The organism is Pseudomonas sp. v388, from assembly GCF_003935425.1.
Classification (GTDB): Bacteria; Pseudomonadota; Gammaproteobacteria; order Pseudomonadales; family Pseudomonadaceae; genus Aquipseudomonas.
The window spans coordinates 284,322-339,953 of the sequence record NZ_RHQN01000001.1 but is presented as its reverse complement, the minus strand read 5'-3'; the positions used below and the strand labels follow the sequence as shown (position 1 = coordinate 339,953).

The following is a 55,632-nucleotide window of genomic DNA, read 5'->3' as shown; positions in this document are numbered from 1 at the left end:
TTAAGATAGCGCTCGCTTTCAGATGTCACCGGCGTCTGCAAGGCATCAATCCGCTGACCTGAACAAGAGCCCATTTCATGCCCCATCGCTCCGCTTCTGCCCTGCTGCTGGCCGGTTGCCTCGCCCTGACGGCGTGCTCGACACCACCCAAATCCGATGCCAGTTACGAGCGCTCGATGCAACTGGCCGCCGACCTGGAGAAACGGGGTGATCCGGCAACGGCCGCGACCTTCTACCAGCAAGCCACCCAGCAACCGGGAGCCGGTGCCGATACCTGGCTGAAACTGGGCGACAGCCTGCTGGCCGGCAACGACCTGCGCGGCGCCGAGCGGGCCTTTCAGCGTGCGCTGGAGCTTGAGTCCGGCAATGCCGAGGCGCTGCTGGGCCTGGGCACCGCGCAGCTGCGCCAGGGCAAACTGGAGCGCGCCGTCACGGCCCTCACTCAAGCCAGCGAAGCCACCAATGCGCCCAAGGCCTGGAACCGGCTGGGCATCGCGCAGATCCTGCGCGGTCAGGCCGAACCGGCCCAGACTGCGTTCACCCGCAGCCTGAGCCTGGCGCCCAACGACCTGGACACCCGCTGCAACCTGGCGCTGGCCTACGCGCTGGGCGGTGATCGGCACAAGGCGCTGCAGGCCATCGAGCCGGTTAGCCAGTCGCCGTTGGCGCAGTCCCGGCATCAACGCAACGAACTGCTGATTCTGGTACTGGCTGGCAGCGCGAAGGATCTGGACGCCCGAAGCTTTGACGACATTCCGGTCGCCGAACGCCAGAAGCTGCTGGCCGAAGCACGCCGCATCAAGGCCATCGACGATCCTGCCGTCCAGGCCCGCGAGCTGGGGTTGATTGACCAGCGCTGAGTTCATCGCGCCTCCCGGGTGTCGGCGCCGGCCTGCTGTTCGGCCTGGCGCCGGCGCAATTCTTCACGGTCGTACCCATCGATGTAGATCTGCGCGGCGCGGCCGACCGGTGCCGCCATGGTCGGCCCGGTCGCCCGCCCCTGAACCACGTCGGCACGCTTCTCCACCATCTGCAGCAGCAGCAGATTGTTGGCACAGCCCGGCGCCAGCAGCGGCTGGTAATCCTCACCGACACCGATCTGGTCCTCTGCCGATGGATTCAGACAGGCAATGGGCACCAGCTCGACCCGCCCGTCGCTGCGCTTGGTGGCGGTGTAGTCCGGCGAGTACCGCACCGGTTCCAGATGAGTCTTGCACCCTGCCGTGACCGACAAGGTCAGGCACAGCATCACGATGGCCGCCGGGCTTTTAAGCACTGAAATAGCGTTCATGGCAGCTCCTTGTTCTTCAATTCATGTAGAAGCCGAATGCACCGCCGCTGCGCGGCCCGGTCGACGCGGCACTGGCGCGCTGGGCATCCAGCGGCGTGGCCACCACGCGCTCGCGCACCGGCTCCACCAGATACGGGGTAATCAGAATCACCAGTTCGGTTTCGTTACGCTGGAAACGTTTGGAGCGAAACAGATTGCCCAGAATCGGCATGTCGCCGAGCATCGGCACCTTCTCCACGTCCTGGGTGCTTTCGCGCTGGAACAACCCGGCGATGGCGAAGGTCTGGCCGCTGCCTACCTCGACCCGGGTATCGGCGCGCCGCACCCGGAACGACGGCACCTGATAACCGTTGACGTCCAATGTGGTGGTGCTCATCAGGCTGCTGACTTCCGGGCGAACCTGCAGCGCGATGCGGCCATTGGGCAACAGCGTCGGGCTGAACAGCAGTGACACGCCGTACGGCTTGTATTCGATGCCCACCACTTCGCGGTTGACCGGAACCGGCACCGCCACTTCGCCACCGGCCAGGAAACTGGCGGTCTGGCCGGTCATGGCGGTGATGTTAGGTTCGGCCAGCACTTCCAGCACGCCATTGGTTTGCAGGGCTTCGAGCATGGCGTCGATATTGACGTTGCCGGAGTTCAGGCCGGCGCTGATCACATTGGTGCCGGCATCGGCCGCCAGTCCGCCGCCGGTCAGCAGCCCGAAGGAAAAGGTGCCGTTGTTGAACAACGCATTCCAGTTCACCCCGTAGCGCAACAGTTCGGAACGGGACACTTCGGCAAAGCGCACCCGAATGTTCACTTGCGCCGAGCCACCGTAGCCAGCGCTGTTGATGGCCGAATCGAAACCCTGACCCTGACTGCTCAGCAGCGCGTTGAGGTCGGTGGCTTCGCCGACACTTTGCACCAGACCCTTGGCGACCACCCGATTGCCCGAAGCGCTGATCTGCGCCTGGCTGCCGGGGTGCAGGTCTTTCAGCGGCCGACTGACCGTGGCCGTGCTGCTGTTGACCGCCAGGTTCAACGAGGCGGTTTCCCGGCCTTCACCGTCCAGGGCGATCAGGCTGGTCTGGCCCGGCGTCTTGCCGAACACATAAATGACGCCGGGCGACACCACTTGCAGGTCGGCAATGTTCGGTTCGGCAACCATCACCGAATCCACCGGAGAAGAAAAACGCAGCACACGGCCTTCGCCGGTGGCCAGGTCGATGGTACTTTTGCTACCGCGCGCGATGTCTTGGGCGGACGCCGTGGAGCAGATCAGCAACGCGCCGAGGCTCAGGTACAGCCAGCGGCAGGAACGGGACAAACAGATCATGAGGCAGTCGCCATTGGAGTGACAGCAGCGGCCTTGGCCGGACGTGCAGTGATATCGGTCAGGCTCAGAGTGCCGACCGCCTGGAGGTTGTACTCGGTGGCCAGTTCGCGGAACGACAGCACCGACAGGCGCAACTCGCCACGCACGATCAGTCGACGCATGCCGCGACGCAACTCCGGATGCACCAGCAGCACGGTGCGGTCGTTTTCCGGGAGCAGGTCGCACAGGCGACGCAACTGGCCGAGCAAGGTGCGGTTGAGTTCTTCGGGGATCGAATCGCGGGTCTTGTCCTGGCGGCGCATGGCGGTGCGCAGTTGTTCTTCAAGACTCGGCGCCAGGACAAAGGCGCTGATGACTCGATTGCGATCAGCGTATTGATGGCTGATCTGCCGGGACAGCGCCGCGCGCAGATGCTCAGTCAAGCGCCCCGGATCGCTCTCGCGACTGCCCCACTCCACCATGCCTTCCAGCAGCCCGCGGCGGTTGCGGATCGACACGCCCTCATCCACCAGCAAGCGCAGTGATTCAGCAACCCGCTGCAAGGGCATGATGCGCAGCACTTCCTTGGTCAGCTCGCCGTATTTGTCTTCGAGCCGTTCGAGAATGCCACGGGTTTCCTGAATGCCCAGGAAGTCGGCGGCATAACGACGCAAGGTCCGGTCGAGGACTTCACGCAGCACTTCATCGGCCAGCAGGAAACCGATACCGGCTTCCTGCAACTGATCGGCCTGGGACCGGGCCACCCACTGGCCCGGACGGCTGGCGATGGGTGAAGGCGCTTGCTCGACCTGCACGTCCAGCAGGTGCGCATGCACCGGGTCGTCGCGCAACAGCAGCAGTTGCCCGGAAAATTCACCTTCACTGACCGGCACGCCTTCCAGCTCGACCACAAAACGGTCTGCCGCCAGGCCGCGATCCAGGAACACTTCCGGCACCGGCACGTCGATGCCGAGGTCAGCACGAATGTCGTGACACAGGGCTTCGATGCGCTGGCGCAGCGGTTGCAACGGCGCGACTTCAGCCAGGCCGGAGCCGACACTGAGCAGCACCCGGCAGTCCAGCGGGCGTTCAAAGGATTCGGCCAGGTCCAGCGCCTGGGGTTCGGCCACCGTTTCCGGCTCGACAGGCTCGATCACTTCCTCAGGCGGCAGCACCCGCTCCCGACGCCAGAGCATGACGGCGAAGCCGCCCAATATGGCCGCCAGCGTGAGGAACACCATCAACGGGAAGCCAGGCAGAAAGCCGACGCCGACCAGGATCAGGGCAGTCAGGCCCAAGGCCCGGTAGCTGGCGCCCAACTGGTGGACGATCTCGGTGCCCAGGTCGCGCTCATCGCCGTCGCTGTTGACCCGGGTCACCACGGTACCGGCGGCGACCGAAATCAGCAGCGCGGGAATCTGGGCGATCAGGCCGTCGCCCACGGTCAGCAGCGAATACGTGTGCGCCGCTTCAGCAAACGGCATGCCGCGCTCGACCATGCCGATCATCATGCCGCCCAGCAGGTTGACGAACAGAATCACCAGGCCGGCAATGGCATCGCCCTTGACGAATTTCATGGCCCCGTCCATGGCGCCGAACATCTGGCTTTCCCGCTCCAGACGCGAACGACGGCGACGGGCTTCGCCCTGGTCGATATCGCCGTTGCGCAAGTCGTTGTCGATGCTCATCTGTTTGCCGGGCATGGCGTCCAGGGTGAAGCGCGCCGCCACTTCGGCCACCCGCTCGGCACCTTTGGTGATCACCACGAACTGCGCCACGGTAATGATCAGAAACACCACCAGACCGACCACCACCTGGCCGGCGATCACGAAGTCGCCGAACGCCTTGACGATGTGACCGGCGTCGCCGTCCAGCAGAATCAAACGGGTGGTGGTGATCGACAGAGACAGGCGAAACAAGGTGCTGAGCAAGATCAGCGGCGGCAGCGCCGAGAATTCGACCGAGTGGTTGATATAGAACGCGACGATCAGGATCAGCAGGCTCAGGGCGATGTTCAGGGCGATCAGCGCATCGACCAGGTAAGTCGGCAGCGGGATGATCATCATCGCGATGGCCATCAGCATGAACGCAACGATCACCACGTCGGTGCGCTTGGACGCCAGTTGCGCCAGATGGTTGAGGCGATTCATGAGGGTCATTGCGCGGCCCTCCGGGCGGCCAGATAACGTTTGAAGCAGTGCCGGGCTTCGTCACGGCGAGTGGCTTTCCACAATGCACGGCTGCGCAGCAACAGCAGGTTGGCGCTCTCACCTTGCAGGCTGACCAGCCGGTCCAGCGCCGCCAGCGCCCGGTCGGCGTCGCCGCTGTCGGTGAAAGCCAGCACCAGGCTGTGCAGCAGATCGGTATTGCTCGGCGCCAGCTGGATGGCGATCAACAGCATGACCAGGCCGCGCTGTGGCTGGCCGGTGCGTCGGTACAGATCGCCCAGGCCGTTGAGCAGCTCGACGCATTCGCGGTCTTGATGCGCGCTCATTCTTCGTCCACCTCGGCCCTTTGTTGCTGGAGCATCAGGCGGATGTCGATCTCTTCACGAATGAAATCCTCGGCCAGCTCGCGAATCTCAGGTTCGGCATCCAGGCTGGGCAGCACCGTTTCCAGCAGGTAGCCCAGCACCTGCAACGAACGCGCTGTGCCGAACAGTTCGGCGTTGATCGGCGCCGATTGCTCGGCTTGCTCGATGTCGCCGCGCAGGGAGCGCCGGATGCGCCGTTCGCGCTGGTTGATCAGCGCTTCGAATTGTGTGCTCTGGCGCGGATTGGCGGGCGCGACGCGTTCGACCGCCGGGAGTTGATCGGGAGTGCTGGGCAGTGCGGGACGCAGATCGACTTTCATAGGGTAAAGGCAAACCTTTCATGGCCGCGTACCAGGCGCACCTGATCGCCTTCGATGCCTTCCAGCACCCAGTTGTCGGGCAGCGTGGCGCCTGGGTACAGGCGCTTGCCGTGTTCGTCGATCACATAGGGATTGGGCCCGAACCACACCGCCTGGAAGCGCACGCGGGGTTTGGCCACAACGGCCGTGGCCTGTACCCGCGGCGTGAGCACCACGTGCTGGCCGAAGCGCGAGTCGAACGCCTGCTGGATCGCCACCCAGCGATCTTTCAGGGAAACCGGATAGCTGCCCTCGACACTGATCTGCCCGCCGTAGACACGGGTTTGCAGATGGGCAAGCTCGGCGTCACGCAACGACTGATCGAGCCAGGCGTGGGCCTGCTCGACGCTGGGCGCGGCGCCCGGCATTGCGTTGCTCGGGTGCGCGGTGCTGCCAGCGTGAATCGGCTGGGCCGGCTCGGAGCGAAAGGCAAAGGCCAGGGTGCAGAGCACCATCAGCAGCACGGCGGCAATGGCCGCCCAATGCCGCGAGGTGATTGCCATGGCGGGCGGGCTTTTCACCGCAGCGGCCGGTCGTGTGTCGCGCAGGCGCAAGCGCGCGTGACCGACACTGAGTTCCAGCGGCAGACGAGTGCGCTGACCATGGCCTTGCCTGAGGACCATGGAACCGCCATCAGGGCCGATGATGCCGACTTCGCCGCCCACGGCTTCGACCGCTACCTGATCGCCGGACATGCGCAGCACCAGGTGTTGCTCGGCAACGCCGGCATCACCCAGGATCAGGTCGGTGTCCGAAGACGTGCCGACGCGATAGACCGCTTTATCCAGGGCGAGCGACACACCCTGATGCAGGCCATCAAGAATTTCCAGCACTGCGCTGCTCGTGTCGCGAGCCGCAGAACCGGGTACGGAATTGAGGGAAACCAGCGCTGTCATGATCGATTCGCCACCGTGTGATCCACCAAAGACGGCCGTTCAGGGCCGGGCAAGAATGTCGGTCGGGCGACGGTACAGCAAAGGGCATGCGGGCAGCCTGGAGGCTGCCCACACGACAACGTCAGTTCTGCGGACGTTGTTTGGTAGCGTCGAGTTCCGCTTTCTTGGCAGTGGAGATCTCGGTGATCTTGGCCGACTTCTCAATGGCCATGTCGAAGGTAGCCGACATTTTTTCGATTGCTGCGTCAGAGTTACCGGAGCTTACTGGTGGAGTAGTAGCCATGTTGTTTCTCCAAGCTTTGGGAATGAGGAATGTGCGCCTGCCGTTGGCAAGTCAGTAACCGTTGCAAAACAGCCAGTGAACTTGGCAGTCGAACTTCACGGATGAATTCCGAACTACGACAAGGTTCGCCGCGTTGCCGAACAGATAGTACGCAGCGATAAATCCCGGTTGCTGTGAAAACTTGTGAAATCCCGTCAAGTGCCTGAATACACATTTCTCAACACCAAGTACTGGCACTCTGACACGTTACTGAGACAGAAATATCTGACTCCTTACGGAACTTTCCATCCGCCCCCGGCACGGCGGGAGGCATCCCAAACCTGGCGTGCGCCGCGGCCCTCAAGGCTTGCAGACCCGCTGTGAAATGTTGTGAAACTACCCGCTCCGCTACTTCAATAGTCATATTGACCTGTTAGTGTCTGGTTTAACGAAAGACTGTTTCCCTTCCGGGCCTGCGGCCTGATTCCAAGTTTTGACTGCCTTGCACATATGTACCGTTTGATCATCCGCCACTGTCGGTGCGTCTGCGCCCTGCACTCGCGCTCATGAACAACGTACCCGGCAATAACAACAGGAGTTTCCAGGATATGTCGACGCCCCCGATCACTCGCCTGCCCGGCTCGGTATCACCCGCATCCGCTAACACCAACCCCAAAGCCCGCTTCACCCATGTGCTGCAGGCCAGTGCGAAGAACAATCCTCAATACCGACCTGCGACTGCCGATGAAAAAGCTCCGGACCTGGCGGACTACTCATCCATCGAGAAACCCGGCACTGTCGCGGCCGATACCATCCGTTTCATCACCGCCAAGGGCGATCAGGTGCTGGTTTACAAATCCACCAGCCCTGCGCTGTATCAGCAAGTGGTCGACGATCAATCGCGGCTCGCCGGCTTCAAGGACAGCCTGGCAGCGGGTTATGAGCTGGCCGCAGGCGATGCCGCCGCACCCGAAACCCTCACCGGCTACAAGGCCATCGGCGCTCCTGATGAAGTCGGTCCGGGTCTGATTCGCTATGAGGCGGCCGACGGCAAGAAAGTGATCGTGTCTCAGGAGAAGAGCCCGGAGTTGTACGAGCAGCTGACCTCCGACTTCAAGGCCTTGTCGGGCGTCGCCAGCAGCCAGCAGGACGGTTATGCCGTCGCCGGCCCCGACAGCGAGCCGCCGAGCAAACTGTCGGACTTCTCGGTGGTCGGCCCGCCGGACGAAGTCGGTCCCGGCGTGATGCGTTATGTCGACAAGGACGGCAACAAAGTGGTGGTCGCCGAGCGCGACAACCCGTTGATGTATCAGGCGGCAAAGGATGCCTACGCCAGCCTCTCCGGTTTGAGCAGCAGCGAGGCCGACGGCTATCGGGTAGCCACCGACAACGAAGTCTGGCCGCCGGTATTCGGCACCACAGTCGGGCCGCCCAACGAGGCCGGGCCCGGCAACATTCGCTTCGAGCATGACGGCAAGAAAGTCATCGTGGCGGCGGACACCAATCCGCAACTGTTCGAATACCTGACGGCACTGCAAAGCGTGGTGTCCGACCCGGACAAGCGCAGCGCTCTGGAGAACGCTGTCAACGACGGCGCCACCCTGGCTGATCGCAACACCCCGCTGCCCGACCTCAATGACGTCACCAATTTCGACTGGATAGTGGGTCAGGAAGGCAGCCAGATCAGCTACAAGACCCAGAGCGGCGAACATATCGTGGTCTGCGCAGCGCTCACCCCGGATCTGTTCGAGAAGGTCACTACCCTCAACGACGCCTGGACCAAAATCCACAAGAGCGAAGAAGAAGGCTACAAGCTGGCGGGCGAGCACGATTTCATCAAGGGCGACAACTTCGTCGTCGGCTCCCCGGACGAACTGGGCTCCGGGCTGATCCGCTATGAAACCAGCGAAGGCAAGTTCATCGTCTCCCAGGACCAGAGCCCGCAGCTGTATGACGATGTGGTGGAAAAATGGAACGAGCTGGGCACCGGCAACATTGGCGACACGCGCAGCAAGCACAACCTGCCACCGGTGGAAGAGCTGGACCTGATGGGTCAGAAGACCGGGGTCAAGGCCGACAAGGACGACAAGAATTCCGAGGAACTGAATGTCGGAGAACTGGCCACCAAGGAATTGCTGGACCAGTACCGCGCAGGTGTCGAAGACGGCTCCATCGCCAAGGATGACCCACGGGCCAAGCTGGTGCGGGCCATCGAGGCCCAGGCCGCCTATGACAACGGCCGTGGCCTGACCGGCTACGAAGAGGAACAAGGTGCATTCGGCGGCACCTGGCGAGAGTTCGACAGCGAGCAGACGCAACTGACCTCGGCCGACATGCACGACATCATCGACGGCGGCAAGCTTCAGGAACAACTGACCACCCTCTTCTCGGACCCGACGATCCAGAAGGACTACCAGACCAAGATGACCGAGGCGCTGGATAAGGTCCCCAACAAAGACGAGATCAAGCAGAAGCTGCTGGACCTTACCGCCAACCCCGATTACGTGCTGTACCTCAAGGATCTGCAGAGCCAGGGCCTGGGCCAGGAAGCCCAGAAAGACCTCAGCGACACCCTCTCCTCGCTGGCGCTGGTCGATCCCGAGGCCGCCAGCAAGGCCGCGCAATCGATCCAGGCCGACGGGCTGACCAGCGACCTCAATGATCTGGTGGCCGATCCGTCGAAAATCAGTGATGAAAACAACGCACTGGCGGTCAAGGACCTGTTCGGCCTGCTCAAGAGTGAACTCAAGGGGATTCTGGTCGACCTGCCGCGTTTCATGCAGCCGACGTTCGAGAAATTCATCCAGGAAGGCGTGGTGGGTAACGCCAAGCCTGCCGACATCGCCAAGGCGCTCAAGGAAGTCGGTGACGCTTACCAGAAAAACGGCAAGGTGACCGAAGCGGACATCAAGACCGCGCTGTCCAAGCCGTACATCCCGGTGGCCGACCGCGGCAAGATCGGCGAGATTTTCAATACCCTCAACAGCAAGGGTGTGATGGGCTCGGTGGCGGCCGGCGTTTCCCTGTTCTCGGCGATTTATCAGATGGTCGGCAACGGCGGCAAGCTCGGCGAAACCCCTATCCAACGCCTGAGCATCGCCAAGGATTTCATCAGTTTTGCCGGTGCTGCCAGCCACTTCATCAAGATGGGCGATGCGGTCGCCGACCTGATGGGCAAAGGTGGCCTGGTGGATATGCTGGGCCTGGACAAAACCCTGCCGGAAATCTGGGGCAAGGACAACTTCAGCAAGGCCAAGGAAGTGCGGGTCAGCGGTATCTCGGCCAATAACCTGACGGAAATTCGCACGGCCCTGGACGCGACCGACGATTACAAACTCAGCTCGACCCTGGGCGACATGGCCGGCGGCCCTGAAGCCGAGCGCCAGGCCATGGGCGGCATCACCCAGCGTCTGGACGATGCGGTGCAAGCCACGACCGGGACCAAACTGGCGGCGGGCACGGCCAGCAAGATTGCCGGTTCGGTGGTCAAGGTGCTGGGGCCGGCGACGGACCTGGCCGGTGGTTTTGCCGACATCGTGCTGGGCGCGTTCACCATCAAGGATGGCGTCAAGTCCGGTGACAAACTGGCCCAGGCCGCCGGTGGACTGCAGATTGCCGGCGGTGCGTTCGGTGCGTCGGCCGGGGTTCTGGGCGGCGCGGCGTTGCTCGGCGCGGGTGCTGGCGCGGGTGCGGCAGCGGCGGCACTGGCCGGGCCATTCTTTCTGGTCGGGGTGGTGATCGCGGTGGTTGGCGGGATCATTGGTTACTTCGTGGATCACAACAAGAAACAGAAGGCCAGCGAGAAGGAAAACGACTGGTATCGCGACCTGGCCGCCGATGGTTTGCTGCAAAGCGACTGGGGCGACAAGGTGGAATACGCGCATTATTCCATCCACCACTACCGCGAACGCGAAGCGCCGGAGGATGACAGCCTGTTTCGTTTCCAGAGCGCCGAATGGGAACACTTCGATGACACCCCGCAGAAGGATGGTTCATCGACCAATCGTCTGGATGGCGGGCTGCACGTTGAGTTCGGCGAAACTCACAAATCGCCGGATCAGCAGAAACGGGATGAGCTGAGAGACGCGCCGCGCTGGACCGGGCCGAAGGTGTGACCTCAGCCGGTTCTGGCAGGAGCCACCGGGGCGGCGTTCCGCCCCGCTGGCGAAGAGGTCGGTGCAACCAGCCTGGAACACCGCCTTCGCGAGCAAGCTCGCTCCTGCAGGTTTGGGACGTGTTTGATTTATGGGGATTCCCGGCGCCGTTGGATCTGCCTCACAAACTCGAGCGTAGCGGCACTTCGTGACGGGAAGCTTCGGCCGTAACGCCGTCCTGGCCGACCATTTCATCGTGGGCCACGGCCTGGACCAGGAACAATCGGGCATCCGGGACGCCGGACAGTACCTTGCGTGCTTCCTCGACTGAAGCCAGGTGCAAGGGCTCGCCGTGCGGGTCGTCGATGGGCACGGATCGCTCGCCCACGAGCGCATGCAGCGCGTAGGAGCCACCTTCAATGGAAACCAGGTTGATCTCGTGAATCTCGCCCGCTTTGACGTGACGGGTCAGTGTGTCGATATTCAAAGTCGTTCCTCCAAAGGCATCGAAGTATTCTGGGCCTTGTAGAGATGGATCGTGGCTGCGGACGAACGTTCATCGGCAATGACCGACGACACGTACGTCACGGGCTGACCGCGCTTTCTTCCACCAGCCGGTCCGCCGAGTACCAACGGTCACGGCCCTTGTGCTTGGCCACATACAGCAAGGCGTCCGCCGCCTTGATCATCGACGCCGGAGTGACCGACTCGTCTCCGGGCAGGCTGACCATCAACCCGGCACTGGCAGTCACCTGGCCGGACGGATGATCGACATGTTCGATCCCCAGTTCCCGTATCGCGTCGAGAATGTCCTGAATGATCCGCCCCGCAGCCTTCCCATCGGTGCCGGGCAGCAGGATAGTGAATTCCTCGCCGCCGTAGCGCACCACCAGGTCGGCGGGGCGCCTGACGGTCTGCTTGATCACCCGCGCCACGCGGCACAGGCACTCGTCACCGGCCGGATGGCCGTACCGGTCGTTGAAACGCTTGAAATAGTCGATGTCCAGCATGGCCAGGGCCAGCGGGCTGCCTTGGCGCTTGGCCCGGGCGATTTCCACGTTGAGCACCATGTCCAGCCGCCGGCGATTGCCCAGGCCGGTCAGGCTGTCGGTGAGCGCCATGTCCCGCACCGCCTGATGCGCACGACGGATCTCCTGTTCCATGTGCAGGCGCTCCTGCAACTGCCGCAGCACCACCACCCCCAGTCCACCGAGGCCAGCCAGCAGGGTCAGGAGGATGAAGCCGGTCTTGATCACGTCGTTGCGCCAGGCCTGGACGATGAATTCCCGCGAAAGGCCGGCTTCCACCACCAGCGGGTAGGTGTCGAGCTGGCGGTAGCCGTACAGGCGCCGGGTGCCGTCCACTACGGCGCGGACCTCGGCGACCCCGGAACTGCTTCTGGGCAGATACTGGGTAAAGATCTCACTGTCGGCCAGGCTTTGGCCGATGACGGAAGCATCGAACGGCCGACGGGTCAGGATCGTGCCGTCTTTCATGGCAAGGACCAGCGCGCCCATGTGGTCGATCTTGAAGTCGCCGTAGTAATCCACGAAGTAGCTGACCCTGACCGTACCCAGCAGCACTCCGGCGAAGGAACCGTCCGGCGCATTGAGCCTGCGGGAGACCGGAATGATGTAGTCGTCGGTGGAGCGACTCTTGACCACCGCGCCGATGCGCACCCTGTCGTCGAGGTGAGTGCGGTGGTAAATGAAGTAATCGCGGTCGGCGTTATTGGCGTTGCTCGGCGTGATGTCCTTGTCGGTCACGACCCACCTGCCTTGCGCATCGTAGACGAACAGGCCATGCAGCTGCGGAAGGATCGCCGCCTGTTGCTGGAGCAAGGCATGGACGCGCGGCACGTCGATATTATTCATGCCGTCGCCTTCAAGCCGCTCTCCCAAAAGCGCGGTCAGCGCATCGACCTGGCGGATCGCGTCTTCGGCATGCTGCGCCGTGGCGCGTGCCAGGTTGGTCACCGAGTCGTGGGCAGTCTCGAATGCATGCCGGTAATCGCGCCAGATCCGCCAGCCTTCGACCACCGCGAACATCATCACCACCAACACCATGAACGCAACGGTCAGGTGAAACAGCGCCCGCGAGCGCTGCGCCCCCAGGCCCAGGCCTTCGTCGGTGGAATCGTCGGCCGCAGCCTTGTTTTCATGTCGTCGCATAGCAAACCCGGTCAGTGACCTGAAAATTCCAAACGGCTGACGATGACCTGCGTCACCGTCTCGGACGGGTCGAGCTCAGAGCTTGCCGATTTCCCCGGTTGCTTCTCCAATGGTGGCCAGTGTTTCTTCTATCTCGAGTATCGCCGCGGCAAGCTTGGCGAACGACTGGCGGATGGCTTCACGATCATCGACGGTCTGATGGCCGCGCAGCCGGTCTACCCGATCCAGTTCCCAGCGCTCCAGATCCTGGACACCGGCACGTAGCTGTTCAAGCGTAGCCCATACCGCCTCGAAGGGTGGGTGACTGTCATTCATGGCTGCCTCCGCGGCTGCATCAGGCGACCCTTTCACCGGTCCAGCCCAACTGACGTTCGATGGCCCGCCGATACGGGGTGCTGATCTGCGCGGGAACCTGTTCGATGTAGCGGCGCGCGTGCTCCAGCGTTTCACCGCTGAGGCCTGCCAGGTACGCAACGGCGTCCTGGTCACTGGGCACGCGTCCTTCTATGTTCATGTAGCGCGGCGGCAGCGCGGTCCACAGAACCGCATCGATCTGCCGTTCACGGGCCCAGCGAGTGATCACGCCGTCGCCGGCATGCGGGCCGCGGGAAACCAGCAGCGTGCCGACGCCGTCGTGGCGCTCAAGTGGAATCTGTTCGCGCGCGTGCAGGGCGGCGCTGGCCTGTTCCAGAGACTCGACCGCCATCAACGCCCAGTACACCGGCACGCTGGGTGCGTTCAGGCAGATCGCGGTGGCCAGCTCGCCGCCGTCGCCGACCCTGGAAAACTCGATCGGCACCTGCGGACCGTCGGCGTACCACTCGCCTGCCAGCGGCAGCGTATCCGGCTTCCAGATCAACGAACCCCAACCCAGGCATGCAATATTCAAATTCTGACTCCTGTACCGTTGCGTCGTGATGTTTTGTTGGGACAACGAAACGGCCCGAGCGTCCCTTTTTCTTGCGCAGCTGCCCAAGCCTGGCCCGACGCATCAAAAACAAGGAACTCAACCTGCTCCGCCGGCTCTCAAGCACAAGCAGTGGAGGTCCAGGTGATGTTGGATTTACTTGAGGAATACAACCGCAAGCGTGACTTCAACGCCACGCCCGAGCCATCGGGCGCATCCGGCAAAAAGGCCGGCAAGCGTGCCGGTGCGGCCCACGGCTTGCAGTTCTGCGTGCAGAAACACGATGCGACACGGCTGCATTACGACTTCCGCCTGGAAATCGACGGCACCCTGAAAAGCTGGGCGGTGCCGAAGGGTCCGAGCCTGGACCCCAAGGTAAAACGCCTGGCGATGCATGTGGAGGACCACCCGCTGGACTACGCCTTGTTTGAAGGTCACATCCCCGAAGGGCATTACGGCGCAGGCGACGTCATTGTCTGGGATCGGGGCATCTGGCATCCGGTGGGCGATCCGGTCGAGTCCTATCGCAAGGGCCGGATCAAGTTCGAACTGCAAGGCGAGAAACTGGCCGGCGAGTGGAATCTGGTGCGCACGCATCAGGAAGGCAAGCAAAAACCCTGGTTTCTCATCAAGCATCAGGACAACGCGGCGCGCCCTGAAAGCGAGTTCGACATCACGCGTGCCTTGCCCGACAGCGTGCTGAGCGACCGCACGCTGATTCCTCGAATTCCTCGAAAGCGCAAGGGCAAAGCCGTTGACCCCAAGCCTGCCGCAGAGGTTGCGCCACCGCGCAGGCGTGCGGCCTCCGGCAAGCTGAGTGGCGCCGTGGCGGCCCCGTTGCCCGAGGTGCTCAAGCCTGAACTGGCAACGCTGGTGGATACGGCGCCCGAAGGCGACTGGCGCTATGAACTGAAATTCGATGGCTATCGGATGATGGCACGGATCGACAACGGTGACGTCCGGCTGTTTACCCGCAACGGGCATGACTGGACCGCTAAACTGCCGCGGCAGGCCGAAGCTCTGGCGAGCCTGGGGCTGGAGTCGGCCTGGCTGGACGGCGAAATGATCGTCACCGACGCACACGGCGCACCGAGCTTCCAGTTACTGCAGAATGCGTTCGAGACCGGCAAGAGCGGTGCGATTATCTTTTATCTGTTCGACCTGCCGTACCTTAACGGCATGGACTTGCGCGAAGTGGTCATCGAGGAACGGCGCGGCGCATTGGCCAAGGTACTGGAGCGCAGCGAAGACGAGATATTGCGCTTTTCCGAAGACTTCGGCGAAGACGCCGGCGACCTGCTCAGCAGCGCCTGCCAGATCAACATGGAAGGCCTGATCGGCAAGCGCCAGGGCAGTTTCTACGTGTCGCGGCGCAGCGACGACTGGATCAAGCTCAAGTGCCAGCAGCGCCAGGAGTTCGTGATCGTGGGTTTCACCGAGCCCAAGGGCTCGCGCTCCTCCTTTGGCGCCCTGCTGCTGGGCCTGCATGACAGCGACAGCGGCCAACTGCGCTATGCCGGCAAGGTGGGGACCGGCTTCAACGCCCAGACCCTCAAGACCTTGCACGCGCAGCTCAAACCGCTGGAAACCGGCGCCCCTGCCGTGGCCAATCCGCCTACCGGGTTTGAAGCCAAGGGCGTGCACTGGCTCAAGCCCCGCTTGCTGGCGGAAGTCGCCTACGCCGAGATCACCCGCGAAGGCTCGGTGCGCCACGCCGTGTTCCATGGGCTGCGGGTCGACAAGCCGGCCCGCACCATCACGCAAGAGACGCCCAAGCCCGCGACGCAGGTGCGCTCGCCCGACCGGTCCGGCGCTGGCAAAGCCCGCGCCGCACCCGTCAAACCCGGCAGCGGCCGGATCCGCATCACCCACCCCGAACGGGTCATCGATGTGACCAGCGGTTCCAGCAAAATGCAGCTGGCCGAGTACTACGTCAGCGTGGCCGAGTGGATCCTGCCTACACTCAAGGATCGACCCGTGGCCCTGGTCCGGGCGCCGGAAGGTGTGGCCGGCGAGCTGTTCTTCCAGAAGCATGTCGAACGCCTCGCGATCCCCGGCGTCGAGACGCTGGAGAACGGTTCGGTGATGCTGATCAACAACGCCGAAGCGCTGGTGGGTGCCGTGCAGATGAGCACTATCGAATTCCACGCCTGGAATGCCCTTGCACCGGAACTGGAGCGGCCGGACCGCTTCGTGCTCGATCTCGATCCGGACCCGGCGCTGCCCTGGAAAAGCATGATCGAGGCCACCCAGCTGACCCTGACCGTGCTGGACGAACTGGGCCTTGAGTCATTCATCAAGACCAGCGGCGGCAAAGGCATCCATGTGGTGGTGCCGCTGACGCCCAAGGACGACTGGGATACGGTCAAGGGTTTCAGCCAGGCCATCGTCAATTACATGGCCCGTCTGATTCCCCAGCGTTTCTCGGCGGTATCGGGGCCGAAGAACCGCGTCGGCCGGATCTTCATCGACTACCTGCGCAATGGCCGGGGCGCGACCACCATCAACGCCTACGCTGCTCGATCGCGCCCGGGGCTGCCGGTGTCGGTGCCGATCTTCAAGGAGGAAATTCACGATATCAAAGGGGCCGACGCCTGGAACATTCATAACCTGCATGCGCGGCTCGGCGAGCTGGGCGAAGACCCGTGGGCTGGCATGCCCGGCGTCCGCCAGACGATTACCGCCGCCATGCGCCGACAGATTGAAATGAAATAACCCACCCGGAGAACATCATGGACAACTACCACATCACCAAGAGCGACAACGGCTGGCAGCTCAAGAAAGAAGGCGCAGCCCGGGCCTCCAAGACAGCGACCACCAAGGCGCAGATTCTGGAACTGGCCACGGACTATTTCGACGGCAAGACGGCGTCGCTGAAGATTCACAAGGAAGACGGCACGATTCAGGAAGAACGCACCTACCCACGCAGCGCCGACCCGAGCAAAACCAAGGGTTGAGCGGCGGCCAACCGGCTTCGGCACCTGCCTCGAGTGTGCCGGAGCCGGGCTATCCCAGGCCTTGTTCGGAAAACATCTCCACGATTGCATCGATCACCGCCCGCACCCTGGCCGTGTGCTGCAGATCGCCGTGGGTCACCAGCCACACGTCATAGGGTGTGCTGCGGGTGCGTTCCGGCCAGACTCGCACCAGACCGTCCATCTCGCCCATATACACCGGAATCTCGCCCAACCCGATGCCGGCCGCGATCGAGCGACGAACCAGCAGGCCCGAACCCAGGGTGGCAACTACCCGACCGCGATGCAGCGGTTCTGACACCAGCGCGGCATCCTTGCGTTGCAGGTGCGGTTGATAGATCACCAGATCATGTCCTTCGAAACCCGTCCCCGGCAGCGGCACGCCGTGGGTGTCGAGGTAGCCTTGGGAGGCGAACAGTCCCAGCGGCCAACGGGCGATGCGCCGGGCGATCAGGTCGGGATTTTCCGGCCGGGTGTTGCGGACCGCAATGTCCGCTTCGCGCTTGGAGAGGCTGGCCATCTGCGTGGACGCATCCAGGTGAACACGCACATCGGGGTGGCGAGCATGCACCCGCGCAATGGCTGGAATCAGAAAGTCCAGGGCCAGCGAATCGGTCGTGCTGACCCGCACTTCACCGGTCAGCCGGTCATCCAGGCCCTGGATACGGCGCTCCAGCTCCAGCGCCGAGTGCTCCATCTTCTCCACCGCGCTGAGCGCGGCTTCCCCAAGGGCGGTAAGTGCATAGCCCTCGGAGGTGCGCAGAAACAGCGTGGCATCCAGCGACTTTTCCAGCGCGACCACCCGCCGCCCCACGGTGGCCTGGTCGATGCCCAGCAACCGTGCCGCCCCGCGCAAGGTCGACTCGCGGCAGACCGCCAGAAACACCCGTGCGTCATCCCAGTTCATGGTGATTCTCCTGGTGATGCAGATTCGCATCAGTGTGTTGTGAAATCGCAGCATTATTGCATCAACCAAGGTCGGTATGATGGCACCATTCGTCATTCTCAGGATTGTGTCCATGAACCGCAGCAACCCTGCCCTCGCCTCGCCGTCCGCCGCGATCTGGTTTCCCATTTTCGCCGGGCTGTGCGCCAGCCTGGTCAGCGTGGGCCTGGCTCGTTTTGCCTATACCCCGTTGATTCCGGCATTGATCCACGCCAACTGGTTCAGCGCCGGTGACGTCGTGTACCTGAGCGCCGCCAACCTGGTGGGCTATCTGATCGGCGCACTGGCCGGCAGGCCGCTGGGTCAGCGCCTCACCAACAGGCTGGCGTTGCGCCTGATGATGGCGACCGTGACCCTGTCATTCTTCGCTTGCGCCTTTCCGGTGTCGCTGACCTGGTTTTTCGGCTGGAGGCTGCTGTCGGGCATTGCCGGCGGCGTCATCATCGTGCTGGTTGCGGCCACGGTGCTGCCTCACGTGCCGGCTGCCCGCAAGGGCCTGGCCAGCGGCGCGATTTTCGTCGGTGTCGGCCTGGGCGTCGCGGCCAGCGGCACACTGATTCCGCCACTCTTGAGCCTGGGCCTGCAGGACACCTGGCTCGGCCTGGGCTTGCTGGCGCTGGTTCTGACCGCCGCCAGCTGGTTCGGCTGGCCTGCGGCCCTGCCCCATGCGCACATCCGCGCCGAATCACAGGTTGCGGTCCGCACCGATCCGGGCGTGTACCTGCTGTACGCGCAATATGCGTTGATGGCTGCCGGTCTGGTGCCGATCATGGTGTTTCTGGTTGATTACGTGGCACGCGGGCTGGGCGATGGCGCTCACCTGGGGGCCGTGGTCTGGGTCATTTACGGCGTGGGGGCGATCCTCGGGCCAGTGACCTACGGCCTGATCGCCGACAAGCTGGGCGCGCGCAACGGTTTCCTGCTGGTGCTGGGGGTCCAGGCGCTGGCGCTGGGACTGGTGACGGTCTGGCACAGCGTGGCAGGCCTGATGCTGCTGGCGGTGGTGTTCGGTTCGTTCCCGCCCGGCATCGTGCCGCTGGCACTGGCACGCATCCATGAGCTGGTGCATGACCACCATCGCCAGCAGGTCGCCTGGAGCCGGGCAACCGTATCCTTCGCCAGCTGCCAGGCGATCGTCGGCTTCGCCTATTCGGCGCTGTTCAATGCCAGTGGCGGTGACTACGCCTTGCTGTTCGGCATCGCCTGCGCGGCCATCGTCCTGGCCATGCTGCTGGACCCGGCGCTGCGCCTGATCACGCATCGGCAGCGGGTACAGGCCGAATCGAACTGAATCATGACCGGCCAGCGACGTCACATTCTCACTGAGCATTTCACACAGGATATCCCGATGACATTGCCCCAACACATGACCCTGATCGAAATCACCCAGCCCGGCGGCCCGGAAGTGCTCAAAGCACGCCAGACACCGGTACCGACGGCCGCTGCCGGTGAGGTGCTGATCAAAGTTCACGCCGCCGGCGTCAACCGTCCGGACGTGATCCAGCGTGCCGGAAAATACCCGATGAAGCCGGGCATGAGTCCGATTCCCGGCCTGGAAGTGGCTGGAGAAGTGGTCGCCCTCGGTACCGGCGTCACCGAATTTGCCGTGGGCGACAAGGTCTGCGCGCTGACCAATGGCGGCGGCTACGCCCAATACTGCGTCGCGCCGGCCGGCCAGACCCTGCCGATCCCCAAGGGTCTGGACTGGGTACGAGCCGCGGCAATTCCGGAAACGTTTTTCACCGTCTGGGCCAACCTGTTCAGTATCGGTCGCGCCAGCAAGGGCCAGCGCGCGCTGATCCACGGCGGCACCAGCGGCATCGGCACCACCGCGCTGATGCTGTGCAAGGAGTTTGGCGTGCAGGCGTTTGCCACCGCCGGCAGCGAGAGCAAATGCCAGGCCATTCGCGACCTGGGTGGCGAGGCCATCAATTACAAGGAACAGAGCTTCCTCAGTGCAGTGAAGGAAATGACCGGCGACGTGGGTGTCGATGTGATTCTCGACATCATGGGCGGCTCGTACCTGAACGATAACGTCAGCGCCCTGGCCATGGACGGTCGGCTGGTGATGCTCGGTTTTCTGGGCGGCGCCCAGGCCAAGGAAGTGGACCTGCTGGCCATTCTCGGCAAGCGCGCCACGGTGACCGGTTCGCTGATGCGTTCGCGCACCGGGGAAGAAAAGGCCGCGATCGCCGACCAGTTGCGTGAGCACGTCTGGCCGGCGCTGGATGCCGGGCGCTGTCTGCCGCTGATCGACAAGGTCTACCCGCTGGAGGACGCCGCCCAGGCCCACGCCCGCATGGAAGCCGGCGATCACATCGGCAAGATCGTGCTGAGCGTGATCTGAAAGACCGGTGCAGTGCATCGACCACGCGCGGTCACCGCGCGTTTCCCAGGCCGCCAGCCCGTGATGCTTACCTGCCGGCGGCAAGCCGCTGCGGTCGGCGGCTCAGCGCAAGTTCAGCGGATCACACGTGGCTGCGCGACACGTTGCGCGCCGTGGAGGTGCGGGTCAACAGCAGATCGGCAACGACCAGCACCAGCAAGCTGCAGCCCAGCACCGGCAGGCTGATGCCCAGCACCACGGCGACCAGCAGCAACCCGATCCGCGTCCAGCCGGTAAGCCGGGACCAGCTCTGGAGCAGGGTCGGCTGTGAAGCCAGGCTCGGCCGACGCCGCCACGCCATCAGATAACCCATGACCACCATCACCACCAGCCCCCCGGCGAAGAATACCAGCAGCAGCTGGTTGGCCAGCCCGAACAGCACGCCCATGTGCGCATCGATGCCCCAGCGGGTGAGTTTGGCGGGCAGCGAATAGTCGGAAAACTCCACGTGATCCACCACTTCCAGCGTCGTGGGATTGATGGCCACCGAATCGACCTGGGTCGGCCAGCGGCGGTCGATCTCGTTGACCACCCAGGCCTTTTGCGCCGAGGCTGCCGGGCGAATCTCGATGCGTGACGCCTGGACGTTGGCCAGCCGCGCCGTGGCCAGCACGGCGTCGAACAGCGCCGGTTCCACAGCCTTGCTGGCGCTGGTCGCCGGCATATGCAGGTGGTGCTCGGCATGTTCGTCCGCTGCCTGATGCATGGTGTGATGCGCATCCATCGACATGTCCATGCCCGCAGCGGTCTGCAAGGTGGTGGCGACGCTGGGCGTGGACCAGCCATACCAGCCACGCAACACGCCGATATTGCCGCCGGCGTATTGCGACCAGGTCAGGCCGGTGGCGGAAAAGAACAGCAGCCCCACCAGCAGCCATAACCCGACAGTCGCATGCAGGCCCCGCAAGGTGCGGCGCGGCCCCTTGGTCTGTCGACGGCGCACCGCCCACAACACCACGCCGCCCAGCGCTGCGACCCATAGCCAGGAGGCAGCCAGTTCGCTGTACAGGCGGCCGACGTCGCCCAGCAGCAGGCCACGGTGAAACTGGTCGATCAACGTGCGCAGCGGCAGCACACCGCTGGTGCCGTAGACGGTCATGTCGCCGCGAATTTCGCCGCTGACCGGGTCGATGAACAGCGCACGGTGTTCCGACGCGCCCAATTGCGGCGAGCTGAACATGATGCGCGTGGTATCGCCCTCGCCCGGTGCAGGACGCACGGCGGCGACCGTCAACAGCGGACCGACCTGTTGCTGTGCTCGGGTCACCTGGGCGGCCAGGCTCAGGCGCGGACCTTGACTGTCGGCGTGCAAGGCGTGGGCATACAACAGGTTTTCGATCTGCGGCGTCAGCGCATACAGCACGCCACTGAGGGCCGCGACGAACAGAAACGGGCCGACGAACAGGCCGATATAAAAGTGCAGCCTTTTCAACAAGGCCACCAGGGCAGTCGGCGCGTGCGGCGCCGGTGCGGGTTGGAACTCTGACATGGGACATACCAATGAAAACGCAGGCTCGGTGAACGATTCACCAAGCGGGCTTTGAGCGAGTGTGATGGTTGCGCGACGGGTGTCGCCGTGAAGCCGCCACGCTTGTCAGGGAGCGTGGGGGTTGAGTCCGCTGGAGCAGTGACGCAAAGGCGTGAGGTGCCACGCGTAAGGAACGCTGATTCGGGGCTGACGACGGCGTTGCAGCCAACCCAGGGCGACGAAAAATACCAGTGCCAGGGTCAGGGTGGCGCCGAACGAACAGTTCTCGAACATCGGCATGCTCATGCCGTTCATGTCGCTGGACTCCCCCGAGGCCGGCATGGCGGCGTGGTGCTCGCCCATGGCCGGCATGCCATGATGGCTGTCGCAATCGGCCGCCTGTTCACCGGCAGTTCCACCCGCCGCAAATGCCTTGAGCATCTGGCCATGGCCAAAGCTGCAGGCGAGCCCGTTGAACAGGATCAGCGCGAGCAGGATCAAGGCCACGGGCAATCGGCGGGTTCGAAGTGAGTTCATGGGGGCGAAATTTACCACTGTCGCCGCCCTGCGCCTATGGGCGACACGCCATGACCCTGCCGTTCATAAGGCTTTGGTGCGCACACCACCGGCCGGCAAGGGCCGAGCGCCGCCTGCGACCGGTTGACGCAGGCGACCGCGTTCAGCCTTGCAGCTCACGCAACCCGGCGGCGGCCTGCGCCGCGAGAGCAGGAACGTCCACATGCATCAGCCTGCCGGCCTGCTTGATGATGCGTCCGTCGGCGATCACTGTATCGACATCCGAGGGCGTGGCCGACTGCACCACGCTTGCCACTGCATCAGAAACCGGAAACATGCCCAGCCGCCGCGCATCGATCAGCACCAGGTCAGCGCGTTTGCCGGGTGTAATGGAGCCGGTGACGCGCCCCAGACCCATGGCCGTGGCACCGCCCAGGGTTGCCCAGTGCAGGACGTCCCGAGCGGTCAGCGCCTGTTCATTGCCGGTCATGCCGACCGCCAGGTTCAAGGCGGTCTGCATGACCATGAACGGGTTGGCATTGCCGCCCAGCACCAGCGTGTCGATGCCCAGGCTCAGCGGCACCCGCGCCTCATGAAGCGTCGCGACCTGCGGCAGGCCATAGCCGACGCGCATTTCGGTCAACGGCGTCAGGCACACCGAGGCGCCGCTCTGGATAATGCTGGCGATGTCCTGGGCATCCACATGGGTGGCATGCACCAGCTGCACCGAAGCATCCAGCATCCCGCGTTCGACCAACTGCTGCACGGCCTTCTTTTGCTGCATCTGGGCGGTGACGCTGATATGGGCGGAAACCGGCAAGCCCTGCTTACGGGCAAAGGCGAATTCCTGCTCCCAGACAGGCGCCTCGGTACGCTCCGGCCCGCGAATCGCCAAGCCCAGGTCGATACGTGCTGGCCCCGACGCCTTCAACCGGGCCTGCATGCGTTGAATGCTCTTGAAATCCATGGGCGCGGTGGCGGGCAGGTCCTGGGCGTAGCCGTACCACAGACGGGCGCGCAGGCCGCTGTCGGCCAGCGCCTGCAATTCGGCCTCGGCAAATTCCGTAGTGCGTAAATTGTGCGCCCAGTCATTGACCGTGGTGATTCCGGCATTGGCGGCTTCCGCCAGGCCCAGGCGCACGCTCAACGCGGTGAGCTGCGGGGTGAAACGCGAACTGGTCGCCAGCTGGGATTTGAAGAACCGCTCGCCGGCGGGCCTGGGCGCGCTGCTGCGCAGCAGGCTGTTCCACAAGTGCCAATGGGCATCCACCAGGCCTGGGATCAGGATCATGCCACTGGCATCGATGATGTGCGCCCCGCCACTCTCGAGCTGCCGACCGACCGCGACGATGCGGCCGTCATCGATCAGCACTTCCCCGTCAACTATGTCGCCCAGTTGCGGGTCCATGGTCAGCACCGTGGCATGGCGGATCAGCACAGGCCCGGCGGGCATCGGGCCTGCCGGTTGTCGACCGGGCGCGGCGCAGGCCGGCAAAGCCAGCCCGACAGCCAGTGCTGAAGCAAATTTGAGCAGCGTGCGGCGGTTGAAGCCGTGCAGCGGTCCAGTCGTTGGCGGCATGGTCTTGTCCCTCAGTTGCGTGATAGCAAGCGTCGACGGTGGCGGGCAACCCGGCCCGAACGCTGCACGGGCGTCCGGCAGGCGGCCGATCAGGCCTTGGCGGCCATCGCCGTGACTTCCACACGCATGCCTTCGACCGCGAGAGCGGCGACGCCCACCGCAGCGCGAACCGGCCACGGTTTGGCGAAGAAACGTTGGTAAACCTCATTGAATGCGCCGCGGTCCGCCATGTCGGTGAGGTAAATCGTCAGGTGCAGCACCCGGTCCATGGAACTGCCGGCACGCTCCAGCGCCACCTTCAATGCCTGCAATGTGCATTCGCTCTGCTCGACGATACCGCCCAGCTCCAGGCTGCCATCGACGCGGGTCGGGATCTGTGTCGACACCAGCAGCCCGCCGAAACCGGCGACGTCGGAAGAGATGGAGTCTGCGTCAGGGTCGGGAATGAACGTGAGGTCGGAGTTTGCCATTGCGGGCCTCTTGGTGTGTTGTGTGTGAAGAACGGATGAAAAGTCCGGGGGCCGAAGTCTACAACGCACGGCACCGGTTGGGGCGATCGTCATTGGTCACTGACCGGTTCTCCGTTCTCCAGCATCCAGCGCAGCAGCCTGACCAGCGGCACCCGATGCTGGCACACCCGGCGCCAGCGGACCTGGCCGTGGCTGTACAGCTCCGCGTAACGACTGAGCAGTACATGGTGCCCATCCTCGCTCAGGTGCAGCTCGGTGTCGCTGCAATACAACGTGTGGCTGCACGGCCTGATGCGCGCGTGATGCAGCACCAGCACCTCACCGCCGGCGGGCATCGGCTTCACCGGCGTCACACATGAACCCGTCCTGAACCACCGCGCCGGACTTGCCTTCCATCACAAAGTCCGCCCGGCGTCGGGCGACGGCGTCCCGCAGCGCTGCGTAATAGTCCGGCTGTCGGCGCAGCTGGTCGGTCTGGGGCAATGCCTTGGCACGGCCATCGACGATACCGCCCACCGTATTGACGGTGCCCAGCGTGTCCAACGTATCGCTGTGGCTGCCCAACGGGTCGACCGCGAAGCTCAGCAATTTACCGGTGGCATCCCGCAGGTTGGCGGTGCCCAGCAGCGGCAGTTCGACGACAGGCCCATTGGCCAGGTTCCATACGCCGAAGGTCTGGCCGAAGTCGGCCTTGTGGCGCTCGATGCCGATGCGTCCGGACACATCGATCAGACCGACAATGCCTGCGGTGGAGTTGATCAGAAACCGGCCCAGGGTATTGACCGAGCGCCAGCCGTTGCCTTGCAGCACATCATTGATGAACACCTTGGGCTCGCCGAAGTTGGCTACAAAATTGTGCACCCCCGCCTGTACCGGCTCGGGCAGGTGCAGATAGCCCCGGGCGACCGGCGCCAGCGCGTAGTCGTCCAGGGTGCGGTTGAACGCAAAGATGCCACGGTTGAACGGTTCGGCAGGGTCATGAACCGTGTAGAAGCCCCTGTCACAGGGTGCAGGTGCGGAATCGGGCGCACCGGCGCAACCGCCAACCAGCACGATGGCAAGACTCGCGGCACTGAAACGAATGACAGGTAAGGCGCGTTGGATGGTCGGCATGCACGGAACTCTCGTCAGGGATTGCAGAGCATGCTGCCTGCCGATCTTTGCCTCAGGATTGCCCGTTTATTGCCTGACGGTCGCTTTATTGCCGGATTGAAATATATGACGCGGCGCGCCGAATGATTTTAGATAGGCGCACTTTTCCGATTACGGCAGCGAGCCCAGCGTGAGCCATCTACTCCTCGTGGACGACGACCTCGAAGTCCTCGCCCTGCTGCGCAAATTCCTCGAGCAACACGGCTACAGCATCGCCGTCGCCACGGACGGCCCGAGCCTGTGGCAGGCGGTGGCCGCACGCATGCCGGACCTGATCCTGCTCGACGTGATGCTGCCCGGCGACAACGGGCTGGTGCTCTGCCAGCGACTGCGTGCCGAACACAGCGTCGCGGTGATCATGCTCACCGCCATGGGCGAGCCGACCGATCGCGTGGTGGGCCTGGAGCTGGGGGCCGACGATTACCTGACCAAGCCGTTCGATGCTCGGGAGCTTTTGGCCCGCGTCCGCGCCGTGCTCAGGCGTACCGGCGAGGTGCGTCCGGTCAGCCATGGCGCGGCCCGCACCGTTCTGGAGTTCGCCGACTGGCAGCTGGACCTTACCCGGCGCGAGTTGCGCTCGCCGGACAAGGTCATGATTCCGCTGTCGGCCGGTGAATTCGAGTTGCTGCTGGTGTTCGCCGAGCACCCGCGACGGATTCTGTCGCGTCAGCAATTGCTGGATCTGGCCCGCGGCCAGGCCTGTGATGCCTATGATCGCAGCATTGACGTGCAGGTCAGCCGCTTGCGCCGCAAGCTGGAACGCGATGCGGTTGCCGAGCCGATGATTCGCACCATCCGCAATGGCGGCTACCTGTTCAGCCCCAGCGTGATCAAGCGATGAGCCTGCTCGCCCGGCTGCGCCGGCCGCGCAATACCGTGGCGCGCTGGATCGCCTTGACCACCCTGATCGCCATGCTCACGTCGCTGGCCCTGAACGGGATTTTCAGCCTGCTGGGTGGCGTCTGGGCACGCCCGCCGCTGCTGGAAACCGGCCTGCTGGACAAACTGGCGGCGGTGAGCCGCATCGTCGACTCGGTGACACCGGATCAACGTCCCGCCCTGCTCGCGGCGGTCAATGACGGCGTGTTCAGCGCCCGCTGGTTGCCGCGCCGGGAAGACGCTCGGGTGCCCCATGTCGATGACCCTGCCTTTCGCGAAGGCTCTCCGCTGTTGCGTCACCTGCTCGACCGGCCGGCCGCCCGCATCGAGGCCTATGAACCCAGCGACTGGCCGGCGGACCGCGACGACAGCCGTTACGTGCTGCTGATCGAGCTGAGCGATCATTCATGGGTCATGTACTCGGTGCCTACCCGCATCTGGGGCGTGGGTGAACTGCCCCGTCACCTGTTGATCCTGCTGCTGATGTTATCCTCCACCACGGCGGTGGCGCTGATCGCCACCCGGCACCTGGCCGCGCCGCTGGAACGCTTTGCCGAGGGCGCGCGGCGCTTCGGCGCCGATTTCCGGGCGCCGCCGATTCCGGTGGTCGGCCCCCATGAAATCCGCCAGGCCATCCTGGCCTTCAACGCCATGCAGGCCCAGCTGCAACATTTCCTCAACGACCGCACGCAAATGCTCGCCGCCATTTCCCATGACCTGCGCGCCCCGCTCACCCGCATGCGCTTGCGTGGCGAATTCATCGAAGACGCCGAGCAGCAATCGAAACTGTTCCGGGACGTGGACGAGATGCAAGCGATGGTCAACAGCGCCCTGGAGTTTTTCCGCGACGACGCCCGCCTGGAACAGGCAACCGCCTTCGATCTGGCCGAGTTGCTGCGCACAGTGGTCGACGACTGCAAGGACGCGGGCACCGACGTGGCGTTAAGTGTGCCGCTGCGTTTCGTGTACGTGGGTCGGCCCATCGGCATCAAGCGGGCACTGGTCAATCTGCTGGATAACGCGATCAAGTACGGCCATGAGCCGCAGGTCACGCTGCAGGTGGGCAATGAGCGGATCGAAATCCGGGTGCTGGACCGTGGACCGGGCATCGCACCCGAGCAGCAGGAACGGGTATTCGCGCCTTTCTACCGCCTTGAAGGTTCCCGCAACAAACACACCGGCGGCGTCGGCCTGGGCCTGCCTGCCGCCAGGGCCACCGTGCTGGAACACGGCGGCAGCCTGACCCTGAGCAACAGAACCGGCGGCGGGCTGGAAGCCTGCATTCGACTGCCGGTGGCTTGAGTCGTCAGCCTGCAGCGCACTGGTTGCTTTCCTTCAGCGCTTCCAGGATCAGGCTGAACGCGGGTGACGGCAGCCGCCGGCTTGGGTAGTACAGGTGATACCCCGAGAACCAGGGGCACCAGTCTTCCAGGACCCGCACCAGCCGGCCGTCGGCCAAGTACGGAGCGAATTCGTCCTCAGGAAGATACGCGATACCCAACCCTTCCAGCGCCGCCGTGGCGATATGCGGGGTGGTGTTGAAAATCAGCTGCCCCTCGACCCTGACGCTGACCTTGCGTCCGCGCCGCTCGAACTCCCAGGGATCCACGGCACCCCGGGTGGGAAAGCGGATGTCGATGCAATTGTGCTGGATCAGGTCCTGGGGCTTTTTCGGCACCGGATGGCGAGCAAAGTACGCCGGTGACGCCACGGCGGCCATGCGCAAATGCGGCCCGATGGGCACCGCGATCATGTCCTTGTGCACGGTGTCGCTGAAACGAACCCCGGCGTCGAAGCGGTCGGCCACGATGTCGCGGAACCCGTAGTTGATGTCCAATTCCAGCTTGATGTCGGGGTACGCGTGGAGCACCGGCATCAACCGCGGCAACAGGGTGTGCTGGACCACGAAGTCGCCGCAGGTGATACGCACGGTGCCTGCCGGTTTGTCGCGAAGTTCGGTCAGGGCGTCGAGTTCCAGTTCGATTGCGTCAAACCGCTCACCGATGGCCTGCATCAGGCGTTCCCCGGCGCTGGTGGGTGAAACGCTGCGGGTGGTGCGGGTCAGCAGGCGGATCCTCAGGCGCTTTTCCAGCCCCGACACCGTCTGGCTCAGGGCCGATTGGGTCACGCCCATTCGGGCTGCCGCGCGCGTGAAGCTGCCTTCACGGGCGACCGTCAGAAAGGCCTGGAGATCATTGAGGTTGTGTCGCGGCATCGGCTGAAGGTCCCGTCATTGATAAGCAAGACTTATAGCGTGGTTCACTGTTCATTAGCTTATCAAGCATGACCGATTCCCCGAGACTACGGCAAGCCCGTCGATTGCCTCGATCAGGTCCGAATGCGCGACGAATCGATGCAGCTTCGCCACCATAAGCCCCTTCAATGAGGGCAGCGTGCCCTTTGGAGGCCAGTGGGCGGCCGTCCTGCTGGCGATCCGCTGCGCAGCGGCAGCAAAACCCGATCAGGTTCCCTCACCCGTCGCCTGGCGGTACTGGCGGGGCGTGAAGCCGGTGAGGGTTTTGAACTGGCGGGAAAACGCGCTGTGGTCGGTATAGCCGCATTGCATCGCGATTTCGGTGATCGGCAGATCGGTGAGCAGCAGGCGATGGGCGTGTTCGAGCCGAACCTTGTGGATCATCTGCCGCGGGGTCAGGTGGAACACCCGTTTGCAGTAGCGCTCCAGTTGCGCCACCGAAATCCCTGCAATCCGGGTCAGTTCGCTCATCGCGACCGGCCGGTCAAAATGTCTGCGGATGTGCTCGTCCACCGCCGCCAGCCGTTGATACGCCGGGTGGCTGTCGCTGGCGGTCTGCAGGTCGACGGAAATCCCTGCCAGCCCGATGATCCGGTTGTGCGCGTCGTGAATGGGCCGCTTGTGGGTCAGGCACCAACCCGGCTCGCGACTGCCGTACAAGTGCAGCTCCAGCTGGTTTTCCAGCACCAGCCCCTGCTCCAGCACGCGTCGGTCTTGCTCGGTGTAGCCGGGGCCCAACTGTTCGGGAAAGACCTGGGCGCTGGTTTTTCCCAGCAGCGGCTGCAACTGCTTCAACCCGCAGCGCTGGACCAGCGTGTGGTTGGCCATCAGGTAACGGGCCTGCACGTCCTTGATGAAAATCACTGCGTTGGGGATCGCATCCAGCAGCGGCAGCAACGGCGCCACAGCGTTGAGCAGGTCTTCGATGCTGGCCGGTCGGCCCGGACCGTCTGCGTGGCACAGCTTCGCAAGCGCGGCGGGTGTCATTGATCACCTTTTAGTCGGAGCAACAGCCGCGAATCTAGCACCTCGGCGCGGCGGCACGAAACCGTCACTGTGCCGATTTCGTCACCGACGGTGATGAAAATCATCAAGCATCCAGCCGCCCGTGGGTTCACTGTGTCTGCGCCATCCGTTCAGACCAAGCGACCATCCACCACCTGCGGGGTGCGGCCATGCCGTCGACGCTATGAAAACGATTCACGTCATCGACTCCCACACCGGCGGCGAACCCACGCGCCTGGTGATTACCGGTTTCCCAGAACTGCCCGGGCGCACCGTTGCCGAAAAGCGCGATGCCTTGCGCGACCACCACGACCACTGGCGCCGCGCATGCCTGCTGGAGCCTCGGGGCAATGATGTGCTGGTCGGCGCCCTGTATTGCGAAGCGGAGTCGCCCCAGGCCACCTGCGGCGTGATTTTCTTCAATAACAGCGGCTACCTGGGCATGTGCGGCCACGGCACCATCGGGCTGGTCGCATCGCTGCATCATCTGGGGCTAATCGGCCCCGGCCTGCATCGGATCGATACGCCGGTGGGCCAGGTCAGCGCGATGCTGCATGAGGATGGTGCGGTGACAGTGGGCAATGTCCCTGCTTACCGGTTGCATAAACAGGTCGCGGTGGAAGTGCCCGGATATGGCCGATTCCTGGGCGACGTGGCCTGGGGCGGCAACTGGTTTTTCCTGGTGTCCGAACACGGCCTGCCCCTGCAACTGGACAACGTCGAGCGGCTGACGGCATTCACCTGGGCGATGCTCCAGGCCCTTGAGGCACAGGGCATTCATGGCGCGGACGGCGCGTTGATCGACCACGTCGAACTGTTTGCCGAGGACGATCAGGCCGACAGCCGCAACTTTGTCATGTGCCCCGGCAAGGCTTACGACCGCTCGCCTTGCGGCACCGGCACCAGCGCCAAACTGGCGTGTCTGGCGGCGGACGGCAAGCTGGCCGAAGGCGAGCCATGGGTTCAGGCCGGCATTACCGGCAGCCGCTTCGAGGCCCGCTACGAGTGGCACGAAGATCCATGGCAAGTCGGCCGCGTGCGCCCGTTCATTACCGGCCGTGCCTACATGACCGCTGACAGCACGCTGCTGATCGACGAACAGGACCCTTTTGCCTGGGGCATCTGAACTCACTCTTGAGAGAAACGACCATGAACGACATCTTCAGCGGCTGTATCCCTGCACTGATGACCCCTTGCACCGCCGAGCGCCAGCCGGACTTCGACGCCCTGGTCGCCAAGGGCCGGGAACTGGTCGATATCGGCATGCGCGCAGTGGTGTATTGCGGCTCCATGGGCGACTGGCCGTTGCTTAGCGAAAGTCAGCGTCAGGAAGGCGTGGCGCGACTGGTGGCGGCAGGCGTACCGACCATCGTCGGCACCGGCGCGATCAACAGCCGTGAGGCGATTTCCCATGCGGCCCATGCCGCCCACGTCGGTGCCCACGGCCTGATGGTGATTCCACGGGTGCTGTCCCGCGGCGCCTCGGCGGCGGCACAAAAAGCCCATTTCTCGGCCATTCTCTCGGCCGCGCCGCAATTGCCGGCGGTGATCTACAACAGTCCGTATTACGGCTTTGCGACCCGCGCCGAGCTGTTCTTCGAACTGCGCCGCACCTATCCGAACCTGATCGGCTTCAAGGAATTCGGCGGCGCTGCCGACCTGCGCTATGCCGCCGAACACATCACATCCAAAGACGAGAACGTCAGCCTGATGGTGGGCGTCGACACGCAAGTGGTGCATGGCTTCGTCAACTGCAATGCCACCGGCGCCATCACCGGAGTCGGCAACGCCCTGCCCCGCGAAGTGTTGCAACTGGTGGCCTTGAGCAGGCTAGCGGCGCAAGGAGACGCTCGGGCCAGGCGACTGGCCGGTGAGCTTGAATCGGCGCTGGCGGTGCTGTCTTCGTTCGATGAGGGCTGCGACCTGGTGCTCTATTACAAGCACTTGATGGTACTCAACGGCGACACCGGCTATGAACTGCACTTCAACGACACCGACCTGTTGAGCGACGCCCAGCGGCGCTACGCCGAAAGCCAGTACAGGCTGTTCCGGACATGGTACGCCAACTGGTCGGCTGAGCAGACGCTGATTTCATGACGGCCCAAAGCCAGGGCACGCCGCTGACCACCGACATTGCCGTGGTGGGCGCCGGCATCATCGGCGTCGCCTGCGCCTTGGCGTTGGCGCGCCAGGGTCGCCGGGTGCTGGTCATCGACGCCCAGGAACCCGGTCGCGGCGCGTCGTATGGCAATGCCGGGCATCTGGCGACCGAGCAGGTGTTTCCCATCGCCGACCTGTCACTCGTCAAACGTCTGCCCGGCATGTTGCTGGACCCCTTGGGGCCGCTGCGCCTGGACTGGCGCTATCTGCCGCCGGCCCTGCCCTGGTTCGCCCGGTTGCTGTTGAACCTGCGGACTGCGCCTTATCAGCGCACCGTGCAAGGGCTTCGAGGTCTCAACGAACCCAGCCTCGAAGCGTGGCGACGCCTGCTCGGAAGCGTCGGGCGGCGCGACCTGCTGCGCGAAGACGGCTCCCTGCTGGTGTTTGAACGCGCCGAGTCCCGTCAGTCGGTCGAGGCCTTGCAGGCCAGCCTGTTCCGCCAAGGCGTACCGGTCGATCGATGGCAGGCCCAGGCCGTGCAGGATGCGGCGCCGCAGTTGAGCAAAGGGCTGCAGGGCGGTCTGTTTTTCCCGGCCACTGCCCATGTGCTCGACCCGTACCTGGTGCTGTGCGCCCTGGTCGACTCGGCGCACGCCGCCGGCGTGCGGTTTCACACGCGGGAGGTCATCCACGGTGAAACGCGAAGCAATGGGGTGGTATTAAGGACATTTGACGGCCGCATCCAGGCCGCTCAAGTGCTGATTGCCTGCGGTGCACATTCAGCTGCCCTGACCCGCCAATTGACCGGCAAACAGGTTCCGCTGGAAACCGAACGCGGTTATCACCTGATGCTGCCCCACGAGCATGGGCGATTGCCGTTCGCGGTCACGTCGCTGGAGCGCCGGTTCATCATGACGCCGATGAGTGAAGGCTTGCGGCTGGCCGGCACGGTGGAGTTCGCCGGCCTGCATCGCCCGCCGAATATGGGACGCGCCTGGCAGTTGCATCGGTTGAGCAAGGGGTTGTTTCGCGAAGATCTGAACGTCGAAGGCGCGACACCCTGGATGGGCTTCCGCCCTTCCCTGCCCGATTCGCTGCCGATCATCGACCGGGCGTGCGATGCGCGAGTGTTATTGGCGTTCGGCCATCAACATCTGGGGCTGACCCAAGCGGCGATTACCGCCGAATGGATCGCAGACCTGGCGCTGGCCCGAAGCCGCAAGCAGCCATCGCTGGATGCGTATCGGCTGGACCGGTTTTGAACCGCACGGAAGGACCCAATGCGCCCAGTCCCCCAGGCGTCGGCCAGTTGGCGCCTACGGATTCGGGGTAGACATGGCGCGCCGAGCCGCATTGCGCTGCAGCAGATCCCGGCCGCTGACCATCACAATGCCTGCCAGCACCAGCAGCGCACCGAGGATGAACGAAAGCTCCAGCTGTTCGTCCAGCAGGCCGACGCCGAATGCGACGCCGAACAACGGCGTCATGAACGACAGCACGCCCAGTCTCGACGCAAGATAGCGGCGCAGCAACCACAGCCAGGTGAGGAAGCTGAACAACGACACCGCCAGGGTCTGGAACGTGAGGCTGGCGACGGCAACGGTGCTCACGTGCACCTGGGTCTGGCCGCTCAGCCAGGCCACCAGTATCAGAATGACGAACGCGGCCGCCAGTTGGTACAACAATGCCAGCGGCGCCGGAGCGTTGGACAGGTTGGAACAGCGAATGGTCAGGGTCGTCGCGCCCCAGAACACCGCGCCGGCCAGCCCGAGCGCATCGCCCAGGCGCTGTTCGCTGGCTGAAACGCCGGGGGGCGCCGGGGACTGGAACGCCAGAACCACGCCGCAGAACGCGATCAGAATACCGGTCCATTGCAGCGCGGTCAGGCGCTCGCTCGGAAACCGGAAATGCAGGCCGAGGGCGGCGAAAATGGGCGCGGTGTAGAGGAAAATCACCATATGCGCGGCCGAGGTAAAACGCAGCCCTTCGGCCACGGCGACGAATTCCAGGGTGTACAGCACGCCCACCGCCAGCCCGGCGCGCCAGGTACTCACGCTTCGATTCAGGGTATCGCGCCGCATGATCAGCAGCAGCGCCACCAGAACACTGGCGATTCCGGACCGTAAGGCCACCTGCAGAACCGGGGCGATATCCGGAGCGGCCGCCTTGATTGCCACTTGCTGCAGGCCCCAGATGGCACACAGCAAGGTCATCAGTGCCGCGGCCTGGCTGTCGATCGGCTTACGAGTGTCCACGATGCGCCATCCCGAAATGAAGATGTGCCCAGTCTGTGGCAGGCGGATACGCGGGATATAGCTTCAAAACGCCAGCCGATAGCGCATAATCGCCATTCGCTCACGAATCGAAGGTGTCACCATGAGCCAGCCCGCCGTGCACCTGCTCGTCGCACCGTTCTCCGACTCCATTCCGGCGCCGATCTTTTTCCGCGCCGCGCGAGTGCCGGCGTCGGCCAGCTATCCGGTGCATCAGCACCCTTGGGGAGAGTTCGTGTATTCCTACAGTGGCGTGATGGAGGTCAGGCTGGCGGACAATCACTTCATCGCGCCACCGCAATACGGCGTCTGGCTGCCGCCCCAGGTCGAGCATCAAGGCCTCAATCGCCAGGAAGCCTGTCACTGCTCGCTGTACGTGGCCAGGCACCTGTGCAGCAAGCTGCCGACCGCAGCCTGTGCGATGACCATCACGCCCTTGATCCGGGCGTTGCTCGACGAGCTTCGCGCAGCGCCGCCGCAACCCGAACACACCGCCGAAGACAGCCGCCTGCTGCAGGTCCTGGTCGACAAACTGAGCCAGACGTCCCTGGCCGGCACCTGGTTGCCCGGTTCCAGCGACCCGGCCCTGGCCACCGTGCTGGCCGCGCTTGAGCGTGACCCGTCCGACTCCCGTTCGCTGGGCGACTGGGCGCGACTGGCCAACTCCACTGAAAGAACCCTGCTGCGCCGCTGCCATCGCGACCTGGGGATGTCGCTGGCGCAGTGGAAGCAGCGGCTGATGGTGGTGCGGGCGCTGGAGTACCTGCGCAATGGCGCCACGGTCGAGCACATCGCGCTGGACCTGGGTTACAGCAGCTCGTCGTCGTTCATCAGTATGTTCCGCAAGCTGACCGGCGAAAGCCCGGACGAGTACCGACGTGCAAGGCTGGAAACCGGCGGCTGAATTCGACGGACCGGCGGTCGCTGCACTCGCTTGGGCGTGCTAACGTGCCGGCACGCCCATTTTGAAGTCATTCGCCCATGTCCATCGCCGACAACCTGCTGGCCTTCACCCTCGCCGCCACACTGCTGACCCTTACGCCCGGCCTGGACACAGCTTTGATTCTGCGAACCGCCACCGTCGAAGGCAAGCAGCAGGCCCTGCGCGCCGCACTGGGCATCAATGTCGGTTGCCTGTTGTGGGGCGCCGCCGTGGCCTTTGGTCTAGGCGCGCTGATCGCGGTCTCGGAACTGGCCTTCAACCTGCTCAAATACTGCGGTGCAGCTTATCTGTGCTGGCTGGGGCTGAACATGCTGCTGCGGCCGCGCACTTCGCTGTCGCCCATGCAGACTGATCGCAAACCCGGCACCGGCTGGTTCTTCAAGGGCGTGACCGGCAACCTGCTCAATCCCAAGATCGGTATTTTCTACGTGTCATTCCTGCCGCAGTTCATTCCCCAGGGTGCGCCGCTGGTGGCCTGGACCTTCGGCCTGGTCGCCATCCATGTGGTGATCGGTTTGCTGTGGTCGATGACGTTGATTGCTGCGACCCAGCCGTTGGCCGGCGTGTTGCGTCGCGGGCCGGTGATCAAGTGGATGGATCGCACCACCGGGCTGATTTTTGTCCTGTTCGCGGCGCGCCTGGCATTGAGTAAACGCTGATCGATGGAGCCACACATGACACCCCGCGAGCTTGCCGATTTCTATGACGCCTACCTCGCCTGCCTGAATGCCCGGGACTGGGCCTGCCTCGGCGATTTTGTCGGCCGCGAGGTCATGCACAACGCACGGCCGCTGGGGCTGGCCGGCTATCGGCAGATGCTGGAGCAGGACTACCGCGACATTCCCGACCTGCGCTTTTGTGTCGAGCGCCTGGTCTGCGAAGGCAACACCCTTGCCGCCCGCCTGCACTTCGACTGCCACCCGGCCGAGACTTTTCTGAACCTGCCCGTCAACGGCCGGCGGGTATGCTTTGCCGAAAACGTCTTCTACGAGCTGGAGAACGGGCGTATCGCCCAGGTATGGTCGGTGCTGGACAAGGCGGCCATCGAACAGCAGCTCGTTTCGCGCTGAACGCCGGTCAGCGCACAGCGCGCCTATGCCGATGGCCTGCTAGCCTGAGTGGTCTGCCGATCATTTCAGCAAAGGAGGCGCGGCATGGATACGTTCACCGGAGGTTGCCTGTGCGGCGACGTCAGGCTCCAAGCGTCGGGCCGGCCTTACCGGGTCGGCCTGTGTCACTGTCTGGACTGCCGCAAGCACCATGGCGCGTTGTTCTATGCGGCGGCGATCTTTCCAGCGAGTGCAGTCACCATCAGCGGCGAAACCCACGACTACGCCGGGCGCTGCTTCTGCCCGCGCTGCGGCTCGTCGGTCTTTGCCCGCGCCGGCGATGAGGTCGAAGTGAGCCTTGGCGCGCTGGACGCCCCGGACCAGCTGGCGCCGACCTACGAATGCTGGACCGTGCGCCGCGAGGCCTGGCTGCCGGCGTTCCCTGTGCCCAGGCGCTATGAACGGGATCGTGAGGCGTCAGGGCGTCGCGAAGACTGACGCCCGCTCATGTCAGGCTGCGCAAACGAACGCCAGTACCCGTTCAAGCATCCGGTCGCAGGCGTCCAGTTGCGCGATGCTCACGTACTCGTCCGGCTTGTGCCCTTGATCCATGCTGCCCGGCCCACAGACCACAGTGGGAATACCGGCCTGGTCGAACAACCCGCCTTCGGTGCCGAACGCCACCGTGCCGAACTCTGCGCACCCGCTGAATTGCGCGACCCATTGCGCCGCCTGGCTGTGCGCCGCAGTGACCAGGCCGGGGTAGCTGGAAAGCTCGGTGAAGCGGATGTCGCTCTGGCCACTGACCGCTCGCATGGCTGGCAGCAATGCGTGTTCGGCGTAGTCGCGCAGTTGCTCGGCCACCTGCCACGGGTCAAGCGCCGGCAAGGCGCGGATTTCAAAGTCGAAGCGACAGGCGTCGATGTGCGACGGGTCGCTGCCGGCTTCCGAGCCCCATGGTCTGAGCGGCCGCTTCGCCAGCCAGCTGGCGCCCAGGGGATCGTGCGTACCCTGACCGCACCCTGCGCTTGCATTTGACCAACCGGTCCACAATCCCTAGGGTGGCGGGCTTTGTGTATGTCTGAGGCATTTATGACCACCCGCTACAAGCTACCTTCCACTGTCTACCTGCTGGGTTTGACGATCTTTTCCCTGGTGACGGCCGAGTTCATGGTGGCGGGGATGATGCCCGCGCTGGCCGATGCGTTCTCGGTGAGTCTGGCCAAGGTCGGCAATCTGATTGCCTTCTATGCCCTGGGCATGGCGCTGGGCGGGCCGCCGGTGACGATGCTGCTGCTTTCCCGTGGGATCAGCAACAAGCGGGCACTGGTCGGATTGCTGGCGGTGTACGTTGCGGCCGGTGCGCTGGCTGCTTCCGCCCAGAGCTATACGGTGCTGGCGCTGGCGCGAGTTCTCATGGGCGTGTCCAGTGCGGCGTGCATCGGCTTGTGCATGACCCTGTGCGCCGGACTGGTGCCTGCCCAGGCACGTGGCCGGGCGATTTCGGTGGTGCTGGCCGGTTTGATGCTGTCACCGGTTATCGGCGTGCCGATGACGGCCTGGGCCGAGCAGCATTTCGGCTGGCGTGCCAGTTCGTGGCTGGTGGTGGTATTGGCGCTGATCTGCACGGGATTGGCGGCCAGTCGCCTGCCGACCGCCGAAGCCGGCAGCGAGCCACCGTTGCGTCGCCAGTGGGCGGCCCTGAAAAACGGCAGCCTGTGGGGCGCCTATATCACCAGCGGCCTGATCATCGGCGCCACCTTTGCTGCCTTCAGCTATTGCGCACCGATCCTGATCCAGGAAGTGGGTATCGCACCGGCCAATGTTGCTCCGCTGCTCGCGCTGTACGGCGTGGCCAACGTGGTGGGCAATATCATCGTGGGACGCTTCGCCGACCGTTACACCATCCCCGCAGTGGTCTGGGGCCTGGGGGTGATGGTCGTGGCACTGGGCGGTTTCGCGCTGGCGGGCGACCACCTGTGGCTGAACCTGGCCTGCTTCATGGCGCTGGGCCTGACCGGCGTCGCGCTCAACCCGGCGATGGTCGCACGGGTCATGAAAGCCGCCGAACCTGCCGCCATGGTCAATGCCCTGCACACCTCGGTCATCACAGCAGGACTGGCCTTCGGCAGTTGGGCCGGTGGTGCAGTCATCGAAGCGGGCCACGGCCTGCGCGCGCCGCTGTGGGTGGGCGCTGCGATGGCGTTCATCGGTTTGCTGAGCCTGGTGCGGTTCGGCAAAAGCCGGGAAGTGGCACGCTCGTGTGCTTGATCTGACGAACTGATCAGGCCGGCAGCGTTCCATTGCCGCTGCCGATGATCTCGGCGTAATCATTGACCTTCTCAACGTAGGTCGCGGTGCCGGTGCCGTACTTGGAAATGTCGGCCACGTTCTGAGGATTGACGTTGAGCGGCCCGGAATTATAGGCGCGCAGTGCCAGGTCCAGGCTGCCGAAGTCGGCCAGTTGCTCTTTGACATAAAGCGCGCCGGCCATGATGTTGGTCGTCGGGTCGCTCAGTTCCTTGTCGCCCAGCAGGTCAGGGTATTTGGCCTGCAACTCCTTGAAGGTTTCCGGGTTGACCTGCATCAGCCCGGTGTCGCCCATACCGTTGCCGCCATTGACCGTGAGCGCTGCGATATCGCCACGGGACTCGTCCCAGATCATGCCGGCGATCACATTGGCCGGAACGCCAGACGCATCGGCGGCATCCTGGATCGCGCCACGAAACTGTTCGAGCTGCGCAGGAAGGTGCAGGCCGGCCTGGCTGCTGTCAATGTTGTCGCCTGCGAGCGCATAAGACTGTGTGGGCAACGGGTCAACGCCCAGGTCTTCAACGCGCTGCAACAGGGGTTCGGTAACAGACGGCGGCTGCACGTCCTTCGTACCCGTACCGCTGCCGCCGCCCATGGCGTCCATCACCGGCTGCATCACATCAAGCTCGGCCTGAAAATGCTGCGCCAATGCCTCATTGCCGGCCGCTTTGGCCTGGTCTCGCGCTTCCACCCGTCGCTCCCATTCAGCGGCCCAGCCGCCGCCGGCTGCCGGTACCTGCTCACTTTTGCTGCGTTCCACGGCCTGATCGAAGCGTGCGCCTCCTGCGTCATCGGGTTGCACGGCAGCGGCTGGAGCGACAGGGGAAATGCTCATCGTGGTTCCTCACGGCGTGGGTGGCAGGGTGCATCGCTCACGTGCGACGTTGGTAACATACGTCAGCCACGATGACTGCATCGCGACAACAGGCTGAAACTCACAACGTTTCGCAACTTTTAACAGCGATCGCCTGTCCTTGCTTTGCGACACCTTGCAACGCCCCTCATCCGTCTGCCTAAAGCGAGTCCCGCCATGCCTGCTTCTCTGCTGCGTCCGATCCCCGCCCCGCTGCTCGCGCCGGGGGAAACCGTGGTGCTGTTCGATGGCGTGTGCAAGCTGTGCAACGGCTGGGCGAAATTCCTGATCCGCCATGACCGCCATCAGCGCATCCGACTGGCGACGGTGCAGTCACCCGAAGGCCAGGCCTTGCTGGCCTGGGCCGGCCTGCCGCTGGACGAGTTCGATACCATGGCGGTGATTCGTGACCGGCATTACTGGGTGCAGTCCGAGGCCTTCTTTGAAGTCGTGGCCCACCTGCCAGGCGCGTGGCCTGCGCTGCAGGTGTTGCGGATTTGCCCTCGGCCGCTGCGTGACTGGGTGTACAACCGCATTGCGTTCAATCGCTATCGTCTGTTCGGCAAGTACGACAGCTGCCTGTTGCCCAACCCGGATCACCAGCAGCGTTTTCTGAGCATGGATCATCCGCAGAACCTGTCCGCCGCCGGCCAGGAGCGTTAATGGATAGCAACGTATTCGGCGTGTTCAACGAGGCCGACTTAGCGCAAGTCCGGCGGTTCAACACCACGCTCGCCCGGTTGCCACGCTTCCGCATCCGTAATCGCGTCACCCCCAGAGTCATTCAGGCCCTGTTGCGCGCAGGTCAACTCGGTAGTGCGCTGCGGTTCTCCCGGCACCGGCTGAATACGCAGACTCGTGTCATTACGCTGGACGGCGTGAGCGTGCCGCTGCGGATCATGTGGCCAAAAGGGCAACCCCAAGGCGTGGTGCTGGATTTCCATGGCGGTGGTTGGGTGATCGGCAATGCGCAGATGAACGATGCGTTCAACGTCGCCATGGTCAACGAGTGCAACGTGATCACCGTCTCGGTGGATTATCGACTGGCCGTCTCGGCGCCGGTCCAAGACCTGCTGACCGACTGCCTGTACGCCGCGCGCTGGCTGCTCGATGAGAGCAATCGGGAGTTCGCCGGTTTGCCGGTGGTGGTAGTCGGCGAATCGGCGGGAGGACATCTGGCTGCGGCAACCCTGCTCGGGTTGAAGACCTGGCCCGGACTGCTGCAACGGGTGAGCGGTGCCCTGCTGTATTACGGGGTCTTTGACCTGACCGGAACGCCGAGCGTGCGCACGGCCGGCCCGGACACACTGCTACTGGATGGCCCAGGCATGGTGGACGCGTTCCGCATGCTTACCCCCGATTTGACTGACCTGGAGCGCCGGCAGCCGCCATTGTCGCCGCTCTATGGCGACTTGACCGGCTTTCCACCGGCCCTGATGGTTGTCGGCGACCTGGACCCGCTGCGGGACGACACGCTGCAGATGGCTGAGCGGTGGCGCGGGTCGGCCGAGGTCGAACACCACTTGCTGCCCGATTGCCCCCATGGATTCATCCATTTCCCCACCCGCGTCGCAGCGCGCACCCTTGAACACAGCCGCGCGTGGATCAGCAGGCGGATAATGGCCGAGCGCAATCTGCGCAGCAACCACCCTGGTGGCGACAGGGCCGATGCATCCGTGGCGGATAGATGAGGGTATTCGCGAACCCGTTCGCTCCTACTGGTTCGGCGCCATTTCACCGCTCGGACAACTGGCCGCGATCATGTCCAGGTCGATCCAGGGAAATTCATCGGCTGCGAGCCTGCTGGTGCATTCGGCATTGTGGGCGAACTTGCAAGATCGTCCGGACTCCAGCTGTTCGGCATGGCAGCCTTTGCAGCACACGCTGCCATTCTTGAGGCTCCAGCGCTGGTTCCAGCTGATCAACTGCTCAGAAACACTCATTTGGATACTCTTTTTTTTCACCTTATTCTCGTACGAGGTATTTCTGCGCGGATCGTTCAACGCCTGGCGGTTATTTGTTTGGGCTTGCCGACCACATGCTCCCCTGGCTTTGCTGTGCGGTGTCGGTTGTGTACTATCGGCGCGGGCTTGTGCTGCCCGCCGCTCGCTTCCTTCGGGAAAGGTGAAAGCATGTCTGCGCCAACCGACTTCATCACTTCTGTTGACCGTCAGGGTTCGGCAATGCGAGCACCAGGAGGCCCCGACGACAGGAGTTTTTGATGATCTCGATCGAGCAAGCCAAGCAGATGGCCAAGCGCCTGCGCACCTCGCTGCAGGCACAGGCCCAGGTTGTGCCGCACTCAACGGCTCTGGAGCTGGTGGCCCAGCAGTTGGGTTACAAGGACTGGAATACCGCCTGCGCGCTGTTGCCTCATGGCCCTGCCCCGGCCTGCGTTAGGTTCGACAGGCCGATTCCGATTCTGCGCAGTTTTGACGAAGCCAAGGCCCGGGAGTTTTACCTGGCGTTCCTGGGTTTCAGCGTCGAGTTCGAACATCGCTTCGCGCCAGACCTTCCGCTGTATCTGGGCATCATCCGCGATGGCCTGCACCTGCACCTGTCCGAGCACCATGGCGATGCCAGTCCGGGCTCGACGGTGTTTGTCCCCATGCACAATATCGAACGGCTGCGCGATGAATTGATAGCCAAGCGCTACGGCTATGGCCGCCCGGAAATCGTCGAACAGGGCTGGGGAAAAATCCTGGAAGTGCACGACCCGTTCGGCAACCGGATACGCTTCTGCCAGAGCTGAGCCGTTCTGCGGCCTGTTCGCCAGCAAGCCGGCTCCTGTGGAAGTCGCATGAACCGCAACTTCGTGGGAGCGGACTTGTCCGCGAACAGGCCGCGACAGCGTCCGGGCACCTTTGATCAGCCCGACACCTTGTCCGCAGACACCGTCTCCTGCTTGTGCAACTCCAACTCCTGCAAACGCCGGTTCAATGCCGCATGGATGTTGCGGTACGCAGTGCTGCCCAAGGCCAGACGAAACGGAGGGTTCTGCGCGTCAATCGCCCGTATCAACGCATCCACGGTGCGCTGCGGGTCGCCGGTCATCGGGAACGACTCGGATTCAAGCGCTGCCCGCACCTCGTGAGCCGGAGTATCCGCATACTCCGGCGACTTCACCGCGTAGTCGATCCCCGACGCGAAGCGCGTTTCCGTCGGGCCGGGTTCGGCGAGAATAAAGTCGATGTTGAAACCGGCCACCTCATGGGCGACGGCTTCAACGAAACCCTCGATCCCCCACTTGCTGGCGTGGTACAGACTGAACCCCGAATAGGCGATCTGCCCGCCCTCGGACGAGACCTGCACGATGCGGCCACCGTTCTGGCGGCGCAGATGCGGTAATACCGCGCGAATCAATTGAATACTGCCCGTCAGATTGGTCGCCAGTTGCCGGTCGATCTGCTCGTCGCTCAGTTCCTCCGCTGCACCCACCAGCCCGTAACCGGCGTTGCTGACCACAATGTCGATACGCTCGGACTGCTCGAAGGCCTCATTGACCACACGGCGAACGGCGGACGTGTCGGTGAGGTCCAGCTCCAGCCTGTGCAATTGCTGCGGGTAACGCTCGAACAGCTCGTCCAGCGCCTGAGGCTTGCGCAGGGTCGCGAACACCCTGTCGCCTCGGGCCAGCGCGCGGGTTGCAAGCAGCAACCCAAGGCCCGACGACGTTCCGGTAATAAGCCAAGTCTTGCTCATGTCACTCTCCTGTCTGCCAGTGAAAGCCCGATGTTAGACAAGCGCCATTGATGGCAGAATCCCCAACAGACCGGATGGCCCGGTGAGGAACATTCACCAATGAAACGCCCTTCATGGCACGACCTTCAGGCCTTGGCCGAAATCATCGCCCGCCGCAGCTTCCGTGAAGCGGCCGACTCCTTGGGCGTGACCCGCTCGTCCCTCAGCCATGCCATCAGCAGCATGGAGCGTGATCTGGGCGTGCGTCTGCTCAACCGCACCACGCGCAGCGTGTCGCCAACCCCGGAAGGCGAACGGCTGGTCGCGCGCCTGCTGCCGTTGATGGGTGCGCTGGATGAGGCACTGGCGGATCTCGCGCCGTGCGCCGGACGCCTGCGGGGCATCGTGCGAATCAACGGCAATGAGCCCGGCATCCGCCTGCTGCTGTCAAAGGTGGTGCCGGATTTCCTGAAGCTGTACCCGCAGGTGGAACTCGATCTGGTAACCGACGGCACGCTGGTGGATATCGTCGAACAGGGTTTCGACGCCGGCGTCCGGCTGCATGACGCGGTGCCCAAGGACATGATCGCCGTGCCGTTGCAGCCCGCGATACGGTTTCTCACTGTGGCAGCGCCGGGCTACCTGTGCGCTCACCCCAGGGTCGTCGAGCCCCACTCCCTCAACGAACATCAGTGCATCCGCCAGCGTTTTCCCAGCGGTAAACGCTTTCGCTGGGAATTCACACGTGACGGCAAGCACATTGCCCTTGATGTGCCGGGCCAGATCACCCTCGACAACAGCGGCCTGATGGTGGAAGCCGCAGTGGCCGGGCTGGGAATTGCCTACGTCCCCGAGCCTTACGCGGCAACCGCCATCGCCGACGGGCGGCTGGTGGCGTTGCTGCCGGACTGGTGTCCGACCGAGCCTGGGCTGGCGCTCTATTATTCGGGACACCGGCATGTACCGGCGCCGCTGCGGGCGTTCATCGACCTGATCAAGGACAGGCTGACCGATTCGTGAGGCGGTTACGCCAATCCCATCAACTCCCGAACCCGCCCCGCCAACGCATCCACCGCAAACGGCTTGGTCAGCACCTGCATCCCCGGCCCCAGGTCTGCGCTACCCAAGGCAGCGTTCTCCGCATAGCCGGTGATGAACAGCGTCTTCAAGCCGGGCCGCACTTCGCGGCCGGCCTCTGCCATTTGCCGCCCATTCATCCCGCCCGGCAGGCCGACGTCGGTGATCAGCAGGTCGATGTGCACGTCGGAGCGCAGCACTTTGAGGCCGGCCACGCTGTCCACCGCTTCGATCAATGTGTAGCCCAGTTCGCTGAGCACATCGGTCAGCAGCATGCGCACCGTGGGTTCGTCATCGACGATCAGGATCGTCTCGCCGGCCTGGGCGAATGCGGCCGGGGTTGTGTCCGCGTGGCGCTCTTCCCGGGCGGCATCGCCGAAGTAACGAGGCAGATAAATGCACATCGTGGTGCCCTTGCCCAACTGCGAATTGAGCCGTACCTGCCCGCCGGACTGCTTGGCGAAGCCATAGATCATCGACAGCCCCAGGCCGGTGCCATGGCCGATGGGCTTGGTGGTGAAGAACGGGTCAAAGGCGTTGGCGATCACTTCCGGCGTCATGCCGGTGCCGGTGTCGGTGACGCACAGGGACAGGTACTGACCCTCCGGAAGGTCGTAAGCGCGAGCGGCGTCCTGGTCCATGCACAGGTTGGCGGTCTCGATGATGATCCGTCCGCCGTCGGGCATGGCGTCGCGGGCGTTGATGCACAGGTTCAGCAGCGCGTTCTCCAGCTGGCTGGCATCCACCAGCGCAGGCCACAGACCGGGCGCCGCTACGGTTTGCACCGGAATGCTTGGCCCGACCGTGCGCTGGATCAGGTCGCACATGCCTTCCATCAATGTGTTGACGTTGGTCGGACGTGGGTCGAGAGTCTGGCGACGGGAGAACGCCAGCAGCCGGTGGGTCAAGGCCGCCGCGCGCCGGGCCGCGCCCAGGGCGGCGGCCATGTATTTGTCGACGTCGTTGAATCGCCCCTGTTCGACCCGCTTGCCCATCAGTTCCAGCGCGCCGGAGATGCCGGCCAGCAGGTTGTTGAAGTCATGGGCCAGGCCGCCGGTGAGTTGTCCCACGGCTTCCATTTTCTGCGACTGGCGCAGCTTTTCCTCGGCCTGCATCAGTTCAGCGGTGCGGGCAGCAACCCTTTGCTCCAGCGTGTCGTTGAGTGCACGCAACTGCGCAGTCGCCCGGTCGCGTTCCGCTTCCACCGCACGGCGCTCCTGAACATCGATGAGCACGCCGGGAAGACTCAACGGCGTGCCGTCGTCGGCCAGATCCACGCGGCCGTTGGCCTCGATCCAGTAATACTGGCCGTCGGCGCGGCGCACCCGGTACTGATGGGCATAGGCGCCGCCGCGCACCAGCGCTTCATTGATTGCCGCGCTCAAGCCTCGCTGATCCTCGGGATGCACGCTGGCCACCACCTGCGCGAGGCTGATGCCGTGGCGGCCCAGGGCCGGGTCCAGACCGAAGGAGCGGGCAAAGGCGTCGTCGACGGTAAAGCAGTCGGCCACCACATCCCAGTGCCAGGTGCCGATGATTGCGCCGGCGGCAAGGGCCAGCTGCACGCGCTCGACGTTTTCCCGGGCCAGTGCCTCGCTGACGCGCAGCCGCTCTTGCGCATTGCGCCGTTCGGTGACGTCGCTGAAAAAGATCGCGATCTGGCGGTCCGCCGGGTCACCGACCCGCACCGCGCGCACGTCGAACCAGCGCTTGAAGGCGTGGGCGTAATTCTCGAAATTGGCCGATTCACCGCTCTTGGCGACATGCCCGTAAGCGTCGAACCAGAACTGTTCCAGGTCCGGGGCGAACTCGGTGACCCATTTTCCGCGCAGATTGACCCCGGCCTGGAGTTCAAAAGCCGGGTTGGCCTCGACGAAACGGTAATCCACCGGGCGATCATCGGCGTCGAACTTGACCTGCACGATGGCGAACGCCGCTTCGATAGTCTCCAGGATCGTGCGGAAACGCTCCTCACTGCGACGCAAGGCGGTTTCCGCGCTGCGCATGCGGGTAAAGTCGAGCATGGCACCTATCATGCGCACCGCCCGGCCGTTAGCGTCACGAATGACCTGGCCACGGTCCAGCACTTCGGCGTACGTCCCGTCGTGCCGGCGGAAACGGTATTCGTCGTTCCAGGAATTGCCGTCGCCATCGATGACCGCTCGGATCGCGGCATCGATCCTTGAACGGTCGTCCGGGTGGATCTGGGCCAGCCACCACTGGCCGGTGGTCTCGATGCTGGCCAGCGGATGGCCGTAGGCATCCTCGAGTGCCTCGTTCCAGAGCACATGGTTGGTGGTCAGGTCCCAATCCCAGACCGCATCGTTGGTGGCCTTGGCCACCAGCCGGTAGCGCGTCTGGGCTTCTTCGATTGCGCGACCGGCCAGGTGCTCCGCGGTGCGATCACGCAAGATCTTCACGAAACCCAGGTGGGCGCCGTGGTCGTCGAACAGCGGCATCATCTCGCCGGACGCCCAGAACAACTGGCCATCCTTGCGCATATGCCAGCGTTCGTCGCAAGACCGGCCGTCCCGCAAGGCGTTGAGCATTTCCTGCTCGATCCGGCCACAGGCCCGGTCGGCGGGGGTAAAAAAGCGACCGGCGGTATGGCCGACGATTTCTGCCGCGGTCCAGCCCAAAACGTGCGCAGCGCCGGGATTCCAGTCGGTGATGATACCCGCCGGGTTGGTGACGATCATCGCGAAATCAATGGCGCATTCGAAAACGGCGCGGTGCCGCGCGTCGCGCCATGCCATGCCATTGCCTGCGGCAGCGACGCGCAGGCGCAAGACTTCGGCCTCGAGCTCGCTGCGGCTGAGATGTTCCAGACTGCTCCCACTCACGCTTTCATCGTTCCTTATGGATGACCGGATTAGTAACACACCTGCTAGGAGCGCCATGAGAGCAGAAACGCCCGGGATTTGCACACCCGGTCGTGGCTTTACCCAACCTTTACCCAATCCAGACGTGGGTTTACACGGCGGCGGTGTTGAATGGCTCCATGGCGAACCCAACCTGTCGCCAGAGGAGACACCATGTTTTCGAAGATGACCAAAGTCCTGATCCTGACCGGTTTGCTGATCGCTTCCGGCGCGGCGTCTGCCAATGACCGCAACGTGATCGTGCCGGTGATTGCCGGAGCCGCAGTCGGCGCCGTGCTGGCCACGGTGATCGCCAGTAAAGGCAATGACCGCGATCACCGCCATGAGCGTCCGCGTTACCACCGGGCCTATGCGCCGGCCCCGCCGCGGATGCAGTACCGTCGGTACGCCCCGCCGCCGCGTCATCACTACGATAACCGCCGCTATGATCGCGGCCACGACTCCTATCGTGGCGGCCGCCGCTGGTGAGCTAGCACCGCGAATTGACACATCCCCCCATTGCCACTGTACTGAGCCGTAACCGGGTTTCCTGGCGCAACCCGGCCGACTGGCGAGAAATAAGAATAACGTCGCAGGTGAATGCATGCAGCAACGGGCTGTCCGCAGGCGCGGCGTAACTTCATCAGTACGAGAGCGCATTGGCCTCTCAGGAGTGGCGACATGATGGGCGCGGTCTGGATGGCGGTGGTTGCGGTGGTGATCTCTGCAAGCGTGGGCACTGCCCAGGCGGCGGAGACGCGAAAGGTCGATGTATTGCTGGTCGGCGGCGGGATCATGAGTTCGACGCTCGGCATCTGGCTCAATGAACTGGAACCGGGCTGGTCGATGGAAATGGTAGAGCGCCTCGATGCGGTCGCCGAAGAAAGCTCCAACGGCTGGAACAATGCCGGCACCGGGCACTCTGCCCTGGCGGAATTGAACTACACCCCGCAGGACCCGGACGGCAAGATCAATATCACCAAGGCCATCGAGATCAATGAAGCGTTCCAGATCACCCGGCAGTTCCTCGCCTGGCAAGTCAAGAACGGTGTACTGAAAAATCCCCGCTCGTTCATCAACACGACGCCGCACATGAGCTTCGTCTGGGGCGACGACAACATCAGCTTCCTGAAAAAGCGCTATGAAGCCTTGCAGGCCAGCCCCCTGTTCCGCCCGATGCAGTTCTCCGAAGATCACCAGCAGATCAAGAAATGGGTGCCCCTGATGATGGAGGGCCGCGATCCCAATCAGAAACTGGCGGTCACCTGGACGCCCATCGGCACCGACGTGAACTTCGGCGAGATCACCCGGCAGTTCGTGGCTTATTTGCAGAGCCGTCCCAATTTCACCCTGACGCTTTCCAGCGAAGTGCAGGACATCACCCGCAACGCCGACGGTTCCTGGCATGTGGAATATGAAAACCTGAAAGACGGCACCACCAGGGCTACCGACGCCAAATTCCTGTTCATCGGCGCAGGTGGCGGTGCACTGCCGCTGTTGCAGAAGTCGGGGATTCCGGAAGCCAAGGAATACGCAGGCTTTCCGGTGGGCGGTTCGTTCCTGGTGACCGAGAACCCGACCCTGGCCGAGCAGCATATGGCCAAGGCCTACGGCATTGCTTCCACCGGCGCGCCACCCATGTCGGTTCCGCACCTCGACACTCGGGTGCTGGACGGCAAGCGCGTCATTCTGTTCGGGCCGTTCGCGACCTTTTCCACCAAGTTCCTCAAGGAAGGTTCCTACTTTGATCTGTTGGGCAGCGTGACCACCCACAACCTGTGGCCGATGACCAAGGTCGGCGTCGATCAGTTCGACCTGGTGCAATACCTGGCCGGGCAACTGATGCAGTCCGATGACGACCGCTTCAACGCCCTGAAGGAATATTTTCCGCAGGCGAAAAAAGAAGACTGGCGCCTGTGGCAGGCTGGCCAGCGGGTGCAGATCATCAAGCGCGACAAGGACAAGGGCGGCGTGCTCAAACTGGGTACCGAGGTCGTGAGTTCCCAGGACGGTACCATTGCCGGCCTGCTCGGGGCGTCACCGGGCGCCTCCACCGCCGCGCCGATCATGCTCGAAGTCATGCAGCGGGTATTCAAGGACAAACTCGCCAGCCCGGCCTGGCAGGCCAAGTTGCATCAGATCATTCCCAGCTATGGCACGCGCCTGAACGACGACCCCAAAAGAGTCATGGAGGAATGGACTTACACCGCCAATCTGCTGCAACTGGCCCCGCCACCGGCAATCGATCAGCAACCGGCCACCGTCAAGCCCGCCAGCGACCCGCTCGGCCAGAAAAACAGCAACTCCGACCCGGACCTGAATCCGGAGCCATTGAAAAAATGACCAGCCTCAGGCACGCCCGGTTCTTTCCGGGCCTGCCTGCCCAAGCCATACCGGGCATGCTCAGGGCGTAGCGACCTTTGCCGTCCGAATGAACAGCGCACGCAGCTTTTCCCAGAAGTTGGCGCCGAGCATGAACAGGCTGGCTACCAGCAGCACATCACCCAGCAGGCGCAGTTGCAGTTTGTACGGCGCCAGCTGCGGCGCGAACATGTCCAGATGATGATCCAGAAACGCCGCGACCACCGGAATGCAAAACAATGCGACACCGACCCGATGCCGCACGACGCCCACTTCCGCCGGCCAGGCCATGAACGACTTCACATGCTTGTGCAGTTGCGCCTTGAGCTGCTGAAACCCGGACTTGCCCATTACCGCAATGGCGGCGATCAGCAGCACTTTGTTGCTGATGAACAGCACCCCGACCAGGGTAGCGATGGTGGCGCCGGTCGCACCCGCCATGGACGCCAGCGGTACCAGCGCCCAGGACGCCGCCATCAGAATGATCAGCCCTATTCCACACTGAAAACGCCATCCTTCCGACGGCGCAGCCATAGAGTGCTCGGCCATTATCCAGCCTCCCATAACTGACTTTCGATAAAACCAGATTCAGATTAGCAGTGAACAGCGGCCGGCAACGAGACAACTTACGTTGACCAACAAAAACATCGGAACCTGCAAGTTCAAGCACTTAAAGTCACTGCACTTGGCGCGTGCCGGATAAACGTCAAGAATGGGTGAATCCTGAGCGTTCCGCTTGCAGGGAAAACCGCTCAGCGTCACTTGCCGAGCGCTGATTATTTGCTATTCCTAAAGTTCCTCACTACAGGCTGGAGGCAAGGCCATGTCAAGCGCAAAGAAAATGAGCGTTGGACAGCTGACCATGCTGACTGCCGTCAATATGCTGGGCTCGGGCATTGTCCTGCTACCCTCCAAGTTGGCCGAAGTTGGCGCAATTTCAATACTTTCCTGGCTTGTGACAGCCACCGGTTCACTGGCGCTGGCCTATGCCTTTGCCCGTTGCGGCATGCTCAGCCGAAAGACCGGCGGCATGGGCGGTTATGCCGAATATACGTTCAGCAAGGCCGGCAACTACATCACCAACTACACCTATGGCCTTTCGCTGTTGATTGCCAATGTCGCGATCAGTATTACTGCGGTGGGTTATATCCAGGTGTTGTTTAATGTGGAGTTGAATTCATTGCAGGTGGGACTTGCCACCATTGCGCTTTTATGGATAACGACGTTCGCCAACTTCGGCGGCGCGCGGATTACCGGCAAGATCGGATCGGTCACCGTGTGGGGCGTGATCGCACCGGTGGTGCTGGTCTCGACCCTTGGCTGGTTCTGGTTCGACAGCAGTGTCTATGCCGCCGGCTGGAACCCCCACGACCGAACCTGGTTCGAAGCCGCAGGCGCCTCGGTGGCCATTACCCTGTGGGCCTTTCTGGGGCTGGAGTCGGCCTGCGCCAACACCGATGCGGTGGAGAACCCGGAAAAGAACGTCCCGATTGCGGTACTGGGCGGCACCCTCGGCGCGGCCGTGATCTACATCGTGTCCACCAATGTGATCGCCGGCATCGTCGCCAACCCGGAGCTGGCCAGCTCCACCGCGCCGTTCGGGCTGGTGTTTGCCAAGATGTTCAACCCCATGACGGGCGACGCGGTGATGGCTCTGATGATTCTGGCCTGCATCGGCTCGTTGCTGGGCTGGCAGTTCACCATCGCCCAGGTATTCAAGAGTTCGGCGGACACCGGTTACTTCATTCCGGTATTCGCCAAGGCCAACAAGGCCGGCACGCCCATCATCGGCATGCTGATCCTGTTGGCGGCCCAGACCGCGCTGGCGTTGCTGACCATGAGTCCGGATCTGACCAAGCAGTTCGACATTCTCGTCAACCTGGCGGTGGTCACCAACCTGGTGCCGTACATCCTGTCCATGGCCGCGCTGATGACCATCCAGATGGTCTCCAACGTCGAGCCTCGACAAGCGCTGATCAGCAATATCGTGGCCGGGATCGGTGCCGCCTACAGTTATCTGGCGCTGTACAGCTCCGGCGCCCAGGCGCTGATGCTCGGCGGCGTGGCTACAATCTTCGGCTACACGCTGTTCGGCTTCGTCAACAACCGGCTGATCCGGCTTGAGGCGTTGAATAACAGCGTGCCGACCCAGACCGTCAGCGCGCAGCACATCACCGCCGACCCCGTCCCGGTGAACGACCTGAATGAAGCCATACAGGGAGTCAGAGCATGACCGCACAACGACAATTGATCGGCATGCTGGCCCTGCTGGTCAGCGCCGCCCCGGACAAGCGCACCGTGTTCGGCCGCGCCCTGAACCAACTGATTGCCGACATGGAGGGCCGCTCCATCAGCATCCTGCTCTCGGAGAGCCTGGCCGATGCCACCGCGATCCTGCATTCGGACCCGGCCATCCAGTGCGTGCTGCTGAGCTGGGAGATGGACGACAGCGAGGACCGCAGCGAATGCATCAAGCTGCTGACCGACCTGCGCGAGCGCAATACGCGGGTCCCGGTGTTCCTGATCAGTGATCGCAGCACCGCGTCGAGCATTCCGCTGATCGTCATGCAGCACGCCGATGACTTCATCTGGCTGCCGGAAGACACCAGCCGCTTCCTCAGCGGCCGGATCTCGGCGGCCATCGAGCGCTATCGCCAGGCGGTATTGCCGCCGATGTTCGGCGCACTGCTGCGCTTCGCCAGGTCCTATGAATATTCCTGGCATACGCCGGGCCATGCCGGCGGCACGGCGTTTCTCAAGAGCACCGCGGGCCGGGCGTTCTATGAATTTTTCGGAGAAAATCTGCTGCGCTCGGACCTGTCCATCTCGGTCGGCGAGCTGGGTTCGCTGCTGGACCACAGCGGCCCGATCGGCCAGGGCGAACGCTACGCGGCCAAGGTGTTCGGCGCGCACCGCACTTACTACGTCACCAACGGCTCGTCGATGTCCAACCGGGTGATCCTGATGGCCAGCGTGACCCGAGACCAGATCGCGCTGTGCGACCGCAATTGCCACAAGTCGGCCGAGCATGCCATGACGCTGTCCGGCGCGATCCCGACCTATCTGGTGCCGACCCGCAACCGCTACGGCATCATCGGCCCGATCCTGCCCCAGACCCTGAGCCGCGAGAGTATTCAGGCCGCGATTGCCGACAATCCCCTGGTCGGCGACGGGATCGATCCGACGCCGGTGCACGCCATCATCACCAACTCCACCTACGATGGGCTGACCTACAACGTCACGCGGGTCGAAAAACTGCTCGGCGAAAGCGTGGACCGCTTGCATTTCGATGAGGCCTGGTACGGCTACGCCCGCTTCAACCCGCTGTACCGGGAACGCTTCGCCATGCACGGCAGCCCGCAGGACCATGACGAATCACGGCCGACGGTGTTCGCCACCCAATCCACTCACAAGCTGCTGGCGGCGCTGTCCCAGGCCTCGATGATTCACGTGCGCGACGGGCGCAACGCTATTCCCCACGGGCGCTTCAACGAGTCGTTCATGATGCACGCCTCGACCTCGCCCAACTACGCGATCATGGCCTCCTGCGACGTCAGCTCGGCAATGATGGAAGCGCCCAGCGGGCAGATCCTGACCAATGAATCCATCGAGGAAGCCATCGCCTTCCGCCAGGTCATCTCGCGCATGAAAAGCGAAATGCTTGGCCATGATGACTGGTTCTTTTCCTGCTGGCAGCCGCCGGCGGTACAGATCGACGGTGTGGCGGTGCCCTTCCACAAGGCCGACCCGCAGGTGCTCAAGACCGAGCCCCATTGCTGGGTATTGCATCCCAACGAGGTCTGGCACGGCTTCGGTGATATAGAAGACGGTTACTGCATGCTCGACCCGATCAAGGTGTCGGTGCTCAGCCCCGGCATGGGCAATGACGGCGAGTTGCTGGAGTTCGGCATTCCGGCCTGCGTGGTGACCGCCTATCTGGGCAATGTCGGCATCGTGGTGGAGAAGACCACCGATTTCACCGTGCTGTTTCTGTTTTCCATCGGCATCACCAAGGGCAAATGGGGCACGCTGGTCAACGCCCTGCTGGATTTCAAGCGCGACTACGACAGCAACCTGGAACTGGAGCTGTGTCTGCCCGATCTGGTGACCGCCAACCAGCAGCGCTACGCGGGCATGGGGCTGCGGGACCTGGCCGAGGAAATTTTCGCCGCCATGAAACAGCACCGCACCACCGCCACTATGTCCCGGGCGTTCGGCACCTTGCCCAGAGCCGAGTTCAGCCCGGTGGAGGCTTACGAAAAGCTGGTCAGGAACGAAGTGGAACGGGTCACCCTGGCCCAGGCGGCAGGCCGTATCGCGGCCACCGGTATCGTGCCTTACCCGCCGGGCATTCCGCTGCTGATGCCCGGGGAGAACGCCGGTGCCGCAGACGGTCCGCTGCTCGGTTATCTCAAGGCGCTGGAGCATTTCGATGCGTCGTTTCCAGGCTTCACCCACGATACCCATGGCATCGAGAACGACGCCGGGGTCTACCACCTGCTGGTCCTGAAATGACGGGACAGGAGCTATGCAATGAACATTCAGGCGGTAAAGGCGCTGTGGTGCTGCCTCCTCATGGCCGTTGCCGGGTGCGCCGGGTCGCAGGTCGACCCCCGTGAGTATTCCGGTTTTCTGGGCGACTACAGTCGATTGAAGCCGGCCGAGAGTGCCAGCGGTGCGCCGGTGATGCGCTGGATTTCACCGGACGTAGAGCCGAAACAGTACACCCGGGTCTACATCCAGCCCAGCCAGTTCTACCCGCGACCGCAGCCCACCCGCGTGGTCAGTGCCCAGACCCTGCAGTCCATCGCACGCTATTACGACACCGCGCTGAAACGTGAGCTGGGCAAGGACTTCCAGATCGTCGAAACGCCGTTGGCCAGCACCATCATCGTGCGCCCGGCGATCACCGCGGTGTCCACCCGGACCGAGGGCTTGCAGCCCTATGAGGTAATTCCCATCGCCCTGGTCGCGGCCGCGGTGAATACCGCAGCGGGCGGCCGCGACCAGGCCGTGGAAATCGGCACCGAGCTGGTATTTGTGGACGGCCAGACCAAAGAGGTGCTGGCCCAGCTGGTACGCAAAGGCGCCGGCAAGTCACTGGAAAACGAAACCACGCAGCTGACCCTGGAAGACGTCAAACCGGTGCTGGACGGCTGGGCGACGGATATGCGGTTGGGGTATCAGCAGTTGGAGGCTACACCACATCCATAACTGTAGGCGCGAGCGGGCGGCGCTCCGTCTTGCTCGCGACCGCCATTTGTACCAGACCGCTTCGGCGCCTGACACGCCGCTGTCGCGAGCAAGCTCCCTCCCGCAAAGATCGCGCAGGACCTGAACCCGGTTCGCTCCCACACCACAACATGTTCTACAAGATCATCAATGAATGATCTGGCTCAGGAACAGCTTGGTGCGGTCGCTCTGTGGGTTGTCGAAGAAATCGTTCGGCGCGGCCTGTTCGACGATTTCGCCTTTGTCCATGAAGATCACCCGGTTCGCCACGGTACGGGCGAAGCCCATTTCGTGGGTCACACAGAGCATGGTCATGCCCTCGTCCGCCAGGCTGACCATGGTGTCGAGCACTTCCTTGACCATTTCCGGATCGAGGGCCGAGGTCGGCTCATCGAACAGCATGATCTTGGGCTTCATGCACAATGCACGGGCAATCGCCACACGCTGCTGCTGGCCGCCGGACAGTTGGCCCGGATACTTGTGCGCCTGCTCCGGAATGCGCACGCGCTCCAGGTAATGCATGGCGATTTCTTCGGCCTTTTTCTTGGGCATGTTGCGCACCCACATCGGCGCCAGCGTGCAGTTCTGCAGGATGGTCAGGTGCGGGAACAGGTTGAAGTGCTGGAACACCATGCCGACTTCGCGGCGGATGGTCTCGATCTGCTTCAGGTCCGAGGTCAGCTCGGTGCCGTCCACCACGATCTTGCCCTGCTGGTGCTCTTCCAGACGGTTCAGGCAACGAATGGTGGTCGACTTGCCCGAGCCCGACGGGCCGCACAACACAATGCGCTCGCCCTGACGCACGTTCAGGTTGATGTCCTTGAGCACGTGGAACTGGCCGTACCACTTGTGGACGCCCTCCATGCGAATCATGCCTTCGGCGCCAAGCGGTCGGCTGACAGCTTCGTTCATGACGTTATCTCCATGGCTAGTGCAGCACGCTTTGCAGGAATTCCCGGGTCCGGGCTTGCTGGGGCGCGCTGAAGATCTGCGACGGCGGCCCCATTTCGACGATTCTGCCGCCATCGAAAAACACCACTCGGTCAGCCACCTCGCGGGCGAAGCCCATCTCGTGGGTGACCACGATCATGGTCATGCCCTGCGCAGCCAGGCCCTTCATCACGTTGAGCACATCACCCACGGTTTCGGGGTCCAGCGCCGAGGTCGGCTCATCGAACAGCAGCAGTTTGGGCTTCATCGCCAGGGCGCGAACAATCGCCACCCGCTGTTGCTGCCCGCCGGACAACTCCGAGGGATAACCGTCGGCCTTGTGCCGCAACCCGACCCGATCCAGCAAGGCCAGGGCCGTCGCTTGCGCTTCGGCCTGGGTGGCGCGCTTGAGCTTGACCGGCGCCAGGCACATGTTGGCCATCACCGACAGGTGCGGGAACAGCGTGTAGTCCTGGAACACCATGCCCACGTCTTCGCGCAACCGTGCCAGGGCCT

At 63.6% G+C, this 55,632-nt stretch carries 54 protein-coding genes and 1 pseudogene (2 of these 55 running past the window's edge); 26 read left to right on the top strand and 29 right to left on the bottom strand.

Features of this window, described 5'->3' with window-relative positions:
* On the top strand, positions 1–62 hold the 3' portion of the coding sequence (locus tag EGJ27_RS24750; protein WP_158619312.1) for a hypothetical protein. The gene continues 88 nt to the left of window position 1, outside the view; 62 of the gene's 150 nt are visible here — the last part of the coding sequence; its start codon lies off the left edge, out of view; its stop codon occupies positions 60–62.
* 15 nt (positions 63–77) lie between these two features.
* A complete protein-coding gene (locus EGJ27_RS01525) occupies positions 78–860 on the top strand; it encodes a tetratricopeptide repeat protein (protein WP_125828948.1) in 783 nt (260 codons plus the stop codon).
* A 2-nt stretch (positions 861–862) separates the two neighbouring features.
* Here the strand turns inward: EGJ27_RS01525 and EGJ27_RS01520 are convergent, their stop codons facing one another.
* The 7 genes from EGJ27_RS01520 to EGJ27_RS24835 form a co-directional block, all read right to left on the bottom strand.
* Positions 863–1,291 (bottom strand): hypothetical protein, encoded by a 429-nt coding sequence (locus EGJ27_RS01520; protein WP_125828947.1) that lies wholly within the window; start codon positions 1,289–1,291, stop codon positions 863–865.
* A gap of 16 nt (positions 1,292–1,307) precedes the next feature.
* Positions 1,308–2,612, bottom strand: a complete 1,305-nt coding sequence (locus EGJ27_RS01515) for a type II and III secretion system protein family protein (RefSeq protein ID WP_125828946.1) — start codon at positions 2,610–2,612, stop codon at positions 1,308–1,310.
* Entirely contained in the window at positions 2,609–4,750 is a 2,142-nt protein-coding gene (gene sctV / locus EGJ27_RS01510) for a type III secretion system export apparatus subunit SctV (protein ID WP_125828945.1), read from the bottom strand. Before sctV ends, EGJ27_RS01515 begins: the two co-directional genes overlap by 4 nt.
* A complete protein-coding gene (locus EGJ27_RS01505) occupies positions 4,747–5,085 on the bottom strand; it encodes a type III secretion protein (RefSeq protein ID WP_125828944.1) in 339 nt (112 codons plus the stop codon). The genes sctV and EGJ27_RS01505 overlap by 4 nt, the downstream gene beginning before the upstream one ends.
* A complete protein-coding gene (locus EGJ27_RS01500; protein WP_125828943.1) occupies positions 5,082–5,444 on the bottom strand; it encodes a hypothetical protein in 363 nt (120 codons plus the stop codon). The genes EGJ27_RS01505 and EGJ27_RS01500 overlap by 4 nt, the downstream gene beginning before the upstream one ends.
* On the bottom strand, positions 5,441–6,379 hold the full coding sequence (locus EGJ27_RS01495; protein WP_125828942.1) for an FHA domain-containing protein: 939 nt from the start codon (positions 6,377–6,379) through the stop codon (positions 5,441–5,443). The genes EGJ27_RS01500 and EGJ27_RS01495 overlap by 4 nt, the downstream gene beginning before the upstream one ends.
* Positions 6,380–6,500: 121 nt before the next feature.
* On the bottom strand, positions 6,501–6,662 hold the full coding sequence (locus EGJ27_RS24835) for a hypothetical protein (RefSeq protein ID WP_177522901.1): 162 nt from the start codon (positions 6,660–6,662) through the stop codon (positions 6,501–6,503).
* A 587-nt stretch (positions 6,663–7,249) separates the two neighbouring features.
* On the opposite strand from EGJ27_RS24835, the gene EGJ27_RS01490 reads away from it, so the two are divergent.
* Positions 7,250–10,756, top strand: coding sequence for a hypothetical protein (locus EGJ27_RS01490; RefSeq protein ID WP_125828941.1), 3,507 nt, complete (start codon positions 7,250–7,252; stop codon positions 10,754–10,756).
* Positions 10,757–10,916: 160 nt separating this feature from the next.
* On the opposite strand, the gene EGJ27_RS01485 is transcribed toward EGJ27_RS01490, so the two are convergent.
* From EGJ27_RS01485 to EGJ27_RS01470, 4 genes are all read right to left on the bottom strand, one after another.
* A complete protein-coding gene (locus EGJ27_RS01485; RefSeq protein ID WP_125828940.1) occupies positions 10,917–11,222 on the bottom strand; it encodes a DUF6482 family protein in 306 nt (101 codons plus the stop codon).
* 97 nt (positions 11,223–11,319) lie between these two features.
* Positions 11,320–12,906, bottom strand: coding sequence for a sensor domain-containing diguanylate cyclase (locus EGJ27_RS01480; RefSeq protein WP_125828939.1), 1,587 nt, complete (start codon positions 12,904–12,906; stop codon positions 11,320–11,322).
* A gap of 75 nt (positions 12,907–12,981) precedes the next feature.
* Positions 12,982–13,221 carry a hypothetical protein gene (locus EGJ27_RS01475; protein ID WP_125828938.1) on the bottom strand — a complete coding sequence of 80 codons (240 nt, stop codon included), beginning with the start codon at positions 13,219–13,221 and terminating at the stop codon, positions 12,982–12,984.
* 19 nt (positions 13,222–13,240) lie between these two features.
* Positions 13,241–13,795: a hypothetical protein gene (locus EGJ27_RS01470; RefSeq protein ID WP_177522900.1), complete on the bottom strand. Its 555-nt coding sequence runs from the start codon at positions 13,793–13,795 to the stop codon at positions 13,241–13,243.
* A 165-nt stretch (positions 13,796–13,960) separates the two neighbouring features.
* On the opposite strand from EGJ27_RS01470, the gene ligD reads away from it, so the two are divergent.
* Both ligD and EGJ27_RS01460 read left to right on the top strand, forming a co-directional pair.
* The gene (gene ligD, locus EGJ27_RS01465; RefSeq protein ID WP_125828937.1) at positions 13,961–16,528 is read left to right on the top strand and encodes a DNA ligase D; all 2,568 of its coding nucleotides are present in this window, start codon (positions 13,961–13,963) and stop codon (positions 16,526–16,528) included.
* Between the two features lie 17 nt (positions 16,529–16,545).
* Positions 16,546–16,770: a DUF2188 domain-containing protein gene (locus tag EGJ27_RS01460; protein ID WP_125828936.1), complete on the top strand. Its 225-nt coding sequence runs from the start codon at positions 16,546–16,548 to the stop codon at positions 16,768–16,770.
* Positions 16,771–16,819: 49 nt separating this feature from the next.
* Here the strand turns inward: EGJ27_RS01460 and EGJ27_RS01455 are convergent, their stop codons facing one another.
* Positions 16,820–17,695, bottom strand: coding sequence for a LysR family transcriptional regulator (locus EGJ27_RS01455; protein ID WP_125828935.1), 876 nt, complete (start codon positions 17,693–17,695; stop codon positions 16,820–16,822).
* A 112-nt stretch (positions 17,696–17,807) separates the two neighbouring features.
* Here EGJ27_RS01455 and EGJ27_RS01450 point away from each other — a divergent pair, with 112 nt between their 5' ends.
* Together EGJ27_RS01450 and EGJ27_RS01445 are read left to right on the top strand one after the other, a co-directional pair.
* Positions 17,808–19,025: a YbfB/YjiJ family MFS transporter gene (locus EGJ27_RS01450; RefSeq protein ID WP_125828934.1), complete on the top strand. Its 1,218-nt coding sequence runs from the start codon at positions 17,808–17,810 to the stop codon at positions 19,023–19,025.
* A gap of 57 nt (positions 19,026–19,082) precedes the next feature.
* Positions 19,083–20,081, top strand: a complete 999-nt coding sequence (locus tag EGJ27_RS01445; protein ID WP_125828933.1) for an NAD(P)H-quinone oxidoreductase — start codon at positions 19,083–19,085, stop codon at positions 20,079–20,081.
* A gap of 121 nt (positions 20,082–20,202) precedes the next feature.
* Here the strand turns inward: EGJ27_RS01445 and EGJ27_RS01440 are convergent, their stop codons facing one another.
* From EGJ27_RS01440 to EGJ27_RS01415, 6 genes are all read right to left on the bottom strand, one after another.
* Entirely contained in the window at positions 20,203–21,609 is a 1,407-nt protein-coding gene (locus EGJ27_RS01440) for a PepSY domain-containing protein (RefSeq protein ID WP_125828932.1), read from the bottom strand.
* Positions 21,610–21,714: 105 nt separating this feature from the next.
* Positions 21,715–22,125 (bottom strand): MYXO-CTERM sorting domain-containing protein, encoded by a 411-nt coding sequence (locus tag EGJ27_RS01435; protein ID WP_125828931.1) that lies wholly within the window; start codon positions 22,123–22,125, stop codon positions 21,715–21,717.
* A gap of 142 nt (positions 22,126–22,267) precedes the next feature.
* Entirely contained in the window at positions 22,268–23,683 is a 1,416-nt protein-coding gene (locus tag EGJ27_RS01430; RefSeq protein ID WP_125828930.1) for an amidohydrolase family protein, read from the bottom strand.
* An 89-nt stretch (positions 23,684–23,772) separates the two neighbouring features.
* Positions 23,773–24,153, bottom strand: a complete 381-nt coding sequence (locus tag EGJ27_RS01425) for a RidA family protein (RefSeq protein WP_125828929.1) — start codon at positions 24,151–24,153, stop codon at positions 23,773–23,775.
* Between the two features lie 89 nt (positions 24,154–24,242).
* A complete protein-coding gene (locus tag EGJ27_RS01420) occupies positions 24,243–24,488 on the bottom strand; it encodes a hypothetical protein (protein ID WP_256672615.1) in 246 nt (81 codons plus the stop codon).
* On the bottom strand, positions 24,472–25,266 hold the full coding sequence (locus EGJ27_RS01415; RefSeq protein WP_125828928.1) for a VacJ family lipoprotein: 795 nt from the start codon (positions 25,264–25,266) through the stop codon (positions 24,472–24,474). Before EGJ27_RS01415 ends, EGJ27_RS01420 begins: the two co-directional genes overlap by 17 nt.
* Positions 25,267–25,435: 169 nt before the next feature.
* Here EGJ27_RS01415 and EGJ27_RS01410 point away from each other — a divergent pair, with 169 nt between their 5' ends.
* Positions 25,436–26,146, top strand: a complete 711-nt coding sequence (locus EGJ27_RS01410) for a response regulator (RefSeq protein ID WP_125828927.1) — start codon at positions 25,436–25,438, stop codon at positions 26,144–26,146.
* Positions 26,143–27,486 (top strand): ATP-binding protein, encoded by a 1,344-nt coding sequence (locus EGJ27_RS01405; RefSeq protein WP_125828926.1) that lies wholly within the window; start codon positions 26,143–26,145, stop codon positions 27,484–27,486. Before EGJ27_RS01410 ends, EGJ27_RS01405 begins: the two co-directional genes overlap by 4 nt.
* A 4-nt stretch (positions 27,487–27,490) precedes the next feature.
* Here EGJ27_RS01405 and EGJ27_RS01400 read toward each other — a convergent pair whose 3' ends face one another.
* Together EGJ27_RS01400 and EGJ27_RS01395 are read right to left on the bottom strand one after the other, a co-directional pair.
* Entirely contained in the window at positions 27,491–28,399 is a 909-nt protein-coding gene (locus EGJ27_RS01400; protein ID WP_125828925.1) for a LysR family transcriptional regulator, read from the bottom strand.
* Positions 28,400–28,645: 246 nt separating this feature from the next.
* Positions 28,646–29,425, bottom strand: a complete 780-nt coding sequence (locus EGJ27_RS01395) for an AraC family transcriptional regulator (protein WP_125828924.1) — start codon at positions 29,423–29,425, stop codon at positions 28,646–28,648.
* A gap of 202 nt (positions 29,426–29,627) precedes the next feature.
* Between EGJ27_RS01395 and EGJ27_RS01390 the strand changes: the two genes are divergently transcribed.
* The 3 genes from EGJ27_RS01390 to EGJ27_RS01380 are packed head-to-tail and all read left to right on the top strand — an operon-like array spanning position 29,628 to position 32,805.
* A complete protein-coding gene (locus tag EGJ27_RS01390) occupies positions 29,628–30,569 on the top strand; it encodes a 4-hydroxyproline epimerase (RefSeq protein ID WP_125828923.1) in 942 nt (313 codons plus the stop codon).
* Positions 30,570–30,592: 23 nt separating this feature from the next.
* Complete coding sequence (locus tag EGJ27_RS01385) at positions 30,593–31,540, top strand: dihydrodipicolinate synthase family protein (protein WP_125828922.1); 948 nt, start codon at positions 30,593–30,595, stop codon at positions 31,538–31,540.
* Positions 31,537–32,805 (top strand): FAD-binding oxidoreductase, encoded by a 1,269-nt coding sequence (locus tag EGJ27_RS01380; protein ID WP_125828921.1) that lies wholly within the window; start codon positions 31,537–31,539, stop codon positions 32,803–32,805. The genes EGJ27_RS01385 and EGJ27_RS01380 overlap by 4 nt, the downstream gene beginning before the upstream one ends.
* Positions 32,806–32,859: 54 nt before the next feature.
* Here the strand turns inward: EGJ27_RS01380 and EGJ27_RS01375 are convergent, their stop codons facing one another.
* The gene (locus tag EGJ27_RS01375; RefSeq protein ID WP_125828920.1) at positions 32,860–33,798 is read right to left on the bottom strand and encodes a DMT family transporter; all 939 of its coding nucleotides are present in this window, start codon (positions 33,796–33,798) and stop codon (positions 32,860–32,862) included.
* A 121-nt stretch (positions 33,799–33,919) separates the two neighbouring features.
* Here EGJ27_RS01375 and EGJ27_RS01370 point away from each other — a divergent pair, with 121 nt between their 5' ends.
* From EGJ27_RS01370 to EGJ27_RS01355, 4 genes are all read left to right on the top strand, one after another.
* On the top strand, positions 33,920–34,720 hold the full coding sequence (locus EGJ27_RS01370; protein WP_125828919.1) for a helix-turn-helix domain-containing protein: 801 nt from the start codon (positions 33,920–33,922) through the stop codon (positions 34,718–34,720).
* 77 nt (positions 34,721–34,797) lie between these two features.
* Positions 34,798–35,418, top strand: coding sequence for a LysE family translocator (locus EGJ27_RS01365; RefSeq protein WP_125828918.1), 621 nt, complete (start codon positions 34,798–34,800; stop codon positions 35,416–35,418).
* Between the two features lie 15 nt (positions 35,419–35,433).
* Positions 35,434–35,829 carry an ester cyclase gene (locus tag EGJ27_RS01360; RefSeq protein WP_125828917.1) on the top strand — a complete coding sequence of 132 codons (396 nt, stop codon included), beginning with the start codon at positions 35,434–35,436 and terminating at the stop codon, positions 35,827–35,829.
* 84 nt (positions 35,830–35,913) lie between these two features.
* Complete coding sequence (locus EGJ27_RS01355; RefSeq protein WP_125828916.1) at positions 35,914–36,306, top strand: GFA family protein; 393 nt, start codon at positions 35,914–35,916, stop codon at positions 36,304–36,306.
* A gap of 12 nt (positions 36,307–36,318) precedes the next feature.
* Here the strand turns inward: EGJ27_RS01355 and EGJ27_RS01350 are convergent.
* Positions 36,319–36,723, bottom strand: a pseudogene (locus EGJ27_RS01350) (M20/M25/M40 family metallo-hydrolase); the annotation flags it as partial.
* Positions 36,724–36,885: 162 nt separating this feature from the next.
* On the opposite strand from EGJ27_RS01350, the gene EGJ27_RS01345 reads away from it, so the two are divergent.
* Positions 36,886–38,079, top strand: a complete 1,194-nt coding sequence (locus EGJ27_RS01345; RefSeq protein WP_256672614.1) for an MFS transporter — start codon at positions 36,886–36,888, stop codon at positions 38,077–38,079.
* A 13-nt stretch (positions 38,080–38,092) separates the two neighbouring features.
* Here the strand turns inward: EGJ27_RS01345 and EGJ27_RS01340 are convergent, their stop codons facing one another.
* Positions 38,093–38,956 carry a lytic transglycosylase domain-containing protein gene (locus EGJ27_RS01340; protein WP_125828914.1) on the bottom strand — a complete coding sequence of 288 codons (864 nt, stop codon included), beginning with the start codon at positions 38,954–38,956 and terminating at the stop codon, positions 38,093–38,095.
* 195 nt (positions 38,957–39,151) lie between these two features.
* Between EGJ27_RS01340 and EGJ27_RS01335 the strand changes: the two genes are divergently transcribed.
* Both EGJ27_RS01335 and EGJ27_RS01330 read left to right on the top strand, forming a co-directional pair.
* Positions 39,152–39,637 carry a thiol-disulfide oxidoreductase DCC family protein gene (locus tag EGJ27_RS01335; RefSeq protein ID WP_125828913.1) on the top strand — a complete coding sequence of 162 codons (486 nt, stop codon included), beginning with the start codon at positions 39,152–39,154 and terminating at the stop codon, positions 39,635–39,637.
* Positions 39,637–40,665, top strand: coding sequence for an alpha/beta hydrolase (locus tag EGJ27_RS01330; protein WP_125828912.1), 1,029 nt, complete (start codon positions 39,637–39,639; stop codon positions 40,663–40,665). Before EGJ27_RS01335 ends, EGJ27_RS01330 begins: the two co-directional genes overlap by 1 nt.
* A gap of 24 nt (positions 40,666–40,689) precedes the next feature.
* Here EGJ27_RS01330 and EGJ27_RS01325 read toward each other — a convergent pair whose 3' ends face one another.
* Entirely contained in the window at positions 40,690–40,917 is a 228-nt protein-coding gene (locus tag EGJ27_RS01325) for a hypothetical protein (RefSeq protein WP_125828911.1), read from the bottom strand.
* A gap of 278 nt (positions 40,918–41,195) precedes the next feature.
* Here EGJ27_RS01325 and EGJ27_RS01320 point away from each other — a divergent pair, with 278 nt between their 5' ends.
* Positions 41,196–41,726 (top strand): glyoxalase superfamily protein, encoded by a 531-nt coding sequence (locus tag EGJ27_RS01320; RefSeq protein ID WP_177522899.1) that lies wholly within the window; start codon positions 41,196–41,198, stop codon positions 41,724–41,726.
* A gap of 116 nt (positions 41,727–41,842) precedes the next feature.
* On the opposite strand, the gene EGJ27_RS01315 is transcribed toward EGJ27_RS01320, so the two are convergent.
* Positions 41,843–42,676, bottom strand: coding sequence for an SDR family oxidoreductase (locus EGJ27_RS01315; RefSeq protein ID WP_125828910.1), 834 nt, complete (start codon positions 42,674–42,676; stop codon positions 41,843–41,845).
* Between the two features lie 99 nt (positions 42,677–42,775).
* On the opposite strand from EGJ27_RS01315, the gene EGJ27_RS01310 reads away from it, so the two are divergent.
* On the top strand, positions 42,776–43,675 hold the full coding sequence (locus EGJ27_RS01310) for a LysR family transcriptional regulator (protein ID WP_125828909.1): 900 nt from the start codon (positions 42,776–42,778) through the stop codon (positions 43,673–43,675).
* Between the two features lie 5 nt (positions 43,676–43,680).
* Here EGJ27_RS01310 and EGJ27_RS01305 read toward each other — a convergent pair whose 3' ends face one another.
* Positions 43,681–46,488: a PAS domain-containing protein gene (locus EGJ27_RS01305; RefSeq protein ID WP_125829426.1), complete on the bottom strand. Its 2,808-nt coding sequence runs from the start codon at positions 46,486–46,488 to the stop codon at positions 43,681–43,683.
* A 279-nt stretch (positions 46,489–46,767) separates the two neighbouring features.
* Here EGJ27_RS01305 and EGJ27_RS01300 point away from each other — a divergent pair, with 279 nt between their 5' ends.
* Positions 46,768–47,082 carry a hypothetical protein gene (locus EGJ27_RS01300; RefSeq protein ID WP_125828908.1) on the top strand — a complete coding sequence of 105 codons (315 nt, stop codon included), beginning with the start codon at positions 46,768–46,770 and terminating at the stop codon, positions 47,080–47,082.
* Positions 47,083–47,277: 195 nt separating this feature from the next.
* Entirely contained in the window at positions 47,278–48,936 is a 1,659-nt protein-coding gene (gene mqo / locus EGJ27_RS01295) for a malate dehydrogenase (quinone) (protein WP_371920830.1), read from the top strand.
* A gap of 60 nt (positions 48,937–48,996) precedes the next feature.
* On the opposite strand, the gene EGJ27_RS01290 is transcribed toward mqo, so the two are convergent.
* A complete protein-coding gene (locus EGJ27_RS01290; protein ID WP_256672613.1) occupies positions 48,997–49,503 on the bottom strand; it encodes a transporter suffix domain-containing protein in 507 nt (168 codons plus the stop codon).
* Positions 49,504–49,777: 274 nt separating this feature from the next.
* Between EGJ27_RS01290 and potE the strand changes: the two genes are divergently transcribed.
* The 3 genes from potE to EGJ27_RS01275 are packed head-to-tail and all read left to right on the top strand — an operon-like array spanning position 49,778 to position 54,168.
* Positions 49,778–51,187 carry a putrescine-ornithine antiporter gene (gene potE / locus EGJ27_RS01285; RefSeq protein WP_125828906.1) on the top strand — a complete coding sequence of 470 codons (1,410 nt, stop codon included), beginning with the start codon at positions 49,778–49,780 and terminating at the stop codon, positions 51,185–51,187.
* Positions 51,184–53,469, top strand: a complete 2,286-nt coding sequence (locus EGJ27_RS01280; RefSeq protein WP_125828905.1) for an Orn/Lys/Arg decarboxylase N-terminal domain-containing protein — start codon at positions 51,184–51,186, stop codon at positions 53,467–53,469. The genes potE and EGJ27_RS01280 overlap by 4 nt, the downstream gene beginning before the upstream one ends.
* Before the next feature lie 18 nt (positions 53,470–53,487).
* Positions 53,488–54,168 (top strand): DUF3313 domain-containing protein, encoded by a 681-nt coding sequence (locus tag EGJ27_RS01275; RefSeq protein WP_125828904.1) that lies wholly within the window; start codon positions 53,488–53,490, stop codon positions 54,166–54,168.
* 165 nt (positions 54,169–54,333) lie between these two features.
* On the opposite strand, the gene EGJ27_RS01270 is transcribed toward EGJ27_RS01275, so the two are convergent.
* Together EGJ27_RS01270 and EGJ27_RS01265 are read right to left on the bottom strand one after the other, a co-directional pair.
* On the bottom strand, positions 54,334–55,098 hold the full coding sequence (locus EGJ27_RS01270) for an amino acid ABC transporter ATP-binding protein (RefSeq protein WP_125828903.1): 765 nt from the start codon (positions 55,096–55,098) through the stop codon (positions 54,334–54,336).
* 16 nt (positions 55,099–55,114) lie between these two features.
* Positions 55,115–55,632: the 3' portion of an amino acid ABC transporter ATP-binding protein gene (locus EGJ27_RS01265; RefSeq protein ID WP_125829424.1), read on the bottom strand. It continues 214 nt past the right edge of the window; 518 of the gene's 732 nt are visible here — the last part of the coding sequence; the start codon falls outside the window, past its right edge; it ends in the stop codon at positions 55,115–55,117.

Bases quoted from the DNA above. Each gene is read 5' to 3' on its own strand.
- EGJ27_RS01525 (WP_125828948.1), top strand. From the start codon at position 78: ATGCCCCATCGCTCCGCTTCTGCCCTGCTGCTGGCCGGTTGCCTCGCC.
- EGJ27_RS01520 (WP_125828947.1), bottom strand. From the start codon at position 1,291: ATGAACGCTATTTCAGTGCTTAAAAGCCCGGCGGCCATCGTGATGCTG.
- EGJ27_RS01515 (WP_125828946.1), bottom strand. From the start codon at position 2,612: ATGATCTGTTTGTCCCGTTCCTGCCGCTGGCTGTACCTGAGCCTCGGC.
- sctV (WP_125828945.1), bottom strand. From the start codon at position 4,750: ATGACCCTCATGAATCGCCTCAACCATCTGGCGCAACTGGCGTCCAAG.
- EGJ27_RS01505 (WP_125828944.1), bottom strand. From the start codon at position 5,085: ATGAGCGCGCATCAAGACCGCGAATGCGTCGAGCTGCTCAACGGCCTG.
- EGJ27_RS01500 (WP_125828943.1), bottom strand. From the start codon at position 5,444: ATGAAAGTCGATCTGCGTCCCGCACTGCCCAGCACTCCCGATCAACTC.
- EGJ27_RS01495 (WP_125828942.1), bottom strand. From the start codon at position 6,379: ATGACAGCGCTGGTTTCCCTCAATTCCGTACCCGGTTCTGCGGCTCGC.
- EGJ27_RS24835 (WP_177522901.1), bottom strand. From the start codon at position 6,662: ATGGCTACTACTCCACCAGTAAGCTCCGGTAACTCTGACGCAGCAATC.
- EGJ27_RS01490 (WP_125828941.1), top strand. From the start codon at position 7,250: ATGTCGACGCCCCCGATCACTCGCCTGCCCGGCTCGGTATCACCCGCA.
- EGJ27_RS01480 (WP_125828939.1), bottom strand. From the start codon at position 12,906: ATGCGACGACATGAAAACAAGGCTGCGGCCGACGATTCCACCGACGAA.
- EGJ27_RS01475 (WP_125828938.1), bottom strand. From the start codon at position 13,221: ATGAATGACAGTCACCCACCCTTCGAGGCGGTATGGGCTACGCTTGAA.
- ligD (WP_125828937.1), top strand. From the start codon at position 13,961: ATGTTGGATTTACTTGAGGAATACAACCGCAAGCGTGACTTCAACGCC.
- EGJ27_RS01460 (WP_125828936.1), top strand. From the start codon at position 16,546: ATGGACAACTACCACATCACCAAGAGCGACAACGGCTGGCAGCTCAAG.
- EGJ27_RS01455 (WP_125828935.1), bottom strand. From the start codon at position 17,695: ATGAACTGGGATGACGCACGGGTGTTTCTGGCGGTCTGCCGCGAGTCG.
- EGJ27_RS01450 (WP_125828934.1), top strand. From the start codon at position 17,808: ATGAACCGCAGCAACCCTGCCCTCGCCTCGCCGTCCGCCGCGATCTGG.
- EGJ27_RS01445 (WP_125828933.1), top strand. From the start codon at position 19,083: ATGACATTGCCCCAACACATGACCCTGATCGAAATCACCCAGCCCGGC.
- EGJ27_RS01440 (WP_125828932.1), bottom strand. From the start codon at position 21,609: ATGTCAGAGTTCCAACCCGCACCGGCGCCGCACGCGCCGACTGCCCTG.
- EGJ27_RS01435 (WP_125828931.1), bottom strand. From the start codon at position 22,125: ATGAACTCACTTCGAACCCGCCGATTGCCCGTGGCCTTGATCCTGCTC.
- EGJ27_RS01430 (WP_125828930.1), bottom strand. From the start codon at position 23,683: ATGCCGCCAACGACTGGACCGCTGCACGGCTTCAACCGCCGCACGCTG.
- EGJ27_RS01425 (WP_125828929.1), bottom strand. From the start codon at position 24,153: ATGGCAAACTCCGACCTCACGTTCATTCCCGACCCTGACGCAGACTCC.
- EGJ27_RS01420 (WP_256672615.1), bottom strand. From the start codon at position 24,488: ATGCCCGCCGGCGGTGAGGTGCTGGTGCTGCATCACGCGCGCATCAGG.
- EGJ27_RS01415 (WP_125828928.1), bottom strand. From the start codon at position 25,266: ATGCCGACCATCCAACGCGCCTTACCTGTCATTCGTTTCAGTGCCGCG.
- EGJ27_RS01405 (WP_125828926.1), top strand. From the start codon at position 26,143: ATGAGCCTGCTCGCCCGGCTGCGCCGGCCGCGCAATACCGTGGCGCGC.
- EGJ27_RS01400 (WP_125828925.1), bottom strand. From the start codon at position 28,399: ATGCCGCGACACAACCTCAATGATCTCCAGGCCTTTCTGACGGTCGCC.
- EGJ27_RS01395 (WP_125828924.1), bottom strand. From the start codon at position 29,425: ATGACACCCGCCGCGCTTGCGAAGCTGTGCCACGCAGACGGTCCGGGC.
- EGJ27_RS01390 (WP_125828923.1), top strand. From the start codon at position 29,628: ATGAAAACGATTCACGTCATCGACTCCCACACCGGCGGCGAACCCACG.
- EGJ27_RS01385 (WP_125828922.1), top strand. From the start codon at position 30,593: ATGAACGACATCTTCAGCGGCTGTATCCCTGCACTGATGACCCCTTGC.
- EGJ27_RS01380 (WP_125828921.1), top strand. From the start codon at position 31,537: ATGACGGCCCAAAGCCAGGGCACGCCGCTGACCACCGACATTGCCGTG.
- EGJ27_RS01370 (WP_125828919.1), top strand. From the start codon at position 33,920: ATGAGCCAGCCCGCCGTGCACCTGCTCGTCGCACCGTTCTCCGACTCC.
- EGJ27_RS01365 (WP_125828918.1), top strand. From the start codon at position 34,798: ATGTCCATCGCCGACAACCTGCTGGCCTTCACCCTCGCCGCCACACTG.
- EGJ27_RS01360 (WP_125828917.1), top strand. From the start codon at position 35,434: ATGACACCCCGCGAGCTTGCCGATTTCTATGACGCCTACCTCGCCTGC.
- EGJ27_RS01355 (WP_125828916.1), top strand. From the start codon at position 35,914: ATGGATACGTTCACCGGAGGTTGCCTGTGCGGCGACGTCAGGCTCCAA.
- EGJ27_RS01345 (WP_256672614.1), top strand. From the start codon at position 36,886: ATGTCTGAGGCATTTATGACCACCCGCTACAAGCTACCTTCCACTGTC.
- EGJ27_RS01340 (WP_125828914.1), bottom strand. From the start codon at position 38,956: ATGAGCATTTCCCCTGTCGCTCCAGCCGCTGCCGTGCAACCCGATGAC.
- EGJ27_RS01335 (WP_125828913.1), top strand. From the start codon at position 39,152: ATGCCTGCTTCTCTGCTGCGTCCGATCCCCGCCCCGCTGCTCGCGCCG.
- EGJ27_RS01330 (WP_125828912.1), top strand. From the start codon at position 39,637: ATGGATAGCAACGTATTCGGCGTGTTCAACGAGGCCGACTTAGCGCAA.
- EGJ27_RS01325 (WP_125828911.1), bottom strand. From the start codon at position 40,917: ATGAGTGTTTCTGAGCAGTTGATCAGCTGGAACCAGCGCTGGAGCCTC.
- EGJ27_RS01320 (WP_177522899.1), top strand. From the start codon at position 41,196: ATGATCTCGATCGAGCAAGCCAAGCAGATGGCCAAGCGCCTGCGCACC.
- EGJ27_RS01315 (WP_125828910.1), bottom strand. From the start codon at position 42,676: ATGAGCAAGACTTGGCTTATTACCGGAACGTCGTCGGGCCTTGGGTTG.
- EGJ27_RS01310 (WP_125828909.1), top strand. From the start codon at position 42,776: ATGAAACGCCCTTCATGGCACGACCTTCAGGCCTTGGCCGAAATCATC.
- EGJ27_RS01305 (WP_125829426.1), bottom strand. From the start codon at position 46,488: ATGGCATGGCGCGACGCGCGGCACCGCGCCGTTTTCGAATGCGCCATT.
- EGJ27_RS01300 (WP_125828908.1), top strand. From the start codon at position 46,768: ATGTTTTCGAAGATGACCAAAGTCCTGATCCTGACCGGTTTGCTGATC.
- mqo (WP_371920830.1), top strand. From the start codon at position 47,278: ATGGGCGCGGTCTGGATGGCGGTGGTTGCGGTGGTGATCTCTGCAAGC.
- EGJ27_RS01290 (WP_256672613.1), bottom strand. From the start codon at position 49,503: ATGGCCGAGCACTCTATGGCTGCGCCGTCGGAAGGATGGCGTTTTCAG.
- potE (WP_125828906.1), top strand. From the start codon at position 49,778: ATGTCAAGCGCAAAGAAAATGAGCGTTGGACAGCTGACCATGCTGACT.
- EGJ27_RS01280 (WP_125828905.1), top strand. From the start codon at position 51,184: ATGACCGCACAACGACAATTGATCGGCATGCTGGCCCTGCTGGTCAGC.
- EGJ27_RS01275 (WP_125828904.1), top strand. From the start codon at position 53,488: ATGAACATTCAGGCGGTAAAGGCGCTGTGGTGCTGCCTCCTCATGGCC.
- EGJ27_RS01270 (WP_125828903.1), bottom strand. From the start codon at position 55,098: ATGAACGAAGCTGTCAGCCGACCGCTTGGCGCCGAAGGCATGATTCGC.